The 57,671-nt window shown below is 64.9% G+C and carries 43 protein-coding genes and 1 riboswitch (1 of these 44 running past the window's edge); of the genes, 10 read left to right on the plus strand and 33 right to left on the minus strand.

Going from position 1 to position 57,671, the window contains the following annotated elements; translation table 11 throughout:
• The 6 genes from BW11_RS04840 to BW11_RS04865 all read right to left on the minus strand — a co-directional run.
• A partial coding sequence (locus BW11_RS04840; protein WP_140476347.1) for a proteasome accessory factor PafA2 family protein occupies window positions 1-1,338 on the minus strand: 1,338 nt, incomplete at its 3' end.
• Complete coding sequence (locus BW11_RS04845) at window positions 1,338-1,544, minus strand: ubiquitin-like protein Pup (RefSeq protein ID WP_043166336.1); 207 nt, start codon at window positions 1,542-1,544, stop codon at window positions 1,338-1,340. The genes BW11_RS04845 and BW11_RS04840, both read right to left, overlap by 1 nt.
• 123 nt (window positions 1,545-1,667) lie before the next feature.
• Window positions 1,668-2,516, minus strand: a complete 849-nt coding sequence (locus BW11_RS04850; RefSeq protein WP_140444882.1) for an inositol monophosphatase family protein — start codon at window positions 2,514-2,516, stop codon at window positions 1,668-1,670.
• Between the two features lie 46 nt (window positions 2,517-2,562).
• Window positions 2,563-4,254: a depupylase/deamidase Dop gene (gene dop / locus BW11_RS04855; protein WP_140444883.1), complete on the minus strand. Its 1,692-nt coding sequence runs from the start codon at window positions 4,252-4,254 to the stop codon at window positions 2,563-2,565.
• Between the two features lie 18 nt (window positions 4,255-4,272).
• The gene (arc, locus tag BW11_RS04860) at window positions 4,273-5,850 is read right to left on the minus strand and encodes a proteasome ATPase (protein WP_043166331.1); all 1,578 of its coding nucleotides are present in this window, start codon (window positions 5,848-5,850) and stop codon (window positions 4,273-4,275) included.
• 46 nt (window positions 5,851-5,896) lie between these two features.
• Entirely contained in the window at window positions 5,897-6,505 is a 609-nt protein-coding gene (locus BW11_RS04865) for a DedA family protein (RefSeq protein WP_258175605.1), read from the minus strand.
• Between the two features lie 149 nt (window positions 6,506-6,654).
• Here BW11_RS04865 and serB point away from each other — a divergent pair, with 149 nt between their 5' ends.
• Window positions 6,655-7,344: a phosphoserine phosphatase SerB gene (gene serB / locus BW11_RS04870; RefSeq protein ID WP_043166329.1), complete on the plus strand. Its 690-nt coding sequence runs from the start codon at window positions 6,655-6,657 to the stop codon at window positions 7,342-7,344.
• On the opposite strand, the gene fmt is transcribed toward serB, so the two are convergent.
• The 18 genes from fmt to BW11_RS04960 all read right to left on the minus strand — a co-directional run bounded on the left by fmt (window position 7,341) and on the right by BW11_RS04960 (window position 32,983).
• Complete coding sequence (fmt, locus tag BW11_RS04875) at window positions 7,341-8,342, minus strand: methionyl-tRNA formyltransferase (RefSeq protein ID WP_107044089.1); 1,002 nt, start codon at window positions 8,340-8,342, stop codon at window positions 7,341-7,343. The genes serB and fmt overlap by 4 nt on opposite strands.
• Before the next feature lie 38 nt (window positions 8,343-8,380).
• Complete coding sequence (locus BW11_RS04880) at window positions 8,381-9,094, minus strand: HAD family phosphatase (protein WP_107044090.1); 714 nt, start codon at window positions 9,092-9,094, stop codon at window positions 8,381-8,383.
• Between the two features lie 113 nt (window positions 9,095-9,207).
• Window positions 9,208-11,595, minus strand: coding sequence for a primosomal protein N' (locus tag BW11_RS04885; RefSeq protein ID WP_140444884.1), 2,388 nt, complete (start codon window positions 11,593-11,595; stop codon window positions 9,208-9,210).
• A 240-nt stretch (window positions 11,596-11,835) separates the two neighbouring features.
• Window positions 11,836-13,065 (minus strand): methionine adenosyltransferase, encoded by a 1,230-nt coding sequence (gene metK / locus BW11_RS04890; protein WP_043166322.1) that lies wholly within the window; start codon window positions 13,063-13,065, stop codon window positions 11,836-11,838.
• A riboswitch (SAM riboswitch) is annotated at window positions 13,061-13,140 on the minus strand. Its footprint overlaps the gene before it by 5 nt.
• Window positions 13,141-13,388: 248 nt before the next feature.
• Window positions 13,389-13,721 carry a DNA-directed RNA polymerase subunit omega gene (gene rpoZ, locus BW11_RS04895; RefSeq protein ID WP_052119197.1) on the minus strand — a complete coding sequence of 111 codons (333 nt, stop codon included), beginning with the start codon at window positions 13,719-13,721 and terminating at the stop codon, window positions 13,389-13,391.
• 195 nt (window positions 13,722-13,916) lie between these two features.
• Window positions 13,917-14,762: a sugar phosphate isomerase/epimerase gene (locus BW11_RS04900; protein WP_140444885.1), complete on the minus strand. Its 846-nt coding sequence runs from the start codon at window positions 14,760-14,762 to the stop codon at window positions 13,917-13,919.
• A gap of 30 nt (window positions 14,763-14,792) precedes the next feature.
• A complete protein-coding gene (locus BW11_RS04905; RefSeq protein WP_140444886.1) occupies window positions 14,793-16,013 on the minus strand; it encodes a DUF993 family protein in 1,221 nt (406 codons plus the stop codon).
• Between the two features lie 50 nt (window positions 16,014-16,063).
• Entirely contained in the window at window positions 16,064-17,215 is a 1,152-nt protein-coding gene (locus BW11_RS04910; RefSeq protein WP_140444887.1) for a Gfo/Idh/MocA family protein, read from the minus strand.
• Between the two features lie 228 nt (window positions 17,216-17,443).
• Entirely contained in the window at window positions 17,444-18,484 is a 1,041-nt protein-coding gene (locus BW11_RS04915) for a LacI family DNA-binding transcriptional regulator (protein ID WP_140444888.1), read from the minus strand.
• A 107-nt stretch (window positions 18,485-18,591) separates the two neighbouring features.
• On the minus strand, window positions 18,592-20,202 hold the full coding sequence (locus BW11_RS04920) for an MFS transporter (protein WP_258184549.1): 1,611 nt from the start codon (window positions 20,200-20,202) through the stop codon (window positions 18,592-18,594).
• A 41-nt stretch (window positions 20,203-20,243) separates the two neighbouring features.
• Entirely contained in the window at window positions 20,244-21,791 is a 1,548-nt protein-coding gene (locus tag BW11_RS04925) for a glycosyl hydrolase family 28 protein (RefSeq protein ID WP_140444889.1), read from the minus strand.
• A gap of 131 nt (window positions 21,792-21,922) precedes the next feature.
• The gene (locus BW11_RS04930) at window positions 21,923-24,070 is read right to left on the minus strand and encodes a beta-galactosidase (protein ID WP_140444890.1); all 2,148 of its coding nucleotides are present in this window, start codon (window positions 24,068-24,070) and stop codon (window positions 21,923-21,925) included.
• A 68-nt stretch (window positions 24,071-24,138) separates the two neighbouring features.
• Entirely contained in the window at window positions 24,139-26,178 is a 2,040-nt protein-coding gene (locus BW11_RS04935; RefSeq protein WP_140444891.1) for a hypothetical protein, read from the minus strand.
• Between the two features lie 61 nt (window positions 26,179-26,239).
• The gene (locus BW11_RS04940) at window positions 26,240-27,154 is read right to left on the minus strand and encodes a family 43 glycosylhydrolase (RefSeq protein ID WP_140444892.1); all 915 of its coding nucleotides are present in this window, start codon (window positions 27,152-27,154) and stop codon (window positions 26,240-26,242) included.
• Window positions 27,155-27,246: 92 nt separating this feature from the next.
• A complete protein-coding gene (locus tag BW11_RS04945; RefSeq protein ID WP_140444893.1) occupies window positions 27,247-29,037 on the minus strand; it encodes an ABC transporter ATP-binding protein in 1,791 nt (596 codons plus the stop codon).
• A 205-nt stretch (window positions 29,038-29,242) separates the two neighbouring features.
• Window positions 29,243-30,205: a carbohydrate ABC transporter permease gene (locus BW11_RS04950; RefSeq protein ID WP_140444894.1), complete on the minus strand. Its 963-nt coding sequence runs from the start codon at window positions 30,203-30,205 to the stop codon at window positions 29,243-29,245.
• 24 nt (window positions 30,206-30,229) lie between these two features.
• Window positions 30,230-31,222, minus strand: coding sequence for a sugar ABC transporter permease (locus tag BW11_RS04955; RefSeq protein ID WP_140444895.1), 993 nt, complete (start codon window positions 31,220-31,222; stop codon window positions 30,230-30,232).
• 165 nt (window positions 31,223-31,387) lie between these two features.
• Complete coding sequence (locus BW11_RS04960) at window positions 31,388-32,983, minus strand: extracellular solute-binding protein (protein ID WP_140444896.1); 1,596 nt, start codon at window positions 32,981-32,983, stop codon at window positions 31,388-31,390.
• A 455-nt stretch (window positions 32,984-33,438) separates the two neighbouring features.
• Between BW11_RS04960 and BW11_RS04965 the strand changes: the two genes are divergently transcribed.
• Window positions 33,439-34,497 carry a LacI family DNA-binding transcriptional regulator gene (locus BW11_RS04965; protein WP_181162509.1) on the plus strand — a complete coding sequence of 353 codons (1,059 nt, stop codon included), beginning with the start codon at window positions 33,439-33,441 and terminating at the stop codon, window positions 34,495-34,497.
• Here BW11_RS04965 and BW11_RS04970 read toward each other — a convergent pair.
• Window positions 34,491-36,698 (minus strand): beta-galactosidase, encoded by a 2,208-nt coding sequence (locus BW11_RS04970; RefSeq protein WP_140444898.1) that lies wholly within the window; start codon window positions 36,696-36,698, stop codon window positions 34,491-34,493. The two genes, BW11_RS04965 and BW11_RS04970, sit on opposite strands and share 7 nt — an antisense overlap.
• Window positions 36,699-36,895: 197 nt before the next feature.
• Between BW11_RS04970 and BW11_RS04975 the strand changes: the two genes are divergently transcribed.
• Window positions 36,896-37,930 (plus strand): LacI family DNA-binding transcriptional regulator, encoded by a 1,035-nt coding sequence (locus BW11_RS04975; protein WP_181162510.1) that lies wholly within the window; start codon window positions 36,896-36,898, stop codon window positions 37,928-37,930.
• Here the strand turns inward: BW11_RS04975 and BW11_RS04980 are convergent.
• The gene (locus BW11_RS04980; protein WP_140444900.1) at window positions 37,911-38,594 is read right to left on the minus strand and encodes a YesL family protein; all 684 of its coding nucleotides are present in this window, start codon (window positions 38,592-38,594) and stop codon (window positions 37,911-37,913) included. The two genes, BW11_RS04975 and BW11_RS04980, sit on opposite strands and share 20 nt — an antisense overlap.
• Window positions 38,595-39,098: 504 nt before the next feature.
• On the opposite strand from BW11_RS04980, the gene BW11_RS04985 reads away from it, so the two are divergent.
• The 4 genes from BW11_RS04985 (at window position 39,099) to BW11_RS04990 (ending at window position 42,752) form a co-directional block, all read left to right on the plus strand.
• Window positions 39,099-39,983, plus strand: coding sequence for a Fic family protein (locus BW11_RS04985; RefSeq protein WP_140444901.1), 885 nt, complete (start codon window positions 39,099-39,101; stop codon window positions 39,981-39,983).
• A gap of 565 nt (window positions 39,984-40,548) precedes the next feature.
• A complete protein-coding gene (locus tag BW11_RS11805; RefSeq protein ID WP_258175602.1) occupies window positions 40,549-40,674 on the plus strand; it encodes a hypothetical protein in 126 nt (41 codons plus the stop codon).
• A gap of 177 nt (window positions 40,675-40,851) precedes the next feature.
• Window positions 40,852-40,980: a hypothetical protein gene (locus BW11_RS11810; RefSeq protein ID WP_258184550.1), complete on the plus strand. Its 129-nt coding sequence runs from the start codon at window positions 40,852-40,854 to the stop codon at window positions 40,978-40,980.
• Between the two features lie 248 nt (window positions 40,981-41,228).
• Window positions 41,229-42,752 (plus strand): xylulokinase, encoded by a 1,524-nt coding sequence (locus BW11_RS04990; RefSeq protein ID WP_140444902.1) that lies wholly within the window; start codon window positions 41,229-41,231, stop codon window positions 42,750-42,752.
• Window positions 42,753-43,461: 709 nt separating this feature from the next.
• Here the strand turns inward: BW11_RS04990 and xylA are convergent.
• Window positions 43,462-44,808, minus strand: coding sequence for a xylose isomerase (xylA, locus tag BW11_RS04995; RefSeq protein WP_107044111.1), 1,347 nt, complete (start codon window positions 44,806-44,808; stop codon window positions 43,462-43,464).
• A gap of 253 nt (window positions 44,809-45,061) precedes the next feature.
• On the minus strand, window positions 45,062-46,291 hold the full coding sequence (locus tag BW11_RS05000; RefSeq protein ID WP_140444903.1) for an ROK family protein: 1,230 nt from the start codon (window positions 46,289-46,291) through the stop codon (window positions 45,062-45,064).
• Window positions 46,292-46,982: 691 nt separating this feature from the next.
• Here BW11_RS05000 and BW11_RS05005 point away from each other — a divergent pair.
• Both BW11_RS05005 and BW11_RS11525 read left to right on the plus strand, forming a co-directional pair.
• On the plus strand, window positions 46,983-48,200 hold the full coding sequence (locus BW11_RS05005) for an ATP-binding protein (protein WP_140444904.1): 1,218 nt from the start codon (window positions 46,983-46,985) through the stop codon (window positions 48,198-48,200).
• Window positions 48,201-48,298: 98 nt separating this feature from the next.
• Complete coding sequence (locus tag BW11_RS11525; protein WP_181162511.1) at window positions 48,299-48,586, plus strand: hypothetical protein; 288 nt, start codon at window positions 48,299-48,301, stop codon at window positions 48,584-48,586.
• 455 nt (window positions 48,587-49,041) lie between these two features.
• On the opposite strand, the gene BW11_RS05010 is transcribed toward BW11_RS11525, so the two are convergent.
• The 4 genes from BW11_RS05010 to BW11_RS05025 form a co-directional block, all read right to left on the minus strand.
• On the minus strand, window positions 49,042-49,929 hold the full coding sequence (locus BW11_RS05010) for a sugar phosphate isomerase/epimerase (protein WP_140444905.1): 888 nt from the start codon (window positions 49,927-49,929) through the stop codon (window positions 49,042-49,044).
• 2 nt (window positions 49,930-49,931) lie between these two features.
• Window positions 49,932-51,596: a glycoside hydrolase family 43 protein gene (locus BW11_RS05015; RefSeq protein WP_219846724.1), complete on the minus strand. Its 1,665-nt coding sequence runs from the start codon at window positions 51,594-51,596 to the stop codon at window positions 49,932-49,934.
• An 82-nt stretch (window positions 51,597-51,678) separates the two neighbouring features.
• On the minus strand, window positions 51,679-53,964 hold the full coding sequence (locus BW11_RS05020; RefSeq protein WP_140444906.1) for an alginate lyase family protein: 2,286 nt from the start codon (window positions 53,962-53,964) through the stop codon (window positions 51,679-51,681).
• Between the two features lie 91 nt (window positions 53,965-54,055).
• Complete coding sequence (locus BW11_RS05025; RefSeq protein WP_258184561.1) at window positions 54,056-55,120, minus strand: glycerate kinase; 1,065 nt, start codon at window positions 55,118-55,120, stop codon at window positions 54,056-54,058.
• Window positions 55,121-55,388: 268 nt separating this feature from the next.
• Between BW11_RS05025 and BW11_RS05030 the strand changes: the two genes are divergently transcribed.
• Window positions 55,389-56,507 (plus strand): LacI family DNA-binding transcriptional regulator, encoded by a 1,119-nt coding sequence (locus BW11_RS05030; protein WP_043165182.1) that lies wholly within the window; start codon window positions 55,389-55,391, stop codon window positions 56,505-56,507.
• 245 nt (window positions 56,508-56,752) lie between these two features.
• Here BW11_RS05030 and BW11_RS05035 read toward each other — a convergent pair whose 3' ends face one another.
• On the minus strand, window positions 56,753-57,671 hold the 3' portion of the coding sequence (locus tag BW11_RS05035; RefSeq protein WP_140444908.1) for a hydroxyacid dehydrogenase. The gene runs 89 nt beyond the window's last position; only the last 919 of its 1,008 coding nucleotides appear in the window; the start codon falls outside the window, past its right edge; its stop codon occupies window positions 56,753-56,755.

Consider the following 57,671-nt stretch of genomic DNA (forward strand, 5'->3'; position numbering starts at 1 on the left):
GGTGTGGCGCGGATCCGCCGCCTCCGCGCCAGTTCCCGATCCTGCGCCCGCCACGGTGAGCGCGGGATCGACCGCCTCGTCCAGCTGGCCGTGCGAGACCAGCGAACCGTACAGTCTGCCGTTGGCCACGTCGTGATAGTCGAGCTCCATGCGTTCGAGCTGTGCGAAGCCCACGTCGGGGCGACGCCGCCGCAGCGCCTCGGCCAGACGGTACTTGGCCGCCCAGTCGACGCGCTTCGACAGTTCGGCGATGTCGCGGCGTTCCAACGCGTCCAACACCCACCGCCAGTGGTCGAGCACCAGAGTCACCGGCGTCTTCGGCAGCGAGGCGTTCAACGCGTCCGCGTGATCGCGCACGAACGATTCGACGACGCCCAGATATCGGCGTTGCATCGCGAGGGCTCCCGCCGGATCGGCGGCATCGCTCCCGGCACCGGCGGTACCGACGTCGGTACCGGCGCCACCGTCCAGCCAGCGGCTCACCGCGCGGTTGGCGGCGGCCGGATCGTCGAACGCGAGGTCCTCGAATCCGCTCGGGATCCCGCGTCTGACCGCGTCCTCGATCACGCACAGCACGAGATGCGTGACGGCGAGCTTCATCCATGTCGCCCAGTGGGAGCGGTTCGAGTCGCCGATGATCACATGCAGACGACGGAACGACTCCGGATCGGCGTGCGGCTCGTCACGCGTGTTGACCATCGGACGGGATCGCGTGGTGGCCGACGAGACGGCCTCGTCGAGAAAGTCGGCGCGCTGCGTCAGCTGGAAGCCGGTCCCGTCGGGCGTGAACCGCCCCGCGCCGGTGTACAGCTGGCGGGTGATGAGGAACGGCAGCAGCTGGCGTTCGATCGTCTCCAGCGGCACGATACGGCGCACGAGATAGTTCTCGTGGCAGCCGAACGCGTGTCCTGCGGAGTCGACGTTGTTCTTGAACACGTGGATCGCGGCGTGATCGCCGTGACTCACGCGAAGACGCTCCTGCGCCTGGGCGGCGAGCGAGGCCATGATCCGCTCCCCCGCCATGTCCTGTGCGAGCGCGTCGAGGGGGTCCCTCGCCTCGGCGGTCGCATACTCGGGGTGCGATCCGACGTCCAGATAGAGGCGCGAGCCGTTGTCGAGATACGTGTTCGTCGACCGCGCGCGGGAGACGACCGGCTGGAACATCGTCATCGCGACCTGACCGGCGTCGACCGGCCCCCGCGCGCCGGATGTGCCGGTGACGGCCACCCCGTATTCGGTTTCGACGCCGAAGATGCGTTCGAAGCCGTTCAGTTCGGCCGCGGGCGTGCCGTTCGATTCGTGGGCCGCCCGAGTGCCGCTGTCACGCAGCTGCGGCATCACTCGCCGCCCTTTTGCACGAAGCTCTTGACGTACTCCTCGGCGTTGGTCTCCAGCGTGCTTTCGATGTCGTCGAGCACGGCGTCGAGCGCGTCGACGTCCGTATCCGCTGCGGTCTCGGTCTGCGCGGCCGCGAGCGGCGCGTCCTGCTCGACCTGCTCGTTGTCGTTGCGCTGCGACTGACCCTGTTCGAATTGCTGAGGCATGATGGCCCGCTCCTTCCTGTTCGTTTCGATTCCTCTACGATACGCGACGGGCCCCGGGAACATGCTCCCGGGGCCCGTCATACGGCCTGACTCGCGTCTCGCCGGCCACTTCTACTTCTGGTTCTACTCCTGGACGAGGTAGGGCTTGAGTTCGCGGTCGATCATGCCGTTGGTGCACAGCACGTCGTTGGCGCGACGCCAGTGGATGCCGTTGCCGTTCCAGCGGCGCAGCGTGCTCTGCGCCTCCCAGACGACCACCGCGCCGGCGGAGATCGCCGGGATGTCCCACTCGTGCAGCATCGGCTCGAAGTACGCGTCGTACGTGCCGTCGGCCACCTTGCACAGGTCGAGCGAGGCCGGGCCGACGCGCTTGATGTCGGCGGGGCCTGCCTCGGCCAGTCCGGCCACGGTCTTCAGGGCGCGTTCCGCCTCGCTCGGCACGTAGGACATGCCGTAGCTGACGACCGCGCCGTCGAGCGTCGAGGTCATCGAGGGCACGACCTTCTCGCGCTTCTCACCGACCGGCGTGCTGCGGATGCGCACCGCGCCGGCGCCGCGGGCGGCCAGATAGGTCTCGCCGAGCGCCGGGGCGTGCACGACGCCGAGGATCGGCTGGGCGGACCCCTCCTCGTTGAACTCGAACAGGGAGACGGTCACCGTCCATTCGCTCATGTTGCGGATGTAGTTGATGGAGCCGTCGATCTTGCCGACGCACCAGTAGCGCTGTCCGGGGCGGGACTGCGCTGGACGCGTCTGCCAGAAGCCGTCGAAGTGCTCCATGTCGGCCAGACGGCCGGAGATGTAGCGCAGCAGACGGCCGTCGACGTCCACGTTGAACTGTTCGGTGGGGTTCTCGCGGGAGATGATCATGTTGTGCGGGGCCATCTGGTCCTGCAGCGCATGCTTGCCGGCCGCCTGGACGATTTGGGCGACCTTCATCGCGAGGTCACGCAGATTCTCTTGTTGTGCCATGGCTCACAATCTTATCGTTCGCTCGCAGGGGAGCACAACCCGCACGCTATCTGCCGCGAGCCGCGAGTTCGCCGATCGCCTCGGCGGCGTTGGCCGCACGGGCGACGACGCTCTCGACGTTCTCCCTGCGGAAGGCGAGCGGATCGGACATGTCGAGGCTCACCAGATCCCCCGGCCGCACGCTCGTCGCCTCGGCCGCGGACGAGTTGCCGTACGTGTCGGCCAAGAGGTCCTGACCGTCCTCACGCGGCACGCGCACGGTCAGATGCGACCAGCTGGCGGCGACGACGTCGGACGGGAACGCGCGCACGATCGCGGCGCGCAGCCAGGCGCGGGTGTCGGACGGCGGCTCGGACGCGGCCGCGGCGAGCCGGTCGTCGTCGACGAGACGCTCGACCCGCCCCGCCTTCTCGAGCTTGGCGAACACCGATGCGGCCGGGTCGAGCGCCGCCCAGGACAGGTCGACGGCGGCCAGACGCGGATCGCCCCACCCGGTGTCACCGGCACCGGCACCGGCACCGGCGATCTTGCGGCGCAGCTTCTCCAGCAGCTGCCATTTGAGCAGCCATTCGATGCGTCCGGCCTCGGCCCTGAGCGTCAGTCGCGCGTCGTCGTCGGCATGGCGGATCGCGGCGACGTCGGCGAGCGCCTGTCCCCACATGGCCATCACGTTGCGGGTCTGACGGTCCTCCCACGCGGGTTCGCCCTTCGTGTCGGTGCCGAGGATCGCGGCGGCGACCTCGTAGACGGCCCGGCGCAGTTCGATCTGCATGAGCCACGCGCTGGTCTCGCCGCCGGTTTCGAGTGGTAGTGCGGCGTCGAGGCTCAGGTCGTGGGAGACGACGTGCATGGCCTCGACCGGATCGGCGAGCTGGAGCCGGCCGAGCAGGGCGTCGAGGTCGTAGCCGGCGTCCCGCGCGTGTTCGAGCGTCCACAGGAGCATCGAGGTGACGCCGAGCTTCAGGACCTGCGGCACGTCCATGCGGTTGGCGTCGCCGACGATGACGTGCAGACGGCGCTTGTCCGAGGTGGAATGGGATTCGTCGCGCGTGTTGATGATCGGGCGGTCGAACGTGGTCTGCAGGCCGATCCTCGCGTGGATGTAGTCCGCGCGCTGGCTCAGTTGGAATCCGGCGGTCTCGCTGTGCTCGCCGAGGCCGACGCGCCCCGATCCGGCCCAGATCTGGCGGGAGATGAAGTGCGCGGTCATCAGGGCGGCCACGTCGGTGAACGGCACGGCGCGCGCCATCATGTAGTTCTCGTGCGTGCCCCAGCTGGCGCCCTTGCCGTCGACGTTGTTGCGATGCAGGACGATCGGCCGGCCGGTGTCGCGGATCTGAGGCTGCGCGCTTGCGGCGCGGGCGGCGGCGAGCATGAGCCGGTCGCCGGCGTGGTCGTAGGCAAGCGCCTCGAACGGATCGGTCGTTTCGGGCGCGGAGTATTCGGGATGCGCGTGGTCGACGTAGATGCGGCCGCCGTTGGGCGCGATCACGTTGGTGATGTTGAGCTGCGGGGAATCGGTGAGCATCTCGGGACGGGCCGAGGCGCGGTCGAGGCGGGTGCCGCGTGCGTCGTTGACCGGATCCTCCTGCCGGTAGTCCCATCTGATGTGCCGTGTGGCGTCATCGGCCGCCGCCCCCACCACGGTGAAGCTCAGCTTGACCGGCTGGCCGTACGCCTCGCCCGGCTGCGAGACCGCGTACTCGGTCTCCGTTCCCATTACTCGTCGAACGCTCATGAGCGCGATTCCTTTCCGTCAGTGTTCCACGGCGCGGATGGCTTCGACGCTGCCGGCGTCGAAGCCGTTGACTCGCGACCATTGGACCGGGTCCGCGTCGAGCAGCGAGTCGCGGGTCTCCCGGTATTCGTCCTCGACGGCCCGCGCGAGCATGTCGACGTTCAGCGCGACGTCCCGTCCGGACGTGATCGACGCCTTGACCGCGTAGGTCTTGGCACGGTCGACGACGTTCTTCAGCGAGGCGCCGGAGACCACGTCGGCGAGGAACAGCGCGTTCCACACGCCGTGCTCGTCGCGCACGTCGGCCAGATGGCGGCGTTCGGAGCGCGTGTAGATGTCGCGTACGAGCACGCGGGTCAGCGCCTCGGCGTCCACGCCCTCCTCGAGCGGCAGATCGTCGGTCAGATAGTGGCGCACGATCGCGGCCGCCGCGTCACCGTCCGGACGGTCGATGCGGATCTTCACGTCGAGGCGACCGGGGCGCAGCACGGCCGGGTCGATCATGTCCACGCGGTTCGACGCGCCGATCACCATCACGTTGCCGATCGATTCGACGCCGTCCAGTTCGGCGAGGAACTGCGGCACGATCGTCGTCTCCACGTCGCTCGAGACGCCGGAGCCGCGCGTGCGCAGCAGCGAATCCATCTCGTCGATGAACACGATGACCGGTCTGCCGTCGGTGGCGCGTTCGCGGGCGCGCTGGAAGATGAGGCGGATGAGCCGCTCCGATTCGCCGACGAACTTGTTGAGCAGCTCCGGACCCTTGACCGACAGGAACACGCCCCTGCCACCCATGTTCGAGCCTTCGGCGAGCGCGTGCGCGACCGCCTTGGCGATGAGCGTCTTGCCGTTGCCGGGAGGCCCGTACAGGAGCACGCCCTTCGGGGGCGTCAGATCGTAGCGTGCGAACAGCTCGCGGTGCAGGAACGGCAGCTGGACCGCGTCCCTGATGCGTCCGATCTGCTCGTCGAGGCCGCCGATGTCGGAGAAGTCGACGTTCGGGGTCTCCTCGAGCACGAGATCGGCGTCGTCCTCGTGCGGCAGGCTCTCCAACGCGATGCGCCCGGAGGGGTCGACGATGACGCGGTCGCCTTTGTCGAGGGACGTGCCCGCGAGCGCCGTGGCACGGCGGATGACGGTGGGGTTGCCGCCGCCGTCGGCGACGACGAGCCGGCCGTCGGCGAGCGTCTGGGAGACGACGCGGATGGATCCGACGGTGTCGGTGTCGCGCTGTTCGACGAGGACCATCTTCTCGTTGAGCAGTACGGTGCGGCCGGCGGCGAGTCGCGCGGCGTTGAGGTTCGCGGCGACGGGCACGATCATGCGGCGCGTGCCGGTGATGACCTCGGCGGAGGCGTGCTGGACGCCGAGATCGTCGAGGTGCGTGGAGTCGACCTTGATCATCGTGGCGAAGGTCATCGGCGGCTGGGCGAGCTGCGCGAGCTGTGATTTGGCCTTCGTCAGCTCCTTGCCGGCGCGGGTGAGCGCCTCGGCCAGCGCATGGTTCCTGGCCATGAGCCGGTCGTTGAGCGAGGCCAGTTCGCGGGCCGTCTCCTCGCGCGCCTGCCGGTTGAGCTGCTCCTGATCGTCCGTCATGTGTTCCTCGGGTCTCCTCGTCGCCTATCGTGATTGCTCGTTGGCGTCACCGCCGCCTGTCACGTACCACTGTACGGATCTTGCGTGCGGCGAACACGACGATGACCACGATGAAGGCGACGATCACCGCGTCCTCGAACACGTTGAGGTAGCCGAGGATCGAACACCAGCCTTCGCCGAGGAAGTATCCGGTGGACACGAGGATCGTGTTCCACACGGCCGAGCCGAGCAGCGTCCAGCCGGTGAACTGCGCGAAGTTCATCGCGTTGAATCCGGCGGGGATGGAGATGAGCGAGCGCACGACCGGGATCACGCGGCCGATGAGCACCGACCAGGTGCCGTACTTCGTGAACCAGTCGTTGGCCTTGTTGACGTCCTTGCGGCTGACTCCCGGGATGACGTCGACGGCCTTGTGGATGCGGTGCAGACCAACCCAGCGGGAGATGCCGTAGAGCGCCCATGCGCCGAGCAGCGAGCCGACCGTGGCCCAGATGATCGCCTCGATGAGGCCGAAGGAGCCGCGTGAGGCGGTGAATCCGGCCAGCGGCAGGATCACTTCGGAGGGGATGGGCGGGAAGATCGATTCGAGCGCGATGGCGAGGGCGACTCCAAGGCCTCCGACCGTCTCCATCAGGGAGACGAGCCAGTCGGTGATCGAGCCGATGAGCCCGCTTTCTCCGGTGGTGCACACGGGGGTGGCCGGGGCTGCGATCGTGATTGCGGAATTCGCCTGGATTGCGGCGTCATGAATGGCGTCAAAAATCATAATGGGCATTGTCCCAAGGTTTTTCGACAATCAAAGGCATGATGCAAGAACATGCGCAATCCCTTGACGACAATACTGCCGACAATCCCACCCTGTCGAAGCCCGGTCTGCTGGTGATGGACGTCGATTCCACGCTCATCGACGAGGAGGTCATCGACGAGCTGGGCGAGGCGGCCGGCGCCGGTGATGAGATCGCGGCCGTGACCGAGCGCGCGATGCGCGGCGAGCTCGAGTTCTGCGACGCCCTGCGCGCCCGTGTGGCGCTGCTCGAGGGACTGCCGGTCTCCGTGTTCGACACCGTGCACGACAAACTGCATTTCACCAACGGCGCGTTGGAGCTCATCGACACGCTGCACGCGCACGGCTGGAAGGTCGGCGTCGTCTCCGGAGGATTCCACGAGGTGGTCGACCGACTCGCCGAGGAGGCGCATATCGACCACTGGCTTGCGAACCGTCTCGAAGTGCGCGACGGCAAACTCACCGGCAAGGTGCTCGGCGAGATCGTGTGCAAGACCGTCAAGCTGCATGCGCTGCGCGAGTGGGCGAGGCGCGATGGCATCGACATGGCGCAGACCGTCGCCGTGGGCGATGGCGCGAACGACATTCCGATGATTCAGGCCGCGGGCCTCGGCATCGCGTTCTGCGCGAAGCCGAAGACCCAGCTCGCCGCCCATGAGTCGATCAACGAGCGCGACCTGACGAAGGTGCTCGGGTTCCTGCGCGACTAGTCGAGGCGGGCGGCGGGGGCGAGGCGGGCGCCTCGGGCCCAGTCGGCGGCGCGCATGGCCTTCTTGCCCTGCGCCTTGACTTGGAGCAGTTCCAGCGGATCGGTGCCGGTGCCGACCCACACGTTCCTCTTGCCCGCCTTGAGCTCGCCGGGGGCGAGCGCCTGCGGCGCGTTCGGATTGGTAAGGTCGGCGGGGCGGGCGGCCAGCACGTGCAGGGTCAGGGGCCTGGCGTGCTCGTCAGCCTCGGCCACCGTCTCGCCGGCGGCCGGCTTTCCTTCCGGATACAGTTCGCACCATGCGCCGGGGGCGGGCGTGCAGGCGCGGATCTGCCGGTCGATCGCCTCGACGGGCTGGGTGAGATCGATGCGCGCGTCATCGACGGTGATCTTGTGCGCGTACTCGAACTCACCTTCCGGCTGCGGGGTGAACACGGCGGTTCCCTCCCCCACGCTGGCGAGCGCGTCCACGTACATCGGCGCGCCTTCGACCGCGAGACGGTCGAGCAGTTCGCCGGAGGTCTCCCGTCCGGTCAGGTCCACGCTCATCGTGGCGATGACCGGACCGTCGTCCAATCCCTCGCCGACCTTGAACACGTCGGCGCCGGTGGTCCTGTCTCCGGCCCAGATGGAACGCTGCACGGGGGCCGCGCCACGCCAGGCGGGCAGGTTGGAGAAGTGCAGGTTGTACCAGCCGAGCGGCACGGCGTCGAGCACGGCCTTGGGCAGGATGTTGCCGTAGGCGATGACGGCGGCGATGTCGACGTCGAGACCGGCGAGCGTGTCGAGGAAGCCCGGATCGCGCGGCTTCGCGTCGATGACGGGGATGCCGAGTTCAAGCGCCGCGGCCTTGACCGGGCTGGGGGTGAGCCTGCGGCCGCGGCCGGTGGGCGCGTCGGGGCGGGTCAGGACCGCCTTCACGTCGAATCGCGGGTCGGCGGCGAACGCCTTGAGGGACGGCACGGCCACGTCGGGAGTGCCTGCGAACAGCAGTTTGAGCATATGTGTGGTGATTCCTTTTGTCCTTTACTTCGAAGATCTCACTTCACGGTCTTGACGTCGGGGATGTCGACGCCGGCGTCGATGAGCAGCTCGCGCAGCTTGACCGGGTCGCGGAAGCGGATGCCGCGGATGCCGGCCGCGTTCGCGCCGACGATGTTCATCGCCTTGTCGTCGATGAACACGGCGCCGTCGGCCGCGATGCCGAAGTCGGCGAGCGCGCGCTCGTAGATGTCCTTGTGCGGCTTGCGCAGCCTGACGTATCCGGAGACGACCTTGCCGTCGAGCTTGGAGAGGATCGGCGTGGCGCGTTCGGCGATCGGGAACAGCTCCTTCTCCCAGTTGGACAGGCCCCACACGCCGATGCCGGCGGCCTTGAGGTCGTTGATGAGCACGCGCGCGCCGGGCACGACGCCGACGAGGGAGTCCTCGAAGTTGTCGAGGTAGTACTTGAGCATGTCGGCCCACTGGTCGCCGCTGTGCTCGCGCATCCACGCGACGCCCTCCTCGGGGGTGGCGCCGCCGTCCATCAGGTCGTTGGCGTCGTAGAAGCGGGAGACGTCGTTGTCGAGGAACCGGTCGATGGTCTCCTTGTCGTATCGCGGGATGAGCACCGCGGACGGATCCCAGTAGATGAGCACGTTGCCGAAGTCGAAGATGACGTCGGTGATCGGCTTGCCGGCGTTCGCGGCGGCCTCGCCGTCCGCCACCAGCACGTCGTAGTCCATGTCCGGTTCTCCGGGCCAACCCTTCATCGCGGTTCCTTTCGTTTCCATGATTCGTGGGGGCCATCAAGCCCCTTGCCGACATCATGTTCCCATGCGCGCGGGACGCCTCCGCGTGCGGGATCGGACGGGCTCCCATGCGGTCAGATCAGGTCCTTGCGATCGAGCTGGAACCTCAGTTCCCCGCCCTCGCGCGCGGCGACATGGCGTGCGACCTCGGTTTTGAGGCGTGCGGCCAGTTCCTCGCGTCTCGCGTGCGGCACGCGGACGACGGCGCGCACGCGGTCGGCGGTCACCTCCAGTTCGCGCGCGTCTACCGTGCGCGGCTGCGGGATCGGCACCGGGCCCAGTACGCCGGGCATCGCCATCCCGATGGCACCGACGGAACCACCCGGCATCGGGCAGACGGCCATGTCGCCGTCCAGCGCGCCGATGGCCCTGAGCGCGCGCATGACCGCGTCCCGGCGTCCCCAGACGCAGGCGACGGCGACGACCGGCGGCATGCCGGTCTGCGCGCGTTCGTCGAGTTCGCGCGAGGCGAGCAGCGAGGAATCCCAGAGCATCAGCGACTGGGCGATGGCCGGGTCGGTCTCCCCCAGGAGCAATGCCTGTCCGCCGGCGGTACGCGGCGCGCACAGGGACACCGCGCGCATCCACGCGGCAAGCGTGTCGACGCGCGCGTCGAGTCCCGGCGCGTACAGGCTGGTCCACGCGTCGAGGATCGCGACCGCCGCGTAGGAGCCGTACCCCGGACCGCTCTTCGCGCGCACGCGAGGTTCGGCGCCGGGGGTCGCGATGACGATGACCGGACGATGGTCGATTTCCTCGATGACGCCACGCGGCTGGCTGGGACTGGACAGCAGCATCGGGACGCCTCGGAACAGGCCGCGCAGTTCGTCGGCGGTGCCGGCGGCGCCCACGCGTATGACGCGCAGACGGTCGCCGTGGCAGTGCGGGCAGGTCCAGTTGGAGGCGGCGGCCCCGCACCAGCGGCATCGGGGCACGGCCACGCCCTGCACGCGTTGCAACGGTCCCGCGCATTTACGGCATCGCGCCTGACGCAGGCATTTCGGGTTGGCGCAGCTCAACGCTTCGGCCACGCCGTCGGCGGGGATGGAGAACAGCACCGGCCCGCCGGCGTTCAGCGCCACGCGGATGTTGGCGACGGCGGTGTGCGGCACGCGCGCGCCGATCGACGGGTCGGCCAGACGCGCGAGCTCCTCGCGGCTGAGCCAGCGGATCCACGGCGAGGCGTCCTTGAGCACGCTGGGCAGCGGACGGATCGCGACGCTCGGCCCGCTCACCGCGTCGGACAGGTCGGACGAGCCAGTCGAACCGGACGAACCAGACGAACCGGACGGGGCCGTCGCAGCGGACATCGCGGGCACGCCGACACCCGGCAAACCTGCGACCTCCATCTGGCTTAGGGGGCTGCGCGCGTTGGCGAGCGCGACGAACACGCCGCCGTGCGCCTTGGCGCGCAGTCGCAGCACGCCGCGCGCGTGAGCATAGGGCATCATGCCGTCGGCCTGCTGGTAGGCGATGTCGTCCATGATCGCGAAGAGACCGGGGCCGTCGACCGGCGCGTACATGGCGGCGCGCGGTCCGATCACGCATTTCACCTGTCCGGTGGCGACGGCGAGGTAGGCGCGGTAGCGGTCGATGGGCGGGGTTTCGGCGCTCAGGACCGCGACGTCGCCGCTCCAGCCGCCGGTGCCGGATCGTCCGGGACCGAACGGCGTCAGGCCGAGCGCGCCGAGGGAGTCGAGGACGTCGCGCGTCTCCTTCATGCCGGGCAGAACGATGACGGCGGTGCGGGAGGCGGCGAGCGATTCGGCGGCCATCCAAGCGAGCGCGGCCGCGGCCTGGCCGACGCCGGGCAGCGGGTCGAACACGAAGGAGCGGAAGGCGGCCGCGCGGGCGTGCAGCGCGTCCTGCAGGGCGGCCAGATTGCGGTCGTACATGCCGCTCAAACGATCGAAGCGGGCGGCGATGCGTGCGGCCGGCGAGTCGGAAGTGGTTCCGTCGCCGTTCCCTGAGCCGAATCGCCCGTCATCCCGGCCGTCGCGCGCGAATCCGGCGACGAGTCGCTGCTCCTTCTCGACCTTGGCGACGCGCGGGGGCACGGCGAGTCGCAGGATGTTGGCGCGCGTGCCGCCGTATGCGTCGGCTATCAGGGTGATGTCGCGTCGCATCGAGGCGGGGACGAGGATGTCGTCGCCGAGAACGCGTTCGAGATAGCGCAATGAGGAGGATGGTGTGTCGCTGGCGTCGGCACGCTCCCAGATGATGCCGGTGACGCGCCGCCCGCCGAAGCGGACACGTACCAGCATGCCGGGGATGGCCGCGTCCGACTGCTTCTCGTCGATGAGATAGTCGAAGGTCTGCCCCAGATGCGTGGCCTGCACGTCGAGGACGACGCGGGCGATGGGGTGTTCGGCTGCGGGCGTGTGCTCCGCGGGCGCGCGGCGCCGACGCCTGCGGGGGGCGAGCCCGTCAAGCGTCAGCTGTTCCGCGTCCATGTCACTCATAGGAGCCATCGTAGCGGCATGTGCGCGCCGGCCGACGCACCCCGGCCCGTTCCATCGCGCGGTCAGACACCCCATCGCGCGGTGAATACGACATGACGCGGTGAATGTCCCATCGCGCGGTGTAGGAAAACGGCTTCATTCCAACGATTCGGATTTCGGCCTCACCGCGCGATGGGATATTCACCGCGTCATGGGTGGCATCACCGCGCGATGGGAGCAGGTGATGCTCGGTCAGTCGATTCAGGCGAGTTCGGCGATGGCGGCCTTGAGCTCGTCGACCTTGTTGGTCTCCTCCCACGGGAAGGCGACGTCGGTGCGGCCGAAGTGGCCGTAGGCGGCGGTTTTCGCGTAGATCGGGCGCTTCAAGTCGAGTTCGTCGATGATCGCGGCGGGGCGCAGGTCGAAGACCTTGCGCACGGCCTGCTGGATCTGGTCACGGGTCACGCCGCCGATCTCGGTGCCGAACGTCTCGACGTTGATGGACACCGGGTCGGCCACGCCGATGGCGTAGGCGACCTGCACCTCGACGCGGTGCGCAAGTCCTGCGGCCACGATGTTCTTGGCCACCCAGCGGGTGGCGTACGCGGCGGAACGGTCGACCTTGGACGGGTCCTTGCCGCTGAACGCGCCGCCGCCGTGGTGCGCGGCGCCGCCGTACGTGTCGACGATGATCTTGCGGCCGGTCAGGCCCGCGTCGGCCGCAGGGCCGCCGAGGATGAACGAACCGGTCGGGTTGACGAGCTGACGGTAGTCGTCGTGCTTGAGCGTGTCGCCGAGGATCTCGTCGAGCACCGGGTCGATGACGTGCTCCTTGAGCTCCTTCTCGAGCCACTCGTGGGTGGCCTCGGGGTCGTGCTGCGTGGAGATGAGCACGGTGTCGACGCGCAGCGGGTGATCGTGCTCGTCGTATTCGATGGTGACCTGCGTCTTGCCGTCCGGGCGAAGATGCGGCACCTCGCCGCTCTTGCGCACCTCGGCGAGGCGGTAGGCCAGTCGGTGGGCCAGATGCACGGGCAGCGGCATGAGCACGTCGGTCTCGTCGGTGGCGTAGCCGAACATCACGCCCTGATCGCCGGCGCCCTGCGCCTCGTAGCGCTCCTCGCGGCTGGCGGCGGACTCCTCGGCCCCGCTCAGGCGGGAGACGCCCTGGTTGATCTCGGCGCTCTGGCCGGTGATGGCGACGATCACGCCGCAGGAGTCGGCGTCGAGGCCGACCTCGGACGAAGTGTAGCCGATGCGGCGCAGCGTTTCGCGCACCTTCGCCTGCACGTCCACGTAGCCTTCGGAGGTCACCTCGCCGAAGACGAGGAACACGCCGGTGGCCGCGGAGGTCTCGACGGCGACGTGGGACTGCGGATCCTGCCTGAGCAGATCGTCGAGGATTTCGTCGGAGATCTGGTCGCAGACCTTGTCGGGGTGGCCTTCGGTGACGGATTCGGCGGAGATGAGCTTGCGCTCGTGGTTGGTCATATCATCCCTCTTTCGGACTTATCGCCTCGCATACGCGGCCGCTTCGGGCCCGGAAGTGCGGGGCACAATGATACGTTTCTTGAATTGTTGGTTGTACATCAGGACCGACACTGTCCACGGCAGGCCGGAAACGGCTGCCTTCGGCGGTGATACAAAAGGGCCCGTGCCAGACCTTGCGGCCGGCGCGAGCCCTACGTTGTTCGCTCCTGAGGGTCAGTTGTACTCGTCCGCGTACGCTTGGGCAAGCGTGTCGGACGAGTTCGGACCGGAGTTCTTCGATTATCGGTCAACCATGCGGCCGGTGTCCACCGGCCTCGCACGGATCAGTTGCCTTCGGACAGGTCGTCCTCGCCGAGGGTCTCCTCGAGCAGGCCGTCGTTGATCTCGCGGAACGCGATGGACAGCGGCTTCTCGTTGTTCTGGTATTCGACGAGCGGACCGACGTTCTGCAGCAGGCCCTCGTTGAGCTGGGTGAAGTAGGAGTTGATCTGACGGGCGCGCTTGGCGGCGAAGATCGCCAGAGCATACTTGGAATCGGCGTGCTCCATGAGCTCGTCGATCGACGGGCTGGCCAGACCGTCCGGGGTGGGCTTGGTGCCGAACTCCTCCTCGACGGCCTTCGGCTCGGTGTCCTTCGCCTCGGTGTCATTTGCCATAACGGTGCATCTCCCAACATGCGGAAAAACTATCTCAACCGCAACAAGTATAGTCCCGCCCGGGGACTCCCCTGAAGACCCGGGAATCGGCGTATCATCGACGATGAATCGCCCTCGCCGGCCGGCGCGTCGGCCAAGGGTGACCGCGGCCATGCTGCGCGCTTCCTTAGTTGGCGCGCGATGCATAACGAACAATCAGCGCTCCGGCCAGTACGGGGCGACTTCCCTGTCGAAGGCGTCGGAGACCTTCGCGGCGACCTCGGCGAACGGGGTGTCCCAGACGGCCTGGTTGAAGATCTCGCATTCGATGTCGCCGCGCCATCCGGTGGCGGCGACGGCTTCGGTCAGGCTCTTGAAGTCGATGACGCCCTCGCCCATGTAGTGGCGGGAGAGCAGCACGTCCTTCTCGAACGGGGTGCGGTAGTCGCACACCTGGTACGTGGCGATGCGGCCCTCGCGTCCGGCGCGGGCGATGGAGTCGAGCACCTGCGGATCCCAGAAGATGTGGAACGTGTCGACGGTCACGCCGACGGCCTTCGGGTCGAAGGGCGCGGCAAGGTCGAGCGCCTGACCGAGCGTGGAGACGCACGCACGATCGGTGCAGTACATCGGGTGGAGAGGCTCGATGGCGAGCGTGACGCCGGCGTCGAGCGCATCCTTCTCCAGCTCGTAGAGCGCGTCGGCGACGCGTTCGCGGGCGCCGATCAGGTCCTTGGAACCTTCCGGCAGGCCGCCGACGACGAGGACGAGGACCTTGCAGCCGAAGGCCGCGGTCTCCTCGATGAGCTTGCGGTTGTCGTCGATGGAGGCGCGGCGTGCGGGGCCCTCCGGCATCGTGAAGAAGCCGCCACGGCACATGGTCGAGACCCTCAGGCCCGAGTCGGCGACCATCCTGACGGCCGTGTCGAGGCCGACCGCCTCGACCGGTTCGCGCCACAGGCCGACGCTGCGGTATCCGGCGGCGGTGAGCGTGTCAAGGGTCTCTTTGAGGTCGGCGTATTTGATCGTCGCCTGATTCATGGAGAGGATCGGATTGGTCATGATGTTCTTCCTTTCAGACGTTTCAGGCGTTCACTTGATGCCGTTGAGCGCGAGCAGCGCATTCCAGCGTTCGGTGGCGAGGTCAGGGTTCTCGAAGGCGCCGCACGCGTTGGCGAGTTCGACCACGTGGGAGAGGTTCGGCAGGCTGCGCGCGGACTGCAGGCCACCGACCATCTGGAAGGCGCTCTGGTGGCCGTTGAGCCAGCTCATGAATGCGACGGAGGTCTTGTAGAACTCGGTGGGATGGACGAACACCTGCTGCGCAAGCGCCTGGGTGGGTTCGAGGATGCGCAGGTATTCGGCCTCATCGCCCCTGTCGAGCGCCTGGATGGCGGCGGAGGCGTGCGGGGCGAGCACGGAGAACGCGCCGAGCAGCGCGTTGGAATGCATGACGGCACGTCCACCGTGCTTCGGATCGTCCTGTTCGGCGTCCTTGATGAGGTCGACGTAGTGGAAGTCGTCGCCGGTGAGCATCATCGTGCCTTCGGGCAGCATCGCGCGCATGTAGCGTTCGGAGTCGGCGTCGAGCAGCGACATCTTGACGCCACGCACCTTGCCCGGGTTGTGCTCGATGATGGTCAGGACGGTGCGGGAGGCATCGCGCCAGTCGGGAGAGCCGAAATAGCCGTGCAGCTGGGCGTCGAACACCTCGCCGAGCCAGTGCAGGATGACCGGGCTCTTGGCGGCGCCGATGACCTCGTCGTAGACCTTGATGTAGTCGGCCGGGCTCTTGGCGGTGCGGCACAGGTGGCGCGAGCACATGATGACCGGGCCGTCGCCGGCGGATTCGCACACGTCGAGCTGTTCGAGATACGCGTCGACGATCTGGGCGAGCGTGTAGTCGCCGCCCTGCTTCAACTGGTCGGTGTTGACGCCGACGGACACGAGGTCGGCGACGGAACGCCCCCAGCCCTCCTTGGCCGCGTACTCCCTGGCGGCGGCACCGGAGCGGCGCATGAGTTCGGCGGTGGCGGCCCAGTCCATACCGAGGTTGCGCTGGGCGGTGTCCATGCAGTCGGCGACGCCGAGCCCCCACGACCACACCATGCGACGGAATCCGATGGTCGACTTCCAGTCGACCTCGGCGGGCCGTCCGGGCGTGTTGTCGGCCCACGCCAGCGGCACGACGTGCGCGGCCGCGTAGGCGATGCGGGATCTGAGCGGCCGCGTGGGCTTTGCGAACGCCGGGGCCGGATTCGCCTCGACCCTGCTGGTCTCGCCGGACTTGTCGATCAGTGTGAATGTTGCCATGTGTAGGTCCTTTCGTGAAGGCTCTTTGTCAAAAGACGGGATCGGTACGATCAGTAGCGGCCTTCGGGCACGATCACCTTGGCGCCCTTGGCGGCGGATTCGTAGCCGAGCTCGGCCAGGCGCACGCCGCGGGCTCCGGAGGCGAAGTCGTACGGGTAGTCGGCGCCTTCGGCGAGAGCGCGGATGTACTCCTCCCACTGCGCCTTGAAGCCGTTCTCGTAGGTTTCGTCGGTGCCGATCTCCTGCCAGCCGTCCATGTACTTGTGCGGGTCCGGAACGTCCGGGTTCCAGAACGCCTTCGGAGTGGCGTCGCGCACCTGGATCTCGGCGCCGAACAGGCCGACGACCGCGGAGCCGCGGGTGCCGTCGATCTGGAACTCGAGCAGCTCGTTGCGGTAGACGCGGGTGTTCCAGGAGGAGTTCATCTGCACGGTGATGCCGTTGTCGAGCTCGAAGATCGCGTAGGCGGCGTCCTCGGCGGTGGCCTGATAGGTGTTGCCCTTCTCGTCGACGCGCTCGGGGATCTCGGTCTTCGCCTCGGCGTAGACGGTCTTGATCTTGCCGAACAGGCCTTCGATCACGTAGTTCCAGTGCGGGAACATGTCGGAGATCATGCCGCCGCCGAGCTCCTTCCTGTAGTTCCAGCTGGGGCGCTGGGATTCGCGCCAGTCGCCTTCGAACACCCAGTAGCCGAATTCGCCGTGGACGGAGAGGATGCGTCCGAAGAAGCCGGACTTGATCAGGCGGCGGAGCTTCAACAGACCGGGCAGGAAAAGCTTGTCGTGCACGACGCCGGTCTTGACGCCCTTGGCCTCGGCGAGGCGCACGAGCTCGCAGGCTTCCTCGTAGGTTTCGGCAAGCGGTTTCTCGGTGTAGATGTCCTTGCCGGCGGCGATGGCCTTCTTCAGGGATTCGACGCGCGCGGAGGTGACGAGGAAGTCGCCGTAGAGCGGGTAGTGCGGATCGGCGAGCACCGAGTCGAGGTCGGTGGTGTACTTGAGCCCGCCGTGCTTCTCGGAGGCCTCCTTAAGCTTGGATTCGTGGCGTCCGACGAGGATCGGGTCGAGCTGCACGTGCGATCCGTCGGACAGCTCCACGCCGCCCTGCTCGATGATCGGCAGAATCGAGCGGCATAGGTGCTGACGGTAGCCCATACGGCCGGTGGCGCCGTTGAGGATGACTCCGATGGTCTTGTCTGCCATGTTCTTTCGTGTCCTTTCGCTGATTGCGGCTTTGCAGTCACGTGTCCTTGACTTTGCGTTGTTCTGGCCCTCGTGCCCACCATGTTTGGTAAGCGCTTTCCATTGCTTTGCACTATACACCACCGAATGACGTGGTGCAAATCACACGAACCGTCGCACATATACGAAAAATGGCCGCCTTCCGGCGACCATGTAAACGGTAAACGATTGCTTTCCGACCGACGTCCGTCACTCCCAGGGGACGTATTCGGTTTCGGAGCCGCGCAGGCAGGGACGGCCCTCGACCACCTCGACGCGCGGCTGCGGCGCATCGGTCCCCTCGCGCTTGGCCCTGACCTGCTCGTAGAGCATGCGGAAGGCGCGCTCCCCCATTTCGAGGAAGTTCTGGCTGTAGCTCGTCAGCGCCGGCTGCCATAGGGGAGCGAACCGCTGGTCGTCGAAGCCGACCACGCTCACATCGTCCGGGATCTGCCGTCCCGACTCCTTCAATCCCTTGATCACGGCGATCGCGGTCTCGTCGTTGCCGGCGAACACGGCGGTCACGTCATCGCGCTCGCCGAGTCGGCGTCCGGCCTCGACGGCCTCCTCCAGATCGTCGGGAGAGACGATGATCGGCTCGTGGATCACGGCGCCGCGCTCCTCCAGCGCGTCACGCCAGCCGTTCGTGCGCGTGTTGTCGTTCGGACCCGCCGGGCGTGCCACGTGGAATACGGTCCTGTGCTTCAGGTCGAGCAGGTGCATCGTCATCCATCGCCCGCCCTCGCGTTCGGCGTTGACGACCTGATAGTCGCCGTCACCGAAGCTGCCGCCGACGACCACTAGCGGCAGATCCTTGGGGATGTAGTCGAGCGCCTTGATGCCGGCCTTGTCGTACAGGTAGACCACCGCGCCGGCCGGGCGGACGGACAGGCCCATCCGCACGCGCTGCTCGACCGAATCCATGTCGGATTCGTCGAGCGAGACGATGTTGAGCAGGAAGCGACGCCTGCGTGCCGCCGCCTCGACGCCGTGGTTCGTCTCGGAGGTGGAGAAGGCGGACGGGTTCGCGGCGAACGCGACGACCGTGTCCATCTCCTGATTGGACAGGGCGCGCGCGACGACGCTCGGCTCGTACCCGAGCTGCTTGATGGCCTTGGCGATGCGTTCGCGCTTGTCCTCGGAGACCTTGACGGTGCCGTTGAGATATCGCGAGACGGTCGGCGCGGACACTCCGGCGAGACGTGCGACGTCCTTGATCACCGGACGGGAATGCCCCGTGCTCCTCGCCATTTCTCACCGCTCCTTGTCTGCAACCGCCATCACCAATCCTCCATAAAAATGCACACGTTCGACATGGCGCCGGGAGACTCCGCCGGCATGGTTACCGGACAGCCCCATTACCGTCCGCCGTTGAGCCAGACCTGGTCGTAGGGCATGCCGGTGAGCTTCTCGATCGTGCGACGGGTCTCCTTGTCGACCGCCGACTTGCGGCCGCCGGACTGCAACCGGTTGATCTCGGAGAGCACCATGCCATCGGTCCGCTTGTCGATCCTCAGGTGCGCGGAGATCAGCCAGCACAGGATCATCGACACCCCGAACCAGCCCAGCAGCACCACGCCCACGCCGATCCGCGCCGTCGGCGACTGCACCGACCGGGTCGCATCGAACCCGACCGCACCCAGCACCACGCCCACCAGAATCGTGGCCAACCCCGAGAACAGCTGACGGAACGACGCCTGGATCGCCGAGAACGTCGCCGACCGGTAGCGACGCGTCACCACCTGATCCACATCCGCCATGTACGGGAACACCGCCCACGGCAGATAACCGCACAGGGACTTGAACGCGAAGAACCACAACGAGGCCGCAACCGCCACCACCGTCCACACCGGCCCCGGCACATGCCCCGCCAGCACCCACACCAGCAGCAGCCAGGCCACGCCCGAGAGGCACCCGGCGAAGTTGATCGCGTACATGCGACGCGGGCCCAGCTTCGTCATGCCCATGCCGAACAAGGGCATCAACGGCAGCGACACCGCCGCGCAGCCGAGCAACAGCGAGGCGAACGCGGCCGTGCTCCCCCAGTCGAACACCACGAAGAACACGAACGTCTGGCCGAACACGTCCATCGACACCTGCACCATCAGATAGATCGCCAGATGCTTGCGAAACTCCTTCACGTTGAGGGTCGTCGCGTATTCACGCAGCACCTTGACCGCGCGCCGCATCCAGCCGACGAACCCGATGTGCCCGTCGCGCACCTCGCCACGCGCATAGGCGCCGAAACCGGCCGCCTCCGGCGTCATCTCCCACGTGCGCCGCCAGCACACGAACACCGCCAACGAGAACACCACGGTCGTCGCGATCGTGAAGATCATATACCCGACCGGCCGATCCTCGCCCGTCACGGACAGGACCGCACTGCCGGCCAGCGGGATCAGCGTCGCCGCGCCGGTCGAGACGAACAGGCGCACCGTCGACAGCTTCGTGCGACCGGTGAAATCAGTCGTCATCTCCCCCGGCAGCGGATTGTATGCGGTGGCGAACACCTGCGCCAGCACAACCCAGATCACATACATGCCGGCGTAGGCCGCGATCGGCAGTCCCGGAATCCACAGGAACACGCCGGTGAGCAGCAGCGGCGAGATGAGCATGAGCAGGAACCGGCGGCGTCCGAACCGCCGGCCCACGTCGTAGCGGTACAGGTTGTCGTCGAGCACGCCAAACAACAGGGCCGCCACCGCGCTCACCAGCGCGCTCATGCCGATGACCGACTGCGAGGTGGCGATGTCCATCCCGCAGAACCGCGTCCAGAACAACGACAGATACGTGGCGATGAGCGTCAACTGGCCGCCGCCGTAGAAGTCGCCGATGCCGTAGCCGAGCGCCTGCCGCATCGTGATCGCACGTTTCTGGGACGATGACATCGCCCTATGCAACGCCTCGCTGCCGCTGTCGTCGTTACTACTGCCGCCGCCTTCACCGGCGACGCTCGCGTTAACGTTCATGTTCTCCGTCGTATTCGTTTGCATGAGTTGGATTCCGTACGTCAATCGACCTTGGTCGTAACTACACCGACGGCGCTCACGCCATCCATCCGCACGTCCCTGCAGTTGGCCAGTTCGATGCGCCCACTGCCATCGGGCACTGCGCCAAGACGGATATCACGTAGCGTGACGTCACGCACCCAGTGCTCGGGATCGTCGAATCCGCGGATCAGGATGGCCGTGGTCGGCCTGTCGGAGCCGTTCTCGGTGCGTAGCCTACCGAGCACATCGAGGTGCTCGAACCGGTACCGCTCGAACACGGGCGCGTTTCCGGACCCTTCTCCGTCGTCGTTGTACGAGACGGCGTGGATCGTGATCGCGGCGATGACGCAATCGCGCACCGTCACGTCACGCACGTAACCGCCGCGTTTCGCCGTGCCTTTGATGTGGATGCCGTATCGGCAGGCCGCGAAATCGCAATCCCAGATCCGTATGTCCTCGACGCCTCCGCTCATCTCGCTGCCGATCGCCACGCCGTGGCCGCTGCTGGATGAGCATCCGAAGATGCGCACATGACTTGTAGGTCTTCCGATGGCGTTGCCTTCCGGATTCTTGCCGGATTTGATGGCGACCATGTCGTCGCCCGTATGGAACCGGCAGTCGAACAGCACACAGTCCTCGCTCGAATCCGGATCCCAGCCGTCGCCGTTCCATACACCGACCGATTCGAACGTGCAGCCGCAGGTGACCACCTGCTCGCAGTAGGTCATGTGGATGTTCCAGCTGGAGCTCCGGCCGACGGTGAGACCATCAAGGGTGAAGCCGCGCGTGTTGTTCACGTCGATGAGTCGGGGGCGGACACGACCGGGGATGGTGTTGGCGTTCTCGTATTCGTGGATCGCCTCGCCGAGACGGGCAAGCTCGTCCCGCAGTCGTATGCGTTCGGAGTCGATGACTCGGTGCATGAGCTCCGCTCCCCCGCCGAGAATCGATCCCTTTCCACGGATGGTCACGTCTTCGGTGGTGCATCCGACGGTATGGTCGAGCTCGCCCACGGTGATGAGACTCGCATAGCATTCCATTTCGAGCCCCTCAAAGCGTGCCTTCACGCGAGGTTCGTAGTCGCGCGGATCGGTGCTGCCTTGCAATGTGGCATCTTCGGCGAGGACCAGCTCGCTATGGGATCGCATACGCAATGCCCCAGTGAGGAATACGCCGGCTGGAATGAGTACTGCCTCGTCCTGCCCGCAGTCATCGAGCGCACGCTGGATTGCGTCGGTGTTGAGCGTCCTGCCATCGCCGATCGCGTGATACGGCGCGGCGGTGACGTCGATCATCCTTTTGACGACGGCGGTGCGGAATGTCGCAGCGGCAAGCGCTTCCGGTTCCGTACGAGTCCGCCGTTGCAATGACAGCTTGACCGAGTACTCGGTATCCGGATCCAATCCATCGATCACGGCGAACGTACGGTCGATACCGTCGATGACGTGATCACCGATACGGAGCCGATACCGGTCGGATGCTCCGGCCGTCTCCGGCTTGTCCCAGTAGACGGTGAGCGAGTACGCACGCGGCACCGCCCGGAACAGGAATCCCGTCTTCGTCGTCATTCTTCACCCCAAACCTGTTTCATCGCTTGGAACATCTCCTCGTCGGTCTCGTGGTTCTCCATGTTGAGCACACTGCGTCATGCCGTCATGTCCTTGTCACTGTTTGTTGGCCTGTTGCGTGTTGCGTGCGATCACGGCGCCCATGCCGTTTCGAGGATGAGTACGGCGTAGGGGGCGAGGGTGAGGGGTCCCGCGGCGATGTCCGTGTCGGTGAGCAGGTCGTGTCCGGCGAGCTCTTGCGGCAGGTCGACGCTGACGGTCGCGTACGCGGGGTTGAGGACGAACGTGAACGTCGTGCCGTCGTCGGCGATGCGGCGGGTCACCTCGATGGTGACGGGCGTCCCATCGGCCGGCGCGGCGATGTCGGCGACGGAGTCGACGGGCGTGCCGGTCAGCGGTTCGGCGGTCAGGCCGGCGATGCCGGTGCCGTCCAGGATCCGGTCAACAAACAACGGCATGGCCGTCTCGTCGGGGAACGTGGCGGCGTAGAAGACGCCGCCGTTGCCCGCACTCGGACGGAACGTGAAGGCGGGCGTACCGGCATAGTACTGGGTGCCGTAGGTGGCGAGCACCTGCGTGCCCTCGCCGGCCTCGAGCACGTCGAACAGCACGCGGCCGTTCGGGGTCGCCGCCGTCCCGTCGCCGGCGCCGTCCGCGAACCGCAGCGGCACGACGGTCTTCGCCGGGTCGAGCGCGTCGGTCTCCTCGACCCACACGCCGGCCAGATCGCGCAGCGGCACCGGGATCTCACCCTGGTAGAGGCTGTCGTGCTCGTCGGCCAGGGCGCTCAGCGAGATCAGCAAGAGTCGCCCGCCGCCCTCGACGAAAGCACGCAGACGAGAGACGAGCGAGGCGTCCATCATGTACAGGCAGGGTGCGAGCACCACGTCGTAGCGATCGTACGAATCGTACGGGCCGACGATGTCGACCGGGATGTTGCGGCGGTGCAGTTCGGCGTACCAGCGGCGCACCTCAGCAACGTAGTCCATCGAGATCGTGGGTCCCACGGACAGGCCGATGCCCCAGCGCGACTGCCAGTCGAAGACGAGCGCCACCTTCGCCGGCGCCACTCGGCTGCCGAGAATGCGGCCGGAAACGCGTTTCAGTTCGGCGCCGAGTTCGGCGCATTCGCGGAACGCGCGCGTGCGGTCGGTGCCGTCGGAGCCGATCAGCGCGCCGTGGAACTTCTCGCAGCCGGCACGGTTCTGACGCAGCTGGAAGAACTGGACCGTATCGGCGCCGTGGGCGACGGCCTGCCAGCTCAGCTCGCGCATCTGGCCGGGACGCTTCTGCGTGTTGTACGCCATCCAGTTCTGGCGACTCGGGGTCTGCTCCATGAGCATGAACGGCCTGCCACCGCCCACGCCGCGCATGAGCTCGTGGTTCATGGCCACGTCCGCCGCCGGGGCGTCGGGACGCGGGTAGGAGTCCCAGGAGACGACGTCGACGCTGTCGCGCCAGCGGAAGTAGTCGTAGGTCGGGTAGGTGCCCATCATGTTCGTGGTGACCGGATTGACCGGGTCGAAGCGGCGGATCGCGGCCTTCTCCTCGTTGTACGAGTCGAGCACGCACTCGCCGTAGAAGCGCTGGTAGTCGAGGGAATAGCCGCCGAGAATGGCCTTGCCGCCCCAGCTGGTCATGTCGCCGAGCTCGTTCGGCGGGAAGATCTCGTCGAAGCTGTGGTAGGTATGGGACCAGAACGCCGCGTTCCACGCCTCGTTGACGGCCTCGATGCTGCCGTAGCGCGCCTTGAGCCAGTCGCGGAACCGTTCGGCGCACGTGTCGCACCAGCACATGCCACCGTATTCGTTGCCGACGTGCCACGCGACGAGATTGTCGAGATGCCCATAGCGTTCGGCGAGCTTGCCGGCGAGCGCCGCCGAGTACCTGCGGAAGGTCGGGCTGTTGATGCACGCGTTGTGGCGTTCGCGGTGGCGCATCTTGCGCCCCTTCTCGTCGACGCGGTTGACGTCGAGGTGACGCAGGGCCATCCATGCGGGCAGTGCGCCGGTGGAGGTGGCCATGACGATCGAGAGCCCCGCGTCGGTGACGGTCTCGACGATCCGGTCAAGTCTGGAGAAGTCGTATTCGTCCTCGCTGGGCTGCAGCTGCGCCCAGGAGAACACGTTGAGGGTGACCTCGTTGACGCCGGCTTCACGCAAGAGGCGCATGTCCTCGTGCCAGATCTCCTCCGGCCACTGTTCGGGGTTGTAGTCGCCGCCGTAGAGCATGCCGCCCTGCGAGGCGAGGCGGTCGGCGAAGGTCGGTGTGTCGGCCATGGTGATCGGTGTCCTTTCTCTACCGTCCGTAACGGTCGTCTTCGATGCCGCTGGTTGGATTGATGACGTCACTCGGCGTCGAGCCTGTGACGAAGGATGAAGTACAGCGCCCAGTCCTGGTCGTTGGCCATCGGATCGGCGAAGTGCGTGCGCTCGCCGTTGACGGAGAACGGGAACACGTAGGCGCAGGAGGCGGTGCCGTCCGGGAAGAACAGCTGCAGCAGCGCCTTGCGGGAGGCGTCCGCACGACGGCGGTACGCCGCCGACCGATCGCCGTCGTCCATGAGATCGGCGGCCAGATCGAACAGGTCGCCGGTCAGCCCGCTCCAGTAGTGCGGGAACGTGTCACCGTACTGCTTGCGCTTGCCGAACCAGAAGCCGTCCCAGTGGCGGATCGCGACCTCGTTGAGATGCGCGTCGGGCTGGCATCCGTTGAACTGGTCGAGCACGTGCAGCTGCTCGAATCCGGCGGCGAGCAGCGCCCGATCGCCGGTCAGTGCGGCGGTCTGCAGGATCACGCTCGTGGCCGGGGCGACGATCGACTGCTCGTAGTTGACCTCGTGCTTCGGGTAGTTGAGCCCGAGTCCTGCGAGTTCGCGCGCGTGACGGACGAACAGGTCGCGCATCTCGTCGTGCAGATCAGCCTCCCCGGCTTCGTCGAGCGCGTGTTCGAGCGCGAGGATCGGCAGTTCGATCGGATAGAAGCGGAACGACCCCTGCGCGTAGAACCATGCGAGGATGCGGCAGGCGATCCTGAGATCCTCGACGTCGCCGTCGAGCTTCCACAGCTCCACGAACAGCTCGGCGTACCAAGGCGCGTTGTACAGACGGCGATAGGCGTTGTCCCTCGGGGAGTCGTTGAACACCTCGCCGGTGGCGGTGTCGACCAGTTCGCGTTCGACGAACGAGCGGTAGTCGTGCAGACTGTCGGCCAGCTTCTCCCGCAGCCCGTCGGAATCGCGCTGCGCGGTACCGTCCACGAGGGTTCCGTTGTCCAACGCCCGCAGGGAGGCGACGAGAAGCAGTCCCATGCCGACGCGCTCGCGGCCGGCGTTGTAGTCGTTGACGACCAAGCCGCTGTCGTCGCCCGCATAGTAGTACTGTCTGCCGTCCTCGTTGTCATACGGTAGGTACGCGCCCCTGAGATGCTCGTCCTGCCCGCGGTACTGCTGTCGGTCGGCGATGAAGCGGACGCGTTCGGCGATCAGTCGGTCGATCGGCGTGGAGACGAACACGCGAGTCGTGACCGTGCGCTCGCCGGCCCGGACGGTGAAGCGGTGTTCGCCGACTCGGTCGCGGTAGGTGTCGTGCGTGAACGCGTCCGCGTCGTCGGGCGTGTAGGAGAACAGGTATCCGCCGTCCCCGTCCGGGGAGGCCGGCAGTCCGTTGACGCTGACCGTCTCGCCCGGCTGAAGCGCGAACGACGGGTGGATGCGCAATACGGCCGTCTCGTCGGGGAACATGACGTACGAGTTCCAGCGTGCGTCGATGAACCGGCTGCGGGACGCGGCCTGGCGCAGGAAGTCCTCGCGCGAGGCGCAGGGGAAGATCGTCCATGAGATCGTGCGCGTCTGCCCGGGGGCGAACTCCATCGCCTCGGGATGCAGCACGAAGCATCCGCGGTCGTTGCTGTAGTGGCTGAAGTCGCGACTGACGCTGTAGTCGGCGAGCGCACCCTCGGTCAGGACGAGTCCCAGATGCGGTGCCTTGCCGCTCATGCGCAGGGCGAGGATCCAACTGCAGGTGCCGCCGCAGAAGAGGTGCGCGTTGCAGTGGCGTTCGATCGAGTAGTCGCCGGTCTCATCCCAGTAGCGGTCCTCGAGCGGCAGGGTGATGCCGATGTCGCCGACCGAGGCGCTGATGGTCTTGGCGGTGGCGTTGCCGAGCAGGATGGTGGTGACGATCGTGTCGCCGTCGCGCATCATGTGGACGGTGGACTGGATGCCGGCCGGCGCGCTCACGGCGGCGTACGGGTGGTCGTGGCGCAGCCAGTCCATGCCCTCCGGGTCTGCGGAGAATCGGATCGATACGTCTGCCAACTGGGAGGTCATGGCCTTGGTGTCGGCGTACGCCGGTGTCACCGGTGAGTTGCTGCCGAGTGCGTACATGGTTGTTCCTTTCCCGAGATGATTCCCGAGATGATCCCCGAGATAATCCCGGGTGAGTGTCCTACAGGCGGTTGTCCCATTCGTCGTGCCATTCGAGCAGCGCCTTGCGATCGCCGATCTCGATGGGCAGGGTGACGAGTTGCGAGTTGCCGAGGTCCTTCGGGTTCCAGCGGTCGCCGATGTAGAGGAAGCGGGTGGCGTGCCACTGGTCGGCGCCGTCGAGCGGAACGATGATGTCGCACTGCGAGTCGAACGTGCGCGAGCCCGCCGGGGTGAACGGCTTCCAGTCGCTCCAAGGGCCGTGCAGGTCGGAGGCGGTCGCGTACATGTTGTCGTTGCAGTCCCAGCCGGTCAGCTGCGAGCCGAACCAGTAGTAGACGCCGTCACGCTTGACCATGATCGGCGACTCGTAGCCCGCCCAGTAGTCGGTGCCCTTGAGGCAGGCCACGTCCTCGACGACGCTCAGATAGTCCTCGGACAGGCGGTAGATGTGCGTGCCGTGCGGGCGGTCCTCGGACAGGATGTATCCGGTGCCGTCCTCATCCTGGAACACGCCGATGTCGCGCGATTCGTAGCCGCGGAACTGGAACGTGGAGAGGAATTCAAACGGGCCGGTCGGCGAGTCGGCGATCGCGGTGCCGATGTGCGCGTACGAATAGTTGTTCTCGCCGTCGACGTGCAGGTACATGACGTACCTGCCGTCCGAGGGGCGGCGCAGGACCTTCGGGCGTTCGATGATGCGGGTCGGCCCGAAGATCTCGCCCTCCTGCCCCACCGGCAGGACGGTGCCCTCGTGACGCCACTGAACGAAGTCGGTGGTGGAGTAGCAGGCGACGCCCTGGAAGAGGTTGCCGTCGTTCTTGATCTCGCCGTACGCGTACCAACGCTCGCCGAAGCGCTGCACGCCGATGCCGTGGAGCTGGGCTACGTTGCCTTCCGTGTCGCGGAACAGCTGGACGCCTTTGAGAGTGGCCATGTCGGATTCTCCTTTGATGGTTCTGATGATGTGATGGTGGATTGGTGGATGATGATGGTTGCGGCAGGGACCTTCGGGAAGGTCATCTCCCGCTACTCCTGCATGGTCTTCAACCGCCAGAACTTGCCGCGGGCGGCCATGAGCTCCTCGTACGGCCCCTGCTCGACGATGCGCCCGTGTTCGAGCACGATGATGCGGTCCGCGTTGCGGATGGTGGACAGCCTGTGCGCGACCATGAACGTCGTGCAGTGGCCCATCATCCGCTCGGTGGCGTGCTGCACCTTCTTCTCGGAGACCGAGTCGAGGGCGCTGGTCGCCTCGTCGAACACGATGATGCGCGGGTGGCGGATCAGGGCACGCGCGATCGAGATGCGCTGCTTCTGCCCGCCGGACAGGGTGCCGCCGTGCTCGCCGATCAGCGTGTCGAGCCCGTCGGGCAGCTGGGCGACCACGTCGTCGAGACCGACCTCGTCGATGATCCGCTCGACCTCCGCGTCGTCGACGTGTTCGAGTCCATACGTGATGTTGTCGCGCAGGGTGCCGGAGAACAGGATCGTGTTCTGCGGCACCACGGCAATCTGGCTGCGGTAGGCGTCGAGGTCCATGCGCTTCAGGTCGACGCCGTCGACGAGCACGGCCCCCGACTCCGGTTCGCCGAAGCCGATGAGCAGTTTGATGAGCGTCGACTTGCCGGAGCCCGAGTCGCCGACGAAGGCGATCGACTCCCCCGCCCTGACCTTGAGCGAGAAGTCGTTGAGGACGAGCGGCAGGTCCGGCTTGTAGCGGAAGTCCACATGCCGGTATTCGACGTCGCCGTCGAGCCTGCCCGGTTCGACGCCGTTCTGCTTCGGATTGTGCTCGACGTCGTCCTCCTGGAGCACCTCGCCGATCGAGTTGATCGACTCGACGCCCTTGGTGAGCAGCGGGTACATGTTGATCATGTTGGACACGCCGTTGACGATCTGCGTGAAGTACGTCTGGAACAGGACCACATCGCCCACCGAGATCCGCCCGCGGTAGGCGAGGTATCCGGTGAAGCCCAGGCACAGCAGCTGGAAGATCTGGAAGATCACCCAGCTGGTGGCGCCGAACACGATGTTGATGATGTCGAGCCTGAGGCCCGCGGAGCGGATGAACTCGAGCTTGCGGTCCATCTTGCGGATCTCGACGTTCTCCAGACCGTGGGCGCGGGTGACCGGGATCATCTCGATCATCTCGGCGACGGCCGCCTGCGTGCGCTCCATCTGATTGCGGAAGTCGTGGTTGGACTCGCGGATCGGACGGCGGAAGAACCAGATCGCGAAGATCGCGGTCGGGATCGCCAGCGCGAAGAACACGAGGACCGTCGGGCTGCTCACCGCGGTGACGGTCACGGCGATGATGATGTCGAGGATCACCAGCGGCAGGCTGCGGTAGGTCTGGTCGAGCAGCACCTCCACGTTCTCCACGTCGCGCATGATCTTCGACATGAGCCTGCCGGACTGCGTCTCCGTGTGGAAGCGGATCGACAGCTGCTGGAGCTTGGCGATGAGGCTGCCGCGCAGACGCCGTTCGATGAGCCTGTTCACCTTGCCGAAGTGCCTGATGTACAGGTACGCGGTGCCGATGTTCTGCGCGATGAAGAAGATGCCGATGACGAGGTTGATCACCATCTCCGTGACGGAATGCGACGCCGGATCCGTGGCGCAGTTGATGATGTTGCGGGTCACGATCGGCGTGACCCACATCGGCGACTGCTTGGCGATCAGCGCGATCGTCGAGATGGTCAGATCCCTGCCGCTGCCCTTGAAGAAGTGCAGCAGGATGCGAATCGGATGACCGCTGTTGCGCCGATAGTTCTGGATGTATTCGTCGAACGTGGCCGCTTGAGCTTGTGGAGCCATGTTCCCATACCTTCCCTATGCTCCTAAGCTCTCCCTCCAAGGGAAAAGCCTAGCATCAGCACATTGCGGACAAGCCGCCTCGGATCGACTACGTTGGATGTTCACGGATGCGGAATTGAGGATGCCAGGACCGACGTCCGAACCGGTTGGCAGGAAGGAGAGAGATTGCCTTCCGGTTCGGTCATCGACCCCGGCAAGAGTTATTTCAGCCCTTGACCGCGCCGATCATGACGCCCTTGTTGAAGTACTTCTGGAGGAAGGGGTAGAGGACGAGGAGCGGGAGGGTGGAGACGATGATCACGCCGTACTTGATCTGGTTGGCGAACTCACGCTGCTGGAGGAGGTCCATGCCGCCGGAGCTCTGGCCGGTCATGCCGGTCTGGTTCGCGAGCAGGATGGAGCGCAGCACGTTCTGCAACGGGAGCTTGTCGGAGTCGCGGATGTAGACGAGGCCGGTGAAGAAGTCGTTCCAGTGGCCGACGAAGTAGTACAGCGCGAGCACGGCGATGATGGCCGAGGACAGCGGCAGCACGATCCGCAGGAAGTAGCCCCAGTATCCGAGGCCGTCGATCTGCGAGGCGTCATGCAGGTCCTCCGGGATGGAGGTCTCGAAGAACGAGCGGGCGATGATCACGTTCCACACGGACACGGCGGTCGGCAGGATGAACACGAGCCAGTTGTCCAGCAGGCCGAGCTGCTTGAAAAGCAGGTAGTTCGGGATCAGGCCGCCGGCGAAGAACATCGTGAAGGTGAAGAGGAACAGGATCACGCGGCGCGGCTTGAATTCGCGGCGGGACAGCGCGAATGCCACCGGGATCGTGACGATCATGTTCAGGGCGGTGCCGACCACGGAGTAGATGACCGTGTTGAGGTAGCCGGTCCAGATGCGGCCGTCGGAGAACACCTTCTCGTAGCCGCCGAGGCTGAAGCCGACCGGCCAGAGCGCGACTTGGCCCTGATTGACGGCGGTCTGGTTGGATACGGACGCGATGATCACGAACCACAGCGGGTAGATGACCGCGACGACCACGAGGGCGAGGATGACCCAGATCACGATGTCGGTGATCCAGTCGGAGACGGTCCTCTGCTGACGGACCTTCGGATTCCAGGGGATGTCGTCCGAGCTGGCCTTGGGCGCGAGGGACGGCTGCACGGTTGCACTTGTCATGATGATTGCCTTTCCTTTCGCGGCTTAGAAGATGCTCGTGTCGGACGCCTTCTTCGAGATGATGTTCGCCAACACCAGGAAGAAGAAGTTCACCAACGTATTGAACAGGCCGATTGCTGTCGCGTAACTGAACTGGTTGCCGAGAATACCGATGCGGTAGGTGTACGTCGAGATGACCTCGGATGCGGATAGGTTCATCGAGTTCTGCATGAGGAAGACCTTCTCGAAACCGACGTTGAGCACGTTGCCCATGTTCATGATAAGCAGGATGCCGACGGTGGGCAGAATGGTCGGAATGTCGACGTAGCGGATGAGCTGGAGACGACCGGCGCCGTCGATCTTCGCCGCCTCGTAGAGCGCGAGGTCGACCGACGAGAGCGCCGCCAGATAGATGATGCAGTTCCAGCCCACATGCTGCCAGACCTCGGTGATCCAGTAGAGCGGCGTGAACAGGTCGGCATCGGCCAAGAGGTTCTTGCCCGGGAACAGACGGCCGATCATGCCGGTGTTCGGGGAGAGGAAGATGTTGATCATCGTCACGATGACGACGGTGGAGATGAAGTGCGGCAGGTAGGTGACGGTCTGCACGAAGGACTTGATCTTCGTCGAGCCGATCTGGTTGATGAGCAGGGCGAGGATGATCGGGCAGATGAAGCCCATGACCAAGGTCCACAGGCTGATGCGCAGCGTGTTGCCGAGGATGTTCGAGAACATGCCGGACTTGAAGAACTGGTTGAAGTATTTGAATCCGGCGAACGTGCCGCCCATCAGGCCCTCGCGCGGGTTGAAGTTGTAGAACGCGAGGCGCAGGCCGTACATGGGCACGTAGGCGAACAGTGCGACGAAGCACATGGCGGGCAGGCTCATGAGCCACAGCGCGCCGTAGCGCTTGAAGTGACGCACGATCTTGACGCCGAGCGGCGCCTGCTTGGCGAGTTGGATGTTGTCGACGACGACCGCGCCGTCGCCCGACGGTGCTGCAGCCGTAGTCGCCGCAGTCTTACGAGATGCAGACATGGTGATTGCTTTCCTTGCTGGCTGAAGAATCTGGATGCGAAAGTGTAAGAGAAAGGGCCGGACGGGTTTTGTGTGTGGAGAAAAGTCTCCCGTCCGGCCCCGTACCGTCCGCGGACGTGAATCACCCGCGGACGGCCGAATGGTTACAAGTCACTCGGGTGGCGATCACTTGGTGTAGGTGTCGTACCACTTCTGCCAGAGCTTGACGTTGTCGTTGAGGCCGAGGCTTTCGAGCTGCTTGACGTAGGCGTCCCACTCGCCATCGATGCCGCCTTCGGCCATCCACTGCGCGGTCTTCTGGATGGCGGTGTTCATGATCTGCGTGTTGTTGTTGGAGATCGTGGTCGCATCGGTGGCGTCCGGACGCACGTAGTCGGGCATGTAGTCCTTGACCGGGTCGAAGTGCGTGCGCTGCTCCTCGTTCGCCTTGTTGACCTCCTGAATGTCGTCTGCGTTGTAGTCGCCCTTGATGGTCACCTCGTCCGGGATCCAGCCGGCGAGACGATCGGCGAAGGAGGGCAGCTTGTTGTCGGCCTTGAGCTGCTTGATCTTGTCGCCATCCATGGTGTAGGTGTGGTTGCCGTCATCGGTGAGCGCCACACCGAAGGAGCTGACATACTGCTGGACGGAGTACTTCTCGGAGTAGAGGAGGTTGGCCACCTTGAACGCCGCATCCTTGTTCGGCGAGTTGGCCGCGATGGACAGCTTGAAGTTCTCGAACTCGTTCGACGAGCCGTCCCACACGACCTTGTCCGCGGACACGCCCGGGGCGGCCGGCACCGGGATCGCCTCGTACTGATCCTTCAGATCGCCGAAGTCCTCCAGCGACCAGCCGAAGATCAGGCCGGTCTTCGCGGTCTTGCCGTCGTTGGTCTGGTCGGCGTAGTAGGCGTCATCCTGCTTGGTGGACCAGTCGGCCGGGATCAGACCCTCGGAGATCAGCTTGTTGTAGTACTTGATGACCTCCTTGTACTCGTCGGAGACCAGGTAGTTCTTGACCTTGCCGTCCTTGACGTAGATGCCTTGCGCGCTCGGGCCCTTGTTGTAGCCGGTCACGATGCCGGTCGAGTTGAGCAGCAGCATCGGACTGTACCAGCCGAAGCCACCCGTCTGCAGAGCGCGGATGTTCATCGGGATCTCATCGGCCTGGCCATTGCCGTTCGGGTCCTTCTCCTTGAACGCCTTGAGGACCGTCTCCAGCTCGTCCCAAGTGGTCGGGACCTTCAGGCCAAGCTTGTCGAGCCACGCCTTGTTGATCATCATGTTCTGGCCCGAACCGGAGTACGCCTTGCCGCGGGAGGAGGGCAGGTTGTAGATGTGCCCCTCCGGATCGGCCACGAGCTTCTTCGCATCCGGCTTCTCGTCGAAGAACTTCTTCACGTTCGGCAGCTTGTCCATGTCATCGGAGAGATCCTCGAACAGATCCGGGAACTGTGCGGCATCATCCGGACTGAACGCGCGCAGGGAGATGTCGGCGATCTCACCGCCGGACATCGACGGGTTCTTCTGCTGACCCCACTGGTCGTCGGTGACCTCCTGCCACTCGATCTTGACGCCGGCCTCCTTTTCGAGGTCCTTAGCCCACTGCATGTTCGTGGTCTTGTCGGTGTTGGTGTTCTTGACGACCAGGATCTTGAGGATCGGCTTGCCGTCCTCCGTGGCCGTCGGCTCGCTGCTGCCGCCGCAGGCCGCCACCGTGCCCAGCATCGCGATCGCCGAGATCGCCGCCAGCGCCTTCGTCATCACACTTCTGCGTGCCATTGATATTCCTTTCCTCGCCCCCGACCTCGTTGTGTCCGGGAGTGCCTCCCCTTCCCCATGCCGCCGTACGGGCCGGTTTCCACGTGAAAGGCTGACTGTGTTGTCTGCGTTACGAAACGATTCGGTGGGCTACAGTACCCTCCGGAGGTTCGCTTTGTTTTCGCAACGCTGCGATTCTATATCGATTCAACAGCGAAGTCAAATTCTTGCGACACGCTTTGTTTTTCCTAGAATCCCTTCAATTCCAAGGAATATCACCTATCGAACGCGCGACACGCGCAATTCAAAGCGATGCGATTTTGCGAGTACCATCACAGTCAGATCGTATGAACCATCGAATCATTTCGATGCAGACGTACGAACACGCTCGTGCCCTTCCACACAGGAGGCCGTCTAGGATCCGGCCCGCACGGAAAGCCGGCACACCGCAACAGACAGGACGAAGGACGACGAAGATGGTCACCCTCAAGGACGTGGCAGCCAAGGCCGGCGTGTCACCATCAACCGCATCGGGCGCGCTGCGGAGACTCTCGTACGTGCGCCCGGAAACCGCCGAACGAGTGCTCAAGGCCGCCCAGGACCTGAACTACAGCACCAACGTCTCGGCTCGGGCGCTGCGCTCGGGCCGTACCGGCATCCTCTCGCTGGTCATCCCCACCGTGGACATCCCGTTCTACGGTCGTCTTGTCACCGCGATGGAGACAAGCATCGAACGGCACGGATATCAGCTCATCATCCAGCAGACCAGATTCGAGGCGGATCGCGAACGGCAGCTGATCGCGCAATCGGACGACACGTTTTCGGAGGGCATGTTCCTGCTGGCCGCCAAAACCGACAGCCGGGAGGTGGCGCGTCTCGCGGGCGACCATCCGACCGTGATGTTCGAGGACTACAGCACCGACATCGTCATCGATTCGGTCAACGCTCCCAGCACCGGCGGCATCGACCGGGCCATCCGCCATCTTGTCGGACGGGGCCGCACACGGATCTGCGTGGCAGGCGCCACCATACCGTTGCATGCCATGGCCGACGTATCCAGCAGCCGCGCGCGCTACGAACGGGCGCGCTCGGCGGTCAACGCCTTCGATGAGTTGGGAATCTCCGGCGATTGCGGCGCCATCGACTGCGACTGGGGCGCGAACGGCGGCACCGACGTCGGCCACCGCATCGCCGACACCGCGACCGGTCGGACCGACGACGGCAGACCGAAGGGACTGCGATACGACGCGGTATGCTGCATGAACGATGACATCGCGCTCGGTGTGCTCCGCGGTCTTGCCGATCGCGGCGTGCGCGTACCCGAGGACGTGGCGGTGACCGGATTCGATGGCATTCCGCAGGGCGAATGGAGCGTGCCGAGCCTGACGACCATCGCGCTCGACTACGAGGGCATGGCCGAGACGGCCGTGGCCATGATGCTGCGCAAATTCGGCGACAACCCGGTCTCGATGCCCCAACGGGTCATCGCCGGATTCCGCCTCATCGAACGCGGTTCGACGGCCGTATCTCAGTAGTGGATCGGGTTGATCTCCTCGGGGATGCGGTCGAACGCCCCGCGCTCCCCCGCCGCGACCTCGTATAGCGACCGATGGCAGGCACGCATCGCCTCGGCCATCTCCGGATACTCCTGCATGCACACGTCCACCAAGCCGATCTGGTAGTTCTCGCCGTCGAAGCGGCCAAGCGAACTCTGATCGTTGTACTGGAAGTAGTGCGCGCCGACGAAGTACGGGCTGCGCGCGGCCTGCTCGACGTAGTACCGGTAGGCCACGCCGCGTTCGGTCTGCGTGGTGACGCCGCGGATGCCGTGGGCGGTCAGGCCGCGGTCGAGCGCTCCGTGGTGGAACTCGCCGACCATGACCGGCATATCGAGCATGCGCCCGACCTGCTCGACCTGGTCATAGGCGGTGCGCTGATAGCTGTTGATCGAGAACACGTCGTAGCAGTCGGCTCCGGCGAGCAGGCTTCGATCGGTGATGTACGCGTAGCGCATGCCGAGGTTCAGGTGATGCGGGTCGACACGGCGCAGCGCCTCGGCGGGCACGCGCACGTAGCGGTCGATAAGCAGCGTCGAGAACGCACGCAGATCGTCAAGACTGCCCGGCAACGCTGTGGCCAGACGGAAGCGCGGTTCGGCGATGATCGCGTCGAACGAGGCGAACGACGCCGCCCATGCCGCGTTGAGCACGTCGACTTCGCCGTTGTAGCGCGCCTTCAGCCATTCGACGAACCGCCGCTTCGAGACAAGGTCGGCGGGGTTGGCGAGCATCTCCTCGGCGATGTTGAGGTCGTAGACGAACGCCCAGTTCGGCTCGTTGCGCATGAAGTAGCCGATCAGGTTCGTTTCGTCCCTCCACGGGAGCAGACCTTGCGCGTATCGTTCGGCGTCGCGCGCGTATTCGGGCGAGCACACGTCCGGGAAGTCGCGAAACAGCATGAGTTCGGTCTTCGGGAATCCGCCGTTGAGCTCGTCGGCGGGAAGGACGTACGGGATGCCGGCCCTGCTGATGAACCTGCGATCGGACCAGTTGCCGATCGTGTTGACGCCCCAGTCGGTCAGGTGATTGCGGGTGATGCGCGTCCACGAGTCATACCAGTCATCGCCGAACGCGGCGCGCAGATTGGCCTGCCCGTAGTCGTACGAGGCGTTGACGCCGTTGCAGCCCCTGGCATCGGGTCGCCACGAGAACGACGGGTCGCCGAAATCGGTGGCTGCATTCGTTCCTTCGCGCCCGCTCCCGGAACCGGCTGTGGCCTTCGCGATCGCCTGGTCCAGCAGCCCGGCCGTGTGAGCGTCCAGCCATGGGCGCACCGGGTCGAGTCGGGTCTGGATGCCCGCGCCGACGCAGTCGACACCGGTTGAGAGAAACGCACCGCCTTCCGGGTCCACGAGCCAGAATCGCCCCGTCGTGCCGTCGGGGTTCGTCTCCCGTTCGACGCGGAACCAGCCGGTCGCCTCGAATCGTCTGCCGGTCCAGCCGCCGAAGCGGTCCCATACGGGGAATGCGGCGTACGGGTGATCGACGGCATGCCGGACGACGTGCCGGACGTCGTCATCGTTGACCTCATGCGTGGATTCGTGCATGTCGGGCCCGTTTGCGATCTTGCCGCGCTTTTCATCGGGATCGGCGGAATCCGCCATGGTGTTTAGCCGCGCAGTGCAGGCCGCTCGCCCGGGAACCTTGCCGGGCCATTCGCCGGGCAGCCACTGGCCGAGGTCGTCGATCAGCGGTTTTGCAGGAATATCGATCTGCGGCATGTCGTCCAGAAGCTCGCACGGCCACAGGCGGAGCCTGCGCCCCGGGAATCCGGGGGTAGCCGACAGCACGATGGACGCGATGTCGGCGCGGCGGATCCGCTTGCCGAACAGCGTCATCTTGAGCCGGCCCAATGTGCGAGGAGCGAACAGGGTCTGGCCGTCCAGCCAGGTGAAATCGAACGGAACAGGCACCTCGACTCCGGGCAGGATGCCGAAGACCGCGCGCAGGGTCGGATCCTCGCCGCGCTCGCGCTGTCCGGCCTCGTAGAACGCGAGCTGCAGACAGACGGAATAGCTGTCGAGGCTCTGCGCGCGCACGAGAAGCGCCGCGGCGGATTCGAGCGCGACGGCCGCTTCGGGCATCGTGTCACGCTCGAACACCGTCAGATCGACGCCGTCGGTGGAATAGTCAAGATCGATCGGCACGCTTTGGCCGGGAACACAGGGTAACCGCATACTTCCTCGCTTCGGTTAACGTTAACCTCTCCCATCACCCTCCATGATAGGCCACAACCCGAAGCACACGACGCCATCGGCGACGCGGCATCGAATCGCAACGATATGATTCTATCCGAACCGTGCGATCTTCCACCCATGCGCTAGGCTGGAGTCCGCAAATAACGGCGAAAACGGAAATGGATGGCGTGGCGCCTATGGCGACTTTGAAGGATGTGGCGGCCCTGGCGGGCGTGTCGATGAGCACCGCCGGAGCGGCGATACGTGGGGAGGATATCGTTAAACCCGCCACGCGCGACAAAGTGCTCGCCGCGGCCAAGCAGCTCGGCTACTCCCCCAACCTGTCGGCGCGATTCCTCAAGAAGGGCCGCACCGGATCGATCGCGGCCCTGATCCCCAGCATCACGCACCCCTACTACGCGAATCTGGTGGCAGCCATTTCCAAGGCGGCCGACAAGCGCCACCTGCGCACGCTCATCATGCAGACCGGATACGACGCGGACACCGAAACCGACATCGTCAGCCAGATCAACTCGGCCGTATGCGACGGACTGATCCTCAATGCCAGCAACGTCGACGACAGACACCTCAAGGCGATGCTCGGCAATCATCCGACCGTCCTGCTCAACTATCAGGTCGACGATCCGCTGTTCGACAACGTGCTGCCGCCATTGTCCCGCGGCGCATCCGTGTCGTTCGGATATCTTGCCGGTCGCGGCTACCGGCATGCGTGCATCGTCGGCGGGCATCCGCTCGACAAACTCACCGACGATCTCGGCGGCCGTTCTCCGGCCATCCGATACACCGTCGCGGCGATGAAGGACAGCGGACTGGGCGACGAGCACGACTTCGTGGAATGCAACTGGGAGACGACCTCGGCCATCGCCGCGGCTCACAGACTGTGCGAGACGGATGCGGACGGCACCCGCATGGTCGACCGGTACGACGTGTTCTATTGCATGAACGATCTGATCGCCTACGGACTGATCCGCGGATTCCATGACGAGGGCGTGCGCGTGCCACAGGACAAGGCGGTGTTCGGCAACGACGGCATCTACGCCTACGGCGAGCAGTTCACCGTCCCCACCCTGTCGACCTTGGCGCTGGACTATGACGACACGGCCGAAAAGGCCTTGGACCTGCTGGTTGACCAGATCGAGCACCCGGATGTGCAGCGCGAACCGCGGGTGGATCAAGGACGCTGCCGGCTGATCATCGGGGAATCGGCGTAGGGGCGGTACCGGCGGTCTTCGGCGGCGCCAGGACGTGGATGTCCATGCCGGGAAGGCGACCGTACGCATAGATCGCCACCATGGTGAGGAACACGGGTACGGTGATGCCGAGCGCGGCGCCCAGTCCCGGCCACGTGTAGTACGACCACACGCTCGCGACGAACAGCGCCGTCACCATCAGCGAGCACCACGGACGGGCGATCACCATCGAGACGGACGTGCGCACCACCCACCACGGCTTCTCGTCGAAGTTCGCACGGATGGCCCAGGAGATGAGCACGAACAGGCCGTACACCACGTTGACCATGAGCAGGATGCCGGAGACCGCATAGCCGACCACGCCCATGTCGTTCCAGTTGGCGAGGAAGTAGTCCCAGACGAGCAGCGCCCAGACGACGAGCTGCGGCCAGCCGAACAGGTTCGCGGACTTCAGTTCCTTCCGCCATGCGTGGTGGAACGTGACCCAGCTCTGCTTGATGGTCCAGGACCGATCGTCGACGTCGAGCAGCCACGTGCGGAACGTGGAGTACAGGGCGGCGACCGAGGGGAAGAACCCCGCAACCACAAGGCCCATCACCGTGTGCACGATGAACGCCACCTGGCACACCATCAGCATCATGATGATGCGGCATATGAATTCGTAACCAACCGCGATCCGTCGCATGAACGCTCCTTCGCCTCCGGCCGCTTTCCGGCCGGTCCTTCACCGGTTTACCGATCCTTGATCGGTCCATGATCGATTCTTGATCGGCCCTTGATCGGCCCGGAATCCGTGATCATCTCCATGGCCCGTCCGCCAATCCATGATTGGCGAATCCATCGCGGAGATCACCCGCAATCTATGGCAACGATACCATCGTTACGTTGCGATTTTCGTTCGACGCGCCGGAGTCCAGCCATCTCCCCCTCTCACCGCACTACACCACCGCCCATCGCGCCTGCGCATCGCACTACACAGCGCAATCGTGCCGACCGCCTTCCACACAGGTCAGTCATCCACTGGTGAGTCACAGGCATCACAGACTCACTACCGGAGAGACGAGAGTTCCCTACACCCATCGTTCCACGCCCCAGCCCGACCAGTACACAGGAACACGACCGGAAATGCGGTACGCTCGGAATCAAGACACAGAGTTATGCAACATCGGAAACGGCGAATCGGAGAGGCATGAAACGCATACGACTTGTCGAATGGCTCAGGCGAGAGCGCGATCAGCGGGTCGACGGCGGACTGTATTACAACACGCAGATCCTGTTCGCCTATAACTCGAATCATATGGAGGGTTCGACGCTCTCCCCCGAACAGACCGCCCAGCTCTACAGCACCGGCGCCTTGCTACCGGACGGTTCCGACGATCAGATCCGCGCCGACGACGTGGTGGAGACGCGCAACCATTTCCATGCGTTCAATTGGATTCTCGATCATGTCGACGACCCGGTCGACAGGACCATGGTGTGCACGTTGCATGCGATACTCAAGCGTGGTACGAGTCAGGAGCTCGACCTCGACCGCAATGTGGGCGGATACAAGGTCGTGCCGAACGTGATCAGCGAGATCCTCGGTGTGCATACCGCCCTGCCGGCCGATGTCCCGCAGGCCATGGAACAGGTGTTCACGTTGTATCGGAATCTGCGTGACGATCCGTATGAGATCGCGCATGCGCATTGGATGTTCGAGACCACGCACCCGTTCTCCGACGGCAACGGCAGGATCGGCCGGCTGATCATGTTCAAGGAGCTGCTGCGTCTGAACACAGTCCCCTTGATCGTGCGCGACTCCGACAAAAACCTGTACGTACGGGGCCTGAGCCGATTCGGCGAGGAGCCCGGTTACCTCGTCGACACCCTGCTGACCGAACGTGACTACTACGAGGGACTCATCGAACGCCTGGCACCGGATCGCATCCGTTATTCGTATGTGTCCGAGTGGGATCCGGACGCCGTGGCGGAACGACGCGGCGGACGGCGAATCTCCAACCCGTTCGTGAAGCGGAACTGGCCCGAGGATGATATGCGGTCCCGCGTCAACCCGCATCCGTCCGTTTCCCATTAGCATCCTCGGTTCACAGCACGTAATGGCCGCCGATCGCGTCCGTAGCGTCCGTTAGGCGTCGGAGTCCTCCGACTGTCAGGCGGAAACGGACGCGAAGTCGGCTCGAGGAGTCCGTTACAAACCAGCGTCGCTCTTTCACTAGCCGCAACCGGACGCCAATCCGACTTGAGGAGTCCGTTTTCTGACAGCACAAGCCGAATCCTGAAGGGAAACGGACGGATGGCGTCATCTCGGCATACATCCGGCGGCGGCAGACCACCAAAAGAGGTGCGGATATGCATCGTGGCGACTGAATCGGCTCGGATGGCGACGGCGGCCGACCGGCTCGGCCTGCAGCACCCCGGGAATCGGCTTGGGAGTAGGGCTTCCGGCACCCCTTTGCATCGAACCGGTTCGATGGATAACCCACGAAATCGGTTTCAGAATTGTGAAGAAACGCCGAAAACCCGAATTTCGCTTGCATTCGTCATCATGATGCGTTATTCTGAAACCGGTTTCAGAAAGAAGCCAAGAAAACGAAGATTTCGAAGCCGCAAGGCTTTGACCTGATGAAAGGAAAGACATTATGTCGTTCAAGGATTCCATGGTCCGCGGTCTCGCTCTCTACGGTGCAAGCACGATGGCCCAGTACACGATGGGCAACACCAAGGTTCTCGCCGACATCATCAACGACAACAAGATCGGCCGCTGACTTTAGCTCTTGAGGAGCGCGCCTGACGGCCGCCTCTGAAAAACAGAGCAGCAGAGCCGCGCGCACTCCCCCGCAACCGCCGATGCCGAACGGATTCCGGCGATTGCAACAACAAACGTATACATCACGGAGCATGAGCCCAACGGGAACACGCTCCAAACCGAAAGGAAGTTCATTATGTCGTTCAAGGATTCCATGATGCGTGGTCTGGCCATGTACGGTGTCAACTCGATGGCCCAGAACGGTTACGCCAACTACAAGGTGATGTCCGACATCATCAACGACGTCAAGGAGACCAACCGCTGAATGATCCGATGACCGGCTCGTTCCGGCCGTCACGGCTTCAGCCACATCCAGAAACGGGATTCCGCGAATAATCGCGGGATCCCGTTTTTTCATATGCCAACAGCCCATGCGCGTCCGCGACTGCAAGCCTTTCAGCTGGACATCGGCCTCATATGCACGTACAATTAAATTAAATCATCTAACTATATGGGCCGCGGCGGAGCCGCACCGACCGCCGCCCGCAGGGATCGCCAACGAAAGGAACACCCATGGCACAGGTTCTGGTCGCCGGAGTCGACACTTCGACGCAGTCGACGAAGGTCCGCGTCACCGACGCCGCGACCGGCAAGCTCGTCCGCTTCGGACAGGCGAAGCACCCCGAGGGCACGAGCGTCGACCCGAACGCGTGGTGGAACGCGTTCCTCGAGGCGAGCGCGCAGGCCGGCGGACTCGACGACGTGTCCGCGCTCTCGGTCGGCGGCCAGCAGCACGGCATGGTCATCCTCGACGAACAGGGCAATGTGATCCGCGATGCGATGCTGTGGAACGATATCAGCTCCGCCCCGCAGGCGGCCGCCCTGATCGAACGCCTCGGCAGCGCCGCTCCCGCCGAACCTAGCGAGCCGGAGGATGTCATCACACGCGGCAAGCAGCGCTGGGTCAAGGCGGTCGGCTCCTCGCCGGTCGCCTCGTACACGCTCACCAAGGTCGCATGGGTGGCCGAGAACGAACCGGAGAACGCGAAGAGGATCGCCGCGATCTGCCTGCCGCACGACTGGCTGAGCTGGCGCATCGCCGGATACGGACCGGTCGCCCCCGGCGAGGACGCGCATCTCGATGCCCTGTTCACCGATCGCTCCGATGCCTCCGGCACCATCTACTACGATGCCGCGCACGACCAGTACCGCCGCGACCTGCTGGCCACGGTGCTGGCCGCGGCCGAGGGCGAGGATGCCGCCAAGTCCCATGCCGATGCGATCACATTGCCCACGGTGCTCGGCCCCCGTGAAACCGCGGCGGTGAAAGCCTCCCCCGTTTTCGCCGGCAAGGAGATCGAAGGCGGCTGCATCCTCGGCCCCGGCGGCGGCGACAATGCGATGGCCGCGCTTGGCCTCGGCATGGCCGTCGGTGACGTGTCCATCTCGCTCGGCACGTCCGGAGTTGCGGCGGCCATCGCCGAGAACCCGGTGTACGACCTGACCGGAGCGGTCTCCGGATTCGCCGACTGCACCGGCCACTACCTGCCGCTCGCCTGCACGATCAACGGATCACGCATCGCCGACGCCGGCCGCGCGGCGCTCGGCGTCGACTACGACGAGCTTGCCACACTGGCCGCGCAGTCGGCGCCGGGTGCGGCGGGCATCACCCTGATCCCGTACTTCGACGGCGAGCGCACGCCGAACCGTCCGGACGCGACGGCCACGCTGCACGGCATGACGCTTGCCAACACGACGAAGGCGAACCTCGCACGCGCATTCGTCGAGGGACTCCTGTGCTCGCAGCGCGACTGCCTTGAGCTGATCCGTTCGCTCGGCGCGGACATCACGCGCATCCTCTTGATCGGCGGCGGCGCGCGTTCCGCCGCGGTGCGCGCCTACGCGCCGGGCATCCTCGGCATGGACGTCGAGCTGCCGGCGACCGACGAGTATGTGGCGATCGGCGCCGCACGCCAGGCCGCATGGGTGCTCTCCGGCGAGGCCGAACCGCCGGCGTGGCCGCTGACCATCGAGGAGACCCTGACCGGCGAGCCGACGCCCGAGGTGTACGCGCAGTACGCGAGGTATCGCGGCTGACAGTTGGCTGACAAGTCAACCATGCCCCGAGACATCACACTGCCACTCAACGACAAAAACGGCGGCAATTGCGTTGAGTGGCAGTATTTTCTGCCATTCAACGACGATTTGACTGTTTTTCGCGTTGAGTGGCAGCAACGGATGGCATCCGTATGGCGCGATCCAGCTCAACTGCGGATGACGGATTCAAAAACCCTTGGGAAATAGCCGTTTTGACGATACGTCAATAATCGGATCTCTTATTCAATACGGGACTTCACAGTCGAGTTCTGCCACTCAACGCAAATAATTGCGAAATCCCCGTTGAGTGGCAGCATATTCTGCCACTCAACGAATGTAAAACGATTGACTTACGTTGAACGGCACATACAGGCATAGCAACGCCACATCAGGGCACACCGCGTCCCAGCACACGCCGGCACGTCACGTCACGCCGGCATACACCACACCGAGTCGCAGCCCGTCAAAGCGCACACCTCAGCAACCGAGCGACTTATGTGCAGTCGCGGCAATAATCATCTCGTGCCATACACGATATACACGCAAAAATACGCATGATCCGCCTGCGGATGACGAGTACCGCAGGCGGATCATGCGTTGATGGAAGGAAAACAGGAGAAGAAGAGAGAGAAGCGTGAGGCCCGGTCTCGTCGGGCCTCACGGTCGATCACGCCTAGACGATCACGCCTAGCTGATCACGCCTGGACGATCACGCCTCGGCGAGGGCGTCGACGATATAGTTGTTGATCGTGGCCTTGACCTGCTCGAGGTGATCGGACTTGGTGGCGGCGCGCAGCTCGGCCTGGGTCTTGTCGAGGCTGTACTCCTCGAGGGAGGCGAGGGTGGCCTCGCCGGATTCGATGGCGGCGCCGATGCCGGACTCGTAGGAGCTGTAGCGGTCGGCCTGCAGATCCTCGATGTAGTGGTCCTCGTGCATCTTGGCGGCGACGAGCAGACCGGCGGCGTAGGAGTCCATGCCCACGATGTGCGCGCGGAACAGGTCGTCGGCCTCGAAGGAGGTGCGGCGCGGCTTGGCGTCGAAGTTCAGACCGCCGTGGGGGCCGATCGAACCGTTGGCGAGGACCTCCCACATCACGGCGACGCAGTCGTACAGGTCGGACGGGAACTCGTCCATGTCCCAGCCGATGAGCTTGTCGCCCTGGTTGGCGTCGAGGGAGCCGAGCACGCCGTTCTCGCGGGCGAAGCGCACCTCGTGCTGGTAGGTGTGGCCGGCCAGGTTGGCGTGGTTGCCTTCGAGGTTCAACTTGAAGACGTCCTCGAGGTCGAAGGTCTTGAGGAAGGCGAGCGCGGCGGCCGCGTCGAAGTCGTACTGGTGGCTGGTCGGCTCCTTCGGCTTGGGCTCGATGAGGAACTGGCCGGTGAAGCCGATCTCCTTGGCGTAGTCGGCAGCGAGGTGGAAGAGCTTGGCCATGTGGGCCTGCTCGCGGTGCATCTGGGTGTTCCACAGGTTCTCGTAGCCTTCGCGGCCGCCCCAGAACACGTAGTTCTCGGCGCCGAGGCGCTTGGCGATCTCGAGGCTCTTCTTGACCTGGGCGCCCGAGTAGGCGAAGATGTCGGCGAACGGCGAGGTGGCGGCGCCGGCGACGAAGCGCGGGTTGGTGAACAGGTTCTGGGTGTTCCACAGCAGCTTGACGCCGGTGGACTTCATGTTCTCCTCGATCTTGTCGACGACCTTGTCGAGGTTGGCGTTGGTCTCGCGCAGGGTGTCACCCTCCGGGGCGATGTCGCGGTCGTGGAAGCAGAAGTACTCGACGCCGAGCTTGGTGTAGAACTCGAAGGCGTAGTCGACCTTGGCGAGGGCCAGATCCATCGGCTTGGTGTACTTGTCGTACGGACGCTCGGCGGTGCCGTCGCCGAACGGGTCGACGAGACGCTGGTCGAAGGTGTGCCAGTAGGCCACGGCGAAGCGCAGCCAGTCCTTCATCTTCTTGCCGGCGACGACCTTGTCGGCGTCGTAGTAGCGGAAGCCGAGGCCTTCCTTGGCGCCGCCCTTGCGGCCGACGTATTCGATCTTGTCGATGTCCCACAGACCCATTGCTGTCTCCTTAGACTCGGGATGTGCGTGTTATTGTCCGTTGCGCCGTTCGGCCTCCGCATGACGTTTCATCCGCCATGATCCCGGAGCGAACCAGCTGACGACTCTTATGTTAAATGACTGAACTATATTTGTCAAACGAATGAACTTATCTGCCGGATAAGGCGTGTTTCAGGGGTTTGGGTTTCATAAGCGGCATCGACTCACATCATTGCCGACCAACCAGTTCAAGCCGCCGCGATCGCCCGACGGGCTAGACCGTCGTCATGTATTTGAGGGGCGAGTCGAACAGGCGGCGCAGGCCCATCACGGCGGCGCCGTGCAACGCAGGATGGTCGATGACCGGGGAAACCATCACCCGCACGTCCACGCCGTCGCGAGCGAGGATGCGCGAGGCGACCCGGGCGTGCAGGACGTCCGCCATCTCGTCTCCGAACTCACCCAACAGGCCGCCGATCACGATGTTCTCGATGTCGACGATGTTGACGACGCTGGCGAGCGCTGCGGCGAACGCGGTCATCGCATGGTCGACGGCAAGCACGGCCTTCGGATCCCCGGCCCGCCACGCCTTGAGCAGTTTCGGCGTAAGCGTCGTGTCGGCGGCATGCTCCTCATCGGCAAGTCCGGAGGCGACCATGAGCGCGCGGCGGCCGGCGATCGTCTCGAGGCAGCCGTGGCGACCGCAACGGCACAGCTCCCCGTGCATGTCGACGCACACGTGGCCGATCTCGCCGGCGAACCCGTGGTCGCCGCGCACGATCTGGCCTTCGCGCACGTAGGCGCCGCCGATGCCGATGTCGGTGGACACGTAGATGAAGGAGTCGAAGGTCTTCAGCGGCCAGTCGCCGTCGGTGCGCTGCGAGGCGTAGCCGGGAATCTGCGCGAGGGCGGCGAGCGTCGCCTCGTTCTCGGCGTTTGCATCGAGCCGTTCGATCACCGGATACCGGTTCAGATCGAGGTCGCGCCAACCGAGGTTGCGCGCGACGAGCAGTTCGTTGCCGCTGGTGACGAGGCCGGGCAGGGCGAGCTCGGCGCCGGCGATCGTGTAGCCGCGCCGGGTGAGGCGGGTTTCGACGGGGATCATCATCGCGTCGAGCTCGCCGAGGATGTCGTCGGGGCGCACATCGTCCATCGTCCGTTCGCACCAGTTCGATTCGACGACGTCGCCGTTGATGTCGAGCACGAGATAGCCGAAGCCGTCGGTGTTGACCTGCATGCCGACGCCGGCCCAACGTCCGGGGGCGAAGGCGAGCGGGGTGCTCGGTCTGCCGTAGGCCGCGCCGACTGTGGGATCAAGCTGGCGGATCACATGGTTCTTCAGCAGCAGGTCGCCGAGCAGCGAGAGCGTGGCCTTGGTGAGCCCTGTCTCCTTGGCCAGTTCGGCGCGGCTCAGCGGCGTGCGCGAGCGGGCGAGCGTGGAGAGCACCACCGACAGGTTGTGGTTGCGCAGATCGTCCTGGTTGATGCTCCTGACTCGCGGCACTGCGGCCCCCCCCCTCGTTCCTTCTCACGATTCCCGTCCAGCATCCTGCCGATGCGACATTTCGGCATTGCCTTCGGCACACCGTCGGCGTCCGGAACGGTTCCGGACCAACTAGAACACCGGCATTTCTTTCTCCCCTGATTGTAAAGGCAGTGAACGAAATAGCCTTTACGCACAAGCCCCCATGATCATTCCAGGACCGGTCCCCGCTGTTCGTGCGGGAATGAGATGGAGCCCAGGAAAGTCATAGCCGGAACCGGCGCCCCGACCCCAACCATGGTAAATGGATGAGCCGTTGCTTGCCTGCCATCCGCACCTGCCCGCGTCTATCTGCGTGTCTATCTGCGTTACAAGGGGTGCCTTTGCCGTTTTGCGGACCTCTATCCGCGTTACGAGGGGTACCTCCCACAGGTATGAAGGGCCAAAAACGGCTTAATGGCGTTGGGGTCAAGCCGATTTGAGGATGTAATACCTGGGGTATGCACCCCTCATAAGCGAGATAGATGTCCGCAGAACGCCAAAAGTACGTCTTATAGACGAGATAGCCCCATACCGCACCGTCATTCAGCACCACTTTTACTAGTACACCAGCAAAACTCACAAGACAACCGCGACTTTTACTAGCATGGTAGTAAAAATAGCCCACATCTTCTATACTTTTACCAGTACACCAGCAAAAATTCGGAGCATCATGAAACTGAAGACGCGACCGCTGTATCTGGACAAGCTCCTTGCCGCCAAAGACAACGGACTCATCAAGGTCATCACCGGCATGCGCCGATGCGGCAAGTCATCACTCCTGAAGCTACTGGGGCAACAACTCGCCTCGGAAGGCATTCCATCGGACCATATTCTCACCATCAATCTCGAATCGTTCGAATTCGCCTCGTTTGATCGGACGCAGTTGCATGACCGCATCATGGGGCTCATGCATGACCACGATCGGTATTACCTGCTGCTCGACGAGGTGCAGCTCATCGACGGATGGGAACGCGTGGTCAACGCGTTGCAGGTGGATGCGAACGTCGACATCTATCTGACCGGCTCCAACGCGCACCTGCTGTCAAGGCAACTGGGAACACTGCTGTCCGGACGCTATGTCGAGATCAGGGTGTTCCCGCTGTCCTTCGCGGAGTTTCTCCGATACACCGGGGAATCCGATCGTAACACCGCATTCGAACGATACATGCGATACGGCGGACTGCCCCCGGTCGTCGATCAGGGAACCAACCAGGAACTGGCATACACCGTGCTCTCCGGCATCTACGACACGGTACTCGTACGGGACATCTCCCAGTATCTGCAGATACGCAATCCCATGGTGTTCAATGACGTCGCCCGATATCTTGCCGACACCGCCGGCTCCCCCGTGTCCATCTCCAAGATCGAGTACAAGCTGGGAAGCGCACGGCGTTCGGCGACCAACGACACCATCGAACGGTACATCTCCGGCCTGCTTGACGCGTTTCTATTCCATCAGGCCCGGCGCATCAACGTGAAAGGTGGCGACCACCTCCAAGGATTGAGCAAGTACTATCCTGCGGATCCCGGCATCAAAAACATGCTGGTCAGCTATCATCAGGGCGATATCGGGCCACTGCTTGAGCTCATCGTGCACAACGAGCTCAAGACACGGGGATACGACGTGCAGGTCGGCAGAATGGACAACCTCGAGATCGATTTCGTCGCCGATCGGATATCGGCCGATATGACCGATGAGCGGCTGTTCATTCAGGTGAGCGCGACCATCATGGACCCCTCGACCCGCGACCGTGAATTCGAGCCGCTGCGCAGGCTGCACAACGCATCTGGTCGCCGGATGATCCTCACGCTCGACACGTTCGGACTGGGTAGCGTCGACGGCATCGACGTGGTCAATGCGCTCGACTGGCTGACGCACTCCGAATGAGCGTCCTCACAGCGCGCCGAGTAGCGCATGCACAAACGGCATGGGGAAGGCAACGGCCCTGCCATACTGAACCGAACCCCCGGATCCATTTCAACCGCATGAAGCACTACAGGAAAGCCGCCACCCGCTACGACAGGCTTGACGTCACCTTCCTCGCCAACCTCCAGCTCATCCTCATCGCCATCCAACTCAAAACACCTCCTGCGTTCATTTCCGACACGCCGATAAACGCTTACCGCATTATCGCTGCCATTGGTGCAATTTCACCTAATCCGCTGAAAATAGCGTTTCTTGGCATTTGTTCGCACGTTTCCCCGAAACGTGATGTTCATTTCGACCGCGTCGGCGATACCCCCAATCGCACATCACGGCACATGAAAACGTAATCAGTTACGCATGCGAGGCAGCGCACTGTCCGTGACGCCGCGCAATGACCATGACGCAGCATCGCACCGCATGACGCGGTGATATGCCCATGAAGTAGTGAATCATCCATGGAGCGGTGACGCAAAATGGCCTAATTCCGCCATTTCCCGAAAACAGCTCACCGCTCGATGGGGATTTCACCGCGCCATGGCACCATAGACCACTCGATGGGAAGAGGCAGCGGAGGAAACAACAGGCCAAAACGGCACTAACAGCACTAACAGCACTAACACAGGCCAGACAGGCACTAACACAGACCGAAAGACACCACCACACACCAACACAGACACCGACATGCCGGCAGCAACGACAAGACCCCGTGGAACGTGTGTAGATGCACACTCAGTAGGTGCATGCCACACGTTCCACGGGGTCACCAAGGTCGGCGGGCTGTGCGGCCGCGCCGATCATTGCGTCACAGCTGGGATTCGGCCGGCAGGGCCTCGATCGCCTTGCGGGCGGCGACAAGCGCCTCCTCGAGCGGCTCGACCTGCGGGTACCAGCGGCGCTCCCACTCCAGAGAGAGCGGTCCGGTGTAGCCGCCGTCCTTGAGGAGCCTGCAGCATTCGGCCAGCGGCACGCGACCGGTGCCCTGCAACACCGGGGTCTGGTCGCCCGGGAACGCGCAGTCCTTGATCTGCACGACGCCGCGGCCGCCCACGAGGTACGGCTTCAAGTACTCGAAGGTCTTGGCCGGGGCCTCGCCGACGCGCCACGGGTGCGCGAGATCCCAGATAGATCCGACCTGGTTGTCCGGGGCGATCTTATCGAGGTAGTAGTGGATGATCGCGTTGCGCTCGCCGTTGGTGTGGCTGTCGTGCGTCTCGATGAGCGGCTGCACGTCGAGCCTGTCGGCGGTCGGCAGCGCACGGGCGATGATCTCGGCGCCGCGCTTGGACACGCCGGCCAGGTTCATGCCTTGGGGAAGCACCATGCCCGGCAGACGGTCCGGATCCCAGCTCGGCTCGAGCGGCGCGGTCGGGAAGACGCGCACGTACTTGGCCCCCAGCACGGACGCCATGTGCAGGCAGTGCTCGAGGCTTTCGACCAGCTCGTCCTCCTCGCGGGCGGTGTTGCATACCTGCACGCGCGAGTCGACGGCGAAGATGGTGACGCCCGCCTTCTCGGCGAGCTCGTCGCGCATCGCCTTGAGCTCGTCGTCGGTGGAGGTCATCGTGAACTTCATCTCGTCACCGACGGCCACCTCGATCCTCTTGACGCCGGTGGCGTTGAACGTCCTGGCAAGCTCGTCCATCGAGTCGTACGGAGCGCCCAGAGTGGACGCGGCCAGTTCCCATGTCATGATTACTTGTTCCTTTCCTGATAGTCGAAGTACTGGAAGTCGGCGTGCGAGCGGTGGGCGTCCATGTCCTGCGAGCAGATGCCCACCATGCCGCCGGTGAACGCGCAGCCCTGGATCGTACGCTCGACGTAGTCGTCGCTGATGTGATCGGCCGGCTGCACGCCGCCGATCGCCTTCCACAGCGCGTTGTCAGCGTACATATCCTTGCCTTGCGCGAAGTGGAAGTTCGCCTTGTCACGGCGCACCTCCACCTTGATGCGCACCGGGCCTTCCTCGAGCGCGATCGCATCGGAGCCGTAGTCGAGCTTGCCGTGGTCGCAGCGCAGCACCTGGATGATGCGCCTGTCGGTGCCCTCCGAGTCGAAGCTCACGTACGCGTAGATCCAGTTCTGCGTGTCGTAGTAAAGGATCAGGCCGGCCATCTGCTGGTAGTTGGTCGGATCGAAATCGAGCACGGTCTGTGCGTCGAAGTCGTACGCCTCCCAACGGCGGGCGAACAGCGTCTGCCTGTGCTGCGAGCGCAACGACTGCGCACCGTGGATGCGCAGCCAGCCGGGACGCTCGGTGAGCGAATAGTCCTGTTCGGCCACGAGCGCGGTGCGCAGGGTCTTGAGGCTCGGCGGGATGGCCGGATCGGTCACGGAGTTGAGCGGCGCGTTGGCCTCGGCGGCACGATCGGCCTCGAACTCGATGCGTTCGGAGTGGTCCATGACCTGCACGACGCCCTGCGCGATCCTCGGCGCCGGAACCTTGAGGTCCGGGCTGATCGTGTCGTTGATCAGGCGCGGCCAGCCGTCCGAAGTCCAGTAGATCTTCTGGATGCCGGTCTCACGGCCCAGCGTGCAGTTGCCGCGCTCGGTCAGCGGCCTGCCGCAGATCTGCGTGACGTACCATTCGTCGCCGATCTCGAGGAAGCAGCAGTGGCCGGACTTCTGCAGCGGATTACTCGGCTCGTCGCGCGTGGTCATCAGCGGCGTGTACGAGGAATCCTCGAACGGTCCCTCGAGCGAACGGGCGCGCGCCACGGTTGCGGCGTGCATGTAGCCGGTGCCGCCTGCCGCGCACAGCAGGTAGTACCAGCCGTTCCTCTTGAGGATCTGCGGGCCTTCGCACACGCCGAGCTTGGTGCCCTTGTAGAAGTGCTTGCGCTCGCCGATCAGCTGCATCGATTCGGGATCGAACTCCTGGATGACCGTGCCGGCGAACCGCTGGCGGCCGGGACGGTAGTCGTAGAGCATGTTGAGGAACCACTTACGGCCGTCGTCGTCGTGGAAGATGGCCGGGTCGAAGCCGGATGCGGTCAGGAAATGCGGTTCGCTCCACGGTCCGGTGATGTCCGGGGCGGTGATCACGTAGTTGAGGGTGTCCTTGAACGGCGCGTAGGTTTTGACGTCCGTGTAGACGAGCCAGAACTTGCCGTCGGCGTAGCTCAGGTGCGGCGCCCACAGGGAGCCTGAATCGTAGTTGCCGCGAAGGTCGACCTGCGATTCGCGGTTGACGGGGGCGGCGACCCACTCCCAGTTGACGAGGTCCTTGGAATGGTAGATGTCGATGCCCGGCCACCATTCGAAGGTGGAGGTGGCGATGTAGTAGTCGTCGCCGACGCGCAGGGCGCTTGAATCCGGATGGAATCCGGGAAGGATCGGGTTGGTGATCATCGTGGTCATTGTTGTTTCTGACTCCTTATATCCGCTTGATATATATCCGCGTTGTGCTGTGTGTTTGCCGTTTGCCGTCCAGGCCCACCGGTCATGCCGCCGTCGAACCCGCCGCTCCATCGTCCGCATCGTCGTAGGTGAACAGCAGCCAGTTCGCCGGCCTGGTGTCGGTGTTGCGTCCTTCGGGACGGACGCCGAGTCGCAGCGTCGGCGTGCCGCCGTCCGTCACGGTCTCGACGAGCCGTCCATCGTGGACGAGGTACATGCGTCCGATACCCCAGTTGCGTAGGGAGAAGCAGTCGACGTTCGCACCGGCATCGGGCTGCGACGCCATGCGCAGTTCGCATCCGCCGTCGGACAACGCGCCGCCGACCGTCAGGACGCGTCCATCGGACGTGTCGACCAGCGAGTACGTGCCGTCGTCGCGGGCAACGAGCCGCAGCAGGGCGGCGTCGCGGCGCATGGCCGTCACGGCGAGCGTGCCGTCCGACTGGACGGCGAAGTACGAGGGCGTGGTCTCGGTCGTGTACCCTTCAGGCAGCACGCCGTCGATCAGCGCGTTGGAGGGGACGTCCCCTGCGGCGCGGATCGCGGACCAGGAGTGCTGGTACCACGGTTCGAGCATCGTGCGCAGGCGTATGAGCGGCTCCGTCGTCTCCTCGGCAGGCCCGTCGTAGGTCGTCAGGGTGGAGAAGTTGAGGTTGTCGAAGTGGACGAGACCCTCCGGACGCATCGCACGCGCCGCACGCTCGGTCCATGTCATGTCGACGCCGGGCACGTGGCGGTAGTGGGCGAGAGCGGTCTCGTAGATCGGCCGCAGCTGCCCGCGGTAGACGCCCTGCTCCTCCATGTGGTCCCAGTAGGAGATGTCGTCGAAGTAGCCGAAGATGCCGGACAGCGGCGTCACGACGAGTTCTCCCTCGCCGTGGAACAGGTTGTAGCATGCGCACCATTCGTACGCCTTGGCGAGCCTGTTGTCCTTGAGACCCCACAGGTCGACGCCCTGATGCTCGGCGATGGCGCAGGTGTCGCCCATCGCGCCGATGCCGAGCTGGCCGTGCGCCTGATCGCGCGCGGTCTCGACGCTTTGGCCCCAGTCGGTCAGGTAGTTCTCGATCGACCCGTTGCAGTAGCGGCTCGAGTACATCTCGACGCCGCGGGCGAAGATCCGGCGGTCGTCGGTGGCGACGCCGATGGCCAGCAGCGTGGTCATCGGGGTGACGTCCCAGTTGCCGTTCGCATTCATCGGCGCGCCGCCGTCACGCACGACCGGGTAGATGACGTTGTGCAGCATGGTGCGGAATCGGGCGAAGGCCTCATCGTCGAATCCCGTGTAGCCGCCGTCGAAGTATCGTACGATCTCGGCGGCGTTGATGAGCTTGATGGTGGCGAGCGAGGCGCCGAGGATGCGGTCGCGTCCGTCGATGACCCGCAGGGTCTTCGACCAGCCGTCGATGATCTCGACGGTCTTGGCGGCGTACTTGTCCTCGCCGGTGACGACCCAGCGCAGCGCGTTGAAGTAGGCGGCCGCGCACGACATCTCCCAGTCGCCGATGTGGCCGGATCCCTCCGGGTTGCCGCGGCCGACGCCCTCACGGAAAGTAGGTACGTACCGCTCGTTGGACATGTCGTTGGGCACGGTGTCGGTCAGTCGGCGATAATCGGCGACCCACGGGTTCTCGTGGGCGCGCACGTGATTGCGCATTGCCGTCAGCTGCGCGGCCGACAGGTTCACGCCGGGGTGGACGAAGACCTGCGGGATGGAGTCCGGAACGTCACCCGCGGAGTCCGCGGCGAATTCCGCGGAATCGACCTCCCCCGCATCCTCGACGAACAGTCGCTGCACGGCTACGTTGCCGTAGTCGATGTACGCGCCGGACAGGGTGACGCGCATCGGGAACGCCGAGCAGTTCGGCTCGTCGCGCAGGTCGTCGCAGTGGCTGGCGATCAGCGTGGAGCCGTCCGGCTGGTCGGTCAGCGTGAACCGCTCGTTCCAGAACGCCTCGGGCGCGGTGGCGGTGACCACGTACGTGAGTCCCCGCCTGCGGTAGTACGTGGGTCTGCCGTCCGCGTCGACGGTGTCGGCGTAGTTCTGGATCGTCAGATAGCACCCGTTCGTCAGGCTCCTCAGGGCGTAGGTCACGTCCTGCGCGCCGTCGAATACGATGTCCGTCGTGCCGCCGGACATGCCACCGGAGCGCAGATACTGCGGGTACCGGGAGGCGTAGAGCGCGAAGCGTTCGGCCTCGTCGGCCGTGCCGAGCGTGAGCCCGCCGTCGGACGCGAGCGCGATGTAGTCGCCTTCGGCCGTGCGGATGCGCACGATGCGTTCCACGGTCCGCTCGCGTGTGGGGTAGTCGTCGGCGTGACCGGTCATGATTCATCCCCCTTGTTCATGCGGATGGTGACGGTGACGATTCTCAACGAGGTTCCCATATTGGTCTTTCCTGATCGTGTGCACCCCCAACTCATCTGAGCCTGAGCGCGCGTACGATCTGTTCGGTGGTGAACGTGACGTTGCGCGCGGCGTCCTTCAGGAGGCTGTCGAGGCTTGCGGCGCCGGGTGCGATGCCGAAGACCGCATCGATGCCGACCTCATGGAGCTCGTCGACGCCTTTGCCGATGCGTCCGGCGACGGCGATGACCGGCTTGCGATGCGCTTTGGCGGTCTTGGCGACGCCGGCCGGCGTCTTGCCGAACTTGGTCTGGAAGTCGATCGAGCCCTCGCCGGTGAAAACGACGTCCGCCCACTGCGCGGCCTCGTCGAGTCCGGAGGTCTCGATGACGATGTCGATGCCGGGGCGGAATTCGGCGTCGAGGAAGCCCTTCAAGGCCGCGCCGATGCCGCCTGCCGCACCGGCTCCGGGCACGTCGGCGACCTCGACATGCAACTGGTCGGCGATGACGTGCGCGAAGTGGACGAGCGCCTGGTCGAGACGTTCGACGTCGGCCGGCGTGGCGCCCTTCTGCGGTCCGAATACGGCGCTGGCGCCGTCGTGGCCGGTCAGCGGGTTGGTCACGTCGCAGGCGGCGATGACGTGCACGTAGCGTACGGCCTCGTCGAGTCCGCTCACGTCGATTCTTTCGAGACTGGCGAGCGCCGCGCCGCCGCGGGCGAGTTCTCTGCCATGCTCGTCGAGCAGACGCACGCCCAGCGCCTGAAGGAGTCCCGCGCCGGCGTCGTTGGTGGCCGAGCCTCCAAGGCCGACGATGATGCGCCTGACGCCCGCATGGGCGGCCGCGCGGATCAGTTCGCCGGTGCCGTACGAGGAGGCGATGAGCGGATTGCGTTCGTCGGACGAGAGCAAGGCGAGTCCGCTGGCTTCGGCGGTTTCGACCACGGCCGTCACGCCGTCGCCGAGCATGCCGTAATGGCCGGTGATGGACCGTCCGAGCGGGTCGTGGACCGTCGCCTCGAGCATCACGCCGTGCGTTGCGTCGACGAGCGCACGGGCGGTGCCTTCGCCGCCGTCGGCCATCGGCAGGCAGCGGACCTCGGCTGCGGGGTCCGCGTTCTTGATCCCCTGGGCCATGGCCCGCGCCGCCTCCATGGCGGTCAGGCTCTCCTTGAAGGAGTCAGGGGCGCATAGATATCGCGTCATGCACCCCAGCATACCTCACGACACGCCGAAATGGAAAACGCTTACCGCAATATCGGGATGCGCGCAGGCGGATACATTCGAGCAAAAGACTGCACAATCGCGCGTCATCGCTCGCATTTCGTGCGCAATGCAGCTATGATTGCGGTAAACGTTTGAAGATTATTTTCCGTTTCCGGGAAGAACAGGATCAGCGAGGACCATGGCAGCTCAGAACGACAAAACGCAATCGCCCGCGACACTGATGGACGTGGCAAAGGCGGCCAACGTCTCCATCGCCACGGCGTCACGTGTGCTGAACGGCAGCACGCGCAGGGTCCGCAACCAATCATACGTGAAGGTGATGGAGGCGGCCACCAAACTCAACTACCGCCCCAACGCCTACGCGCAGGCGGTCGCCAAGGGCACGGCGCCGAACATCGTCCTGCTCGTCTCGGACATCTCCGACCCGTACTTCGCCGCCGTCTCGCAGGGCGTGGTCAAAGCCGCGGCCGAACACGGCCTGACGGTCACGATCAGCGTGGCGCCCACCCCGCGCGAGGAGCTCGAGGCGGTGCGCAAGGCCACGGCCACCCGCCCGCGCGGCATCATCGTCGCGGAAAGCGAATACGTCGACGCGCCCGAACGCGAGCCGCTGACCAACGAGCTCAGACAGTACGAGTCGACCGGCGGCCGCGCCGTGTTCATCCTCAACCGCGACCTGCCGTTCCCGGCGGTGGACGTCGCCAACGACGTCGGCGCACGCGCGATCGCCAGACTCATCATCGACTCCGGATACACCCGGCCCGTGATCCTCAGGGGCGACGAGACCTACCGCACGTCAAGGGAACGACTGGACGGCGTGCTCGCCGCGTTCGCCGACGCCGACGTCGTCATCGACCCGCGTGCGACGGTCAACGGCCGGTTCAGCCGCACCGAAGGCTATGCGGCGATCATGCAGATGGCGCGCGCGGGGCTCCTCAAGCCCGGCGACGGCGCGCTGTATGAGGGCAGGGGCGCCGACTCGGTCATCGCCCTGAACGACGTGATGGCGATCGGCGCGATGACCGCGCTGCGCGCCAACGGCATCGAGCCCGGAGTCGACGTGGGCGTCACCGGATTCGGCGACATCCCCTACTCGGCGGACGTCTACCCGCCGCTGACCACCGTGCACCTGCCGCTCGAGCAGATGGGGCAGGCCGCCGTCGGCAGCGTCCTCGCCAAGCGCGACGCGCAGGAGACGACCGGCGAGACCGGCTCGAGTTCGGCCGACGCGGGACGTCTGATCTACGTGCAGAGCGCCCCGGACGTCGTCCTGCGCGGATCACTGCCCAGAAGGTGAGATGCGTCCCGTATTCCGGCGTGCCGGAATACGCCGCTTGCAGCGAATCGTTCTCAATAGCAAACGCGTGAGCCCATCGCACACCATCGCACAAACGCACAACAGGGGATGCCCCGGAATTCCAACGTTCCGGGGCATCCCCTGTTCGATTGAGGCCGAAAAGGCCTCACACGTTTCTTATTGAGAACGATTCGCTGCAAGCGGCTGGCGGCCGGCCGACTGCCGGCCGACCAGCCGGTCGACGATCACTCCGCGTACTCCAGCGGCTCGCCCTTGATCATGTGGGTGAGCTCGTTGACGACGTTCTCGCCCATGCCCTGCAGCTCGGTGCCCTCGGAGCCGGCGATGTGCGGGGTCAGGATCACGTTCGGCATGTCCCACAGCGGGGAGTCGGCGGACAGCGGCTCGTCCGGATCGGTGACGTCGAGGATCGCGTTGATGCGGCCGGTCCTGAGCTCGGCGATCATCGCGTCGGCGTCGACGACGGCGCCACGGGCGGAGTTGATGAACCAGGCGCCGTCCTTCATCATCTTGAAGTACTTGGCGCCGATCATGCCGCGGGTGGCGGGCAGGCTCGGCGTGTGCACGGAGATGACGTCGGACTCGCGGAAGATGGTCTCCATGTCGGCCTTGACCGCACCGTAGGAGGCGGTCTCCTCGGCGTCCATCGAACGGGACTCGGCGAGCACGCGCATGCGGCATCCCTTGAGCAGGCCCATCAGGTGGCGGCCGATGCGGGCGGAGGCGGTGACCAGGCCCACGGTCTTCAGGTAGTTGCCGGCGGTCGGGAACTCGACCTCGCGGTTGATGTACTCGCGGCGCTCACGGTAGATGCGCTCGGCGCGGAAGAAGTCCTTGTTCGCCATGAGGATCATCGCCATGCAGTACTCGGCGACCGGGATGCCGTTGACATAGCCGGAGTTGGAGCGCAGGATGCCGCGCTTGTCGACCTCCTCGAGCGCCTCCGGGGTGAGCAGACGCCACGCGTTGCCGGCGGCCGCGGCGATGCCCTTGAGCTTGGGCATCCTGTCGAGGGTGTCGACGTCGATGCGGGCGTCCGGGCCCCATCCGGAGAAGATGTAGTCGGCGTCCTTGATCTGGTCTTCGACGCCTTCGGCGTGAAAATCGGTGATGACGTCGCGGTCGACGTCGGCGACGGCGTCG

It is taken from the genome of Bifidobacterium sp. UTCIF-38 (assembly GCF_006454495.1).
GTDB lineage: Bacteria > Actinomycetota > Actinomycetes > Actinomycetales > Bifidobacteriaceae > Bifidobacterium > Bifidobacterium callitrichos.

What these genes read in the sequence shown, in the direction of transcription:
- BW11_RS04945 (WP_140444893.1), bottom strand. Translation starts at nt 29,037, where the DNA reads ATGGCTCCACAAGCTCAAGCGGCCACGTTCGACGAATACATCCAGAAC.
- serB (WP_043166329.1), top strand. Translation starts at nt 6,655, where the DNA reads ATGATGCAAGAACATGCGCAATCCCTTGACGACAATACTGCCGACAAT.
- BW11_RS04955 (WP_140444895.1), bottom strand. Translation starts at nt 31,222, where the DNA reads ATGTCTGCATCTCGTAAGACTGCGGCGACTACGGCTGCAGCACCGTCG.
- BW11_RS05010 (WP_140444905.1), bottom strand. Translation starts at nt 49,929, where the DNA reads ATGACATGGGAACTGGCCGCGTCCACTCTGGGCGCTCCGTACGACTCG.
- BW11_RS04845 (WP_043166336.1), bottom strand. Translation starts at nt 1,544, where the DNA reads ATGCCTCAGCAATTCGAACAGGGTCAGTCGCAGCGCAACGACAACGAG.
- BW11_RS04940 (WP_140444892.1), bottom strand. Translation starts at nt 27,154, where the DNA reads ATGGCCACTCTCAAAGGCGTCCAGCTGTTCCGCGACACGGAAGGCAAC.
- BW11_RS04920 (WP_258184549.1), bottom strand. Translation starts at nt 20,202, where the DNA reads ATGAACGTTAACGCGAGCGTCGCCGGTGAAGGCGGCGGCAGTAGTAAC.
- BW11_RS04850 (WP_140444882.1), bottom strand. Translation starts at nt 2,516, where the DNA reads ATGGCACAACAAGAGAATCTGCGTGACCTCGCGATGAAGGTCGCCCAA.
- BW11_RS04915 (WP_140444888.1), bottom strand. Translation starts at nt 18,484, where the DNA reads ATGGCGAGGAGCACGGGGCATTCCCGTCCGGTGATCAAGGACGTCGCA.
- BW11_RS04905 (WP_140444886.1), bottom strand. Translation starts at nt 16,013, where the DNA reads ATGGCAACATTCACACTGATCGACAAGTCCGGCGAGACCAGCAGGGTC.
- rpoZ (WP_052119197.1), bottom strand. Translation starts at nt 13,721, where the DNA reads ATGGCAAATGACACCGAGGCGAAGGACACCGAGCCGAAGGCCGTCGAG.
- BW11_RS05030 (WP_043165182.1), top strand. Translation starts at nt 55,389, where the DNA reads ATGGCAGCTCAGAACGACAAAACGCAATCGCCCGCGACACTGATGGAC.
- BW11_RS05025 (WP_258184561.1), bottom strand. Translation starts at nt 55,120, where the DNA reads ATGGCCCAGGGGATCAAGAACGCGGACCCCGCAGCCGAGGTCCGCTGC.
- BW11_RS04975 (WP_181162510.1), top strand. Translation starts at nt 36,896, where the DNA reads ATGGCGACTTTGAAGGATGTGGCGGCCCTGGCGGGCGTGTCGATGAGC.
- BW11_RS04950 (WP_140444894.1), bottom strand. Translation starts at nt 30,205, where the DNA reads ATGACAAGTGCAACCGTGCAGCCGTCCCTCGCGCCCAAGGCCAGCTCG.
- BW11_RS05020 (WP_140444906.1), bottom strand. Translation starts at nt 53,964, where the DNA reads ATGACCGGTCACGCCGACGACTACCCCACACGCGAGCGGACCGTGGAA.
- BW11_RS05005 (WP_140444904.1), top strand. Translation starts at nt 46,983, where the DNA reads ATGAAACTGAAGACGCGACCGCTGTATCTGGACAAGCTCCTTGCCGCC.
- BW11_RS04885 (WP_140444884.1), bottom strand. Translation starts at nt 11,595, where the DNA reads ATGAGTGACATGGACGCGGAACAGCTGACGCTTGACGGGCTCGCCCCC.
- xylA (WP_107044111.1), bottom strand. Translation starts at nt 44,808, where the DNA reads ATGGGTCTGTGGGACATCGACAAGATCGAATACGTCGGCCGCAAGGGC.
- BW11_RS04965 (WP_181162509.1), top strand. Translation starts at nt 33,439, where the DNA reads ATGGTCACCCTCAAGGACGTGGCAGCCAAGGCCGGCGTGTCACCATCA.
- BW11_RS04985 (WP_140444901.1), top strand. Translation starts at nt 39,099, where the DNA reads ATGAAACGCATACGACTTGTCGAATGGCTCAGGCGAGAGCGCGATCAG.
- BW11_RS04925 (WP_140444889.1), bottom strand. Translation starts at nt 21,791, where the DNA reads ATGACGACGAAGACGGGATTCCTGTTCCGGGCGGTGCCGCGTGCGTAC.
- arc (WP_043166331.1), bottom strand. Translation starts at nt 5,850, where the DNA reads ATGACGGACGATCAGGAGCAGCTCAACCGGCAGGCGCGCGAGGAGACG.
- BW11_RS04910 (WP_140444887.1), bottom strand. Translation starts at nt 17,215, where the DNA reads ATGGCAGACAAGACCATCGGAGTCATCCTCAACGGCGCCACCGGCCGT.
- BW11_RS11805 (WP_258175602.1), top strand. Translation starts at nt 40,549, where the DNA reads ATGTCGTTCAAGGATTCCATGGTCCGCGGTCTCGCTCTCTACGGTGCA.
- BW11_RS04970 (WP_140444898.1), bottom strand. Translation starts at nt 36,698, where the DNA reads ATGCGGTTACCCTGTGTTCCCGGCCAAAGCGTGCCGATCGATCTTGAC.
- BW11_RS04980 (WP_140444900.1), bottom strand. Translation starts at nt 38,594, where the DNA reads ATGCGACGGATCGCGGTTGGTTACGAATTCATATGCCGCATCATCATG.
- fmt (WP_107044089.1), bottom strand. Translation starts at nt 8,342, where the DNA reads ATGCTCAAACTGCTGTTCGCAGGCACTCCCGACGTGGCCGTGCCGTCC.
- BW11_RS11810 (WP_258184550.1), top strand. Translation starts at nt 40,852, where the DNA reads ATGTCGTTCAAGGATTCCATGATGCGTGGTCTGGCCATGTACGGTGTC.
- metK (WP_043166322.1), bottom strand. Translation starts at nt 13,065, where the DNA reads ATGACCAACCACGAGCGCAAGCTCATCTCCGCCGAATCCGTCACCGAA.
- BW11_RS04930 (WP_140444890.1), bottom strand. Translation starts at nt 24,070, where the DNA reads ATGGCCGACACACCGACCTTCGCCGACCGCCTCGCCTCGCAGGGCGGC.
- BW11_RS04900 (WP_140444885.1), bottom strand. Translation starts at nt 14,762, where the DNA reads ATGACCAATCCGATCCTCTCCATGAATCAGGCGACGATCAAATACGCC.
- BW11_RS05015 (WP_219846724.1), bottom strand. Translation starts at nt 51,596, where the DNA reads ATGACCACGATGATCACCAACCCGATCCTTCCCGGATTCCATCCGGAT.
- BW11_RS04935 (WP_140444891.1), bottom strand. Translation starts at nt 26,178, where the DNA reads ATGTACGCACTCGGCAGCAACTCACCGGTGACACCGGCGTACGCCGAC.
- BW11_RS04880 (WP_107044090.1), bottom strand. Translation starts at nt 9,094, where the DNA reads ATGAAGGGTTGGCCCGGAGAACCGGACATGGACTACGACGTGCTGGTG.
- BW11_RS11525 (WP_181162511.1), top strand. Translation starts at nt 48,299, where the DNA reads ATGAAGCACTACAGGAAAGCCGCCACCCGCTACGACAGGCTTGACGTC.
- dop (WP_140444883.1), bottom strand. Translation starts at nt 4,254, where the DNA reads ATGAGCGTTCGACGAGTAATGGGAACGGAGACCGAGTACGCGGTCTCG.
- BW11_RS04960 (WP_140444896.1), bottom strand. Translation starts at nt 32,983, where the DNA reads ATGGCACGCAGAAGTGTGATGACGAAGGCGCTGGCGGCGATCTCGGCG.
- BW11_RS04990 (WP_140444902.1), top strand. Translation starts at nt 41,229, where the DNA reads ATGGCACAGGTTCTGGTCGCCGGAGTCGACACTTCGACGCAGTCGACG.